General features: G+C 69.9%; 47 protein-coding genes, 1 other RNA gene and 2 pseudogenes (2 of these 50 running past the window's edge). 27 read left to right on the top strand and 23 right to left on the bottom strand.

Annotated elements, in window-relative coordinates:
* From ACFYMC_RS01340 to ACFYMC_RS01325, 4 genes are all read right to left on the bottom strand, one after another.
* On the bottom strand, window positions 1–1,554 hold the 5' portion of the coding sequence (locus tag ACFYMC_RS01340; RefSeq protein WP_388516968.1) for a glycoside hydrolase family 13 protein. 105 nt of this gene lie to the left of the window's left edge; only the first 1,554 of its 1,659 coding nucleotides appear in the window; the start codon lies at window positions 1,552–1,554; its stop codon lies beyond the left edge, outside the window.
* 93 nt (window positions 1,555–1,647) lie between these two features.
* Complete coding sequence (locus ACFYMC_RS01335; protein ID WP_388516965.1) at window positions 1,648–2,535, bottom strand: sugar ABC transporter permease; 888 nt, start codon at window positions 2,533–2,535, stop codon at window positions 1,648–1,650.
* Window positions 2,532–3,551 (bottom strand): carbohydrate ABC transporter permease, encoded by a 1,020-nt coding sequence (locus tag ACFYMC_RS01330; protein WP_388516962.1) that lies wholly within the window; start codon window positions 3,549–3,551, stop codon window positions 2,532–2,534. The genes ACFYMC_RS01335 and ACFYMC_RS01330 overlap by 4 nt, the downstream gene beginning before the upstream one ends.
* Window positions 3,552–3,570: 19 nt before the next feature.
* Window positions 3,571–4,851 (bottom strand): extracellular solute-binding protein, encoded by a 1,281-nt coding sequence (locus ACFYMC_RS01325; protein WP_388516959.1) that lies wholly within the window; start codon window positions 4,849–4,851, stop codon window positions 3,571–3,573.
* Window positions 4,852–5,154: 303 nt separating this feature from the next.
* Between ACFYMC_RS01325 and ACFYMC_RS01320 the strand changes: the two genes are divergently transcribed.
* The 3 genes from ACFYMC_RS01320 (at window position 5,155) to ACFYMC_RS01310 (ending at window position 8,863) form a co-directional block, all read left to right on the top strand.
* Window positions 5,155–6,786: an alpha-amylase family glycosyl hydrolase gene (locus ACFYMC_RS01320; protein ID WP_388516956.1), complete on the top strand. Its 1,632-nt coding sequence runs from the start codon at window positions 5,155–5,157 to the stop codon at window positions 6,784–6,786.
* A gap of 25 nt (window positions 6,787–6,811) precedes the next feature.
* Window positions 6,812–7,855, top strand: coding sequence for a LacI family DNA-binding transcriptional regulator (locus tag ACFYMC_RS01315; RefSeq protein WP_388516954.1), 1,044 nt, complete (start codon window positions 6,812–6,814; stop codon window positions 7,853–7,855).
* A 114-nt stretch (window positions 7,856–7,969) separates the two neighbouring features.
* Entirely contained in the window at window positions 7,970–8,863 is an 894-nt protein-coding gene (locus ACFYMC_RS01310; RefSeq protein ID WP_388516952.1) for a phosphatase PAP2 family protein, read from the top strand.
* A 35-nt stretch (window positions 8,864–8,898) separates the two neighbouring features.
* On the opposite strand, the gene ACFYMC_RS01305 is transcribed toward ACFYMC_RS01310, so the two are convergent.
* Both ACFYMC_RS01305 and ACFYMC_RS01300 read right to left on the bottom strand, forming a co-directional pair.
* The gene (locus ACFYMC_RS01305; protein WP_388516949.1) at window positions 8,899–11,886 is read right to left on the bottom strand and encodes a bifunctional [glutamine synthetase] adenylyltransferase/[glutamine synthetase]-adenylyl-L-tyrosine phosphorylase; all 2,988 of its coding nucleotides are present in this window, start codon (window positions 11,884–11,886) and stop codon (window positions 8,899–8,901) included.
* A gap of 356 nt (window positions 11,887–12,242) precedes the next feature.
* Complete coding sequence (locus tag ACFYMC_RS01300; protein ID WP_388516948.1) at window positions 12,243–13,190, bottom strand: helix-turn-helix transcriptional regulator; 948 nt, start codon at window positions 13,188–13,190, stop codon at window positions 12,243–12,245.
* Between the two features lie 189 nt (window positions 13,191–13,379).
* Here ACFYMC_RS01300 and ACFYMC_RS01295 point away from each other — a divergent pair, with 189 nt between their 5' ends.
* On the top strand, window positions 13,380–14,324 hold the full coding sequence (locus tag ACFYMC_RS01295) for an alpha/beta fold hydrolase (RefSeq protein ID WP_388516945.1): 945 nt from the start codon (window positions 13,380–13,382) through the stop codon (window positions 14,322–14,324).
* 273 nt (window positions 14,325–14,597) lie between these two features.
* Here ACFYMC_RS01295 and ACFYMC_RS01290 read toward each other — a convergent pair whose 3' ends face one another.
* On the bottom strand, window positions 14,598–15,959 hold the full coding sequence (locus tag ACFYMC_RS01290; protein WP_388516942.1) for a glutamine synthetase family protein: 1,362 nt from the start codon (window positions 15,957–15,959) through the stop codon (window positions 14,598–14,600).
* Window positions 15,960–16,120: 161 nt separating this feature from the next.
* On the opposite strand from ACFYMC_RS01290, the gene ACFYMC_RS01285 reads away from it, so the two are divergent.
* The 3 genes from ACFYMC_RS01285 to ACFYMC_RS01275 all read left to right on the top strand — a co-directional run bounded on the left by ACFYMC_RS01285 (window position 16,121) and on the right by ACFYMC_RS01275 (window position 18,019).
* Window positions 16,121–16,519 (top strand): hypothetical protein, encoded by a 399-nt coding sequence (locus ACFYMC_RS01285; protein WP_388516939.1) that lies wholly within the window; start codon window positions 16,121–16,123, stop codon window positions 16,517–16,519.
* Between the two features lie 85 nt (window positions 16,520–16,604).
* Window positions 16,605–17,255: a DUF3105 domain-containing protein gene (locus tag ACFYMC_RS01280; protein ID WP_388516938.1), complete on the top strand. Its 651-nt coding sequence runs from the start codon at window positions 16,605–16,607 to the stop codon at window positions 17,253–17,255.
* Window positions 17,256–17,269: 14 nt separating this feature from the next.
* Window positions 17,270–18,019 carry a DUF305 domain-containing protein gene (locus tag ACFYMC_RS01275; RefSeq protein ID WP_388516935.1) on the top strand — a complete coding sequence of 250 codons (750 nt, stop codon included), beginning with the start codon at window positions 17,270–17,272 and terminating at the stop codon, window positions 18,017–18,019.
* Between the two features lie 18 nt (window positions 18,020–18,037).
* On the opposite strand, the gene ACFYMC_RS01270 is transcribed toward ACFYMC_RS01275, so the two are convergent.
* On the bottom strand, window positions 18,038–18,919 hold the full coding sequence (locus ACFYMC_RS01270; RefSeq protein WP_388516932.1) for an alpha/beta fold hydrolase: 882 nt from the start codon (window positions 18,917–18,919) through the stop codon (window positions 18,038–18,040).
* Complete coding sequence (locus ACFYMC_RS01265; protein ID WP_388516929.1) at window positions 18,916–19,614, bottom strand: DUF998 domain-containing protein; 699 nt, start codon at window positions 19,612–19,614, stop codon at window positions 18,916–18,918. Before ACFYMC_RS01265 ends, ACFYMC_RS01270 begins: the two co-directional genes overlap by 4 nt.
* A 154-nt stretch (window positions 19,615–19,768) precedes the next feature.
* Between ACFYMC_RS01265 and ACFYMC_RS01260 the strand changes: the two genes are divergently transcribed.
* The 3 genes from ACFYMC_RS01260 to ACFYMC_RS01250 all read left to right on the top strand — a co-directional run bounded on the left by ACFYMC_RS01260 (window position 19,769) and on the right by ACFYMC_RS01250 (window position 23,802).
* Window positions 19,769–20,287 (top strand): hypothetical protein, encoded by a 519-nt coding sequence (locus ACFYMC_RS01260; protein WP_388516926.1) that lies wholly within the window; start codon window positions 19,769–19,771, stop codon window positions 20,285–20,287.
* A 67-nt stretch (window positions 20,288–20,354) separates the two neighbouring features.
* Window positions 20,355–21,929 (top strand): multicopper oxidase family protein, encoded by a 1,575-nt coding sequence (locus ACFYMC_RS01255; protein WP_388516923.1) that lies wholly within the window; start codon window positions 20,355–20,357, stop codon window positions 21,927–21,929.
* A 112-nt stretch (window positions 21,930–22,041) separates the two neighbouring features.
* Complete coding sequence (locus tag ACFYMC_RS01250) at window positions 22,042–23,802, top strand: NAD+ synthase (protein ID WP_388516921.1); 1,761 nt, start codon at window positions 22,042–22,044, stop codon at window positions 23,800–23,802.
* A gap of 70 nt (window positions 23,803–23,872) precedes the next feature.
* Here ACFYMC_RS01250 and ACFYMC_RS01245 read toward each other — a convergent pair whose 3' ends face one another.
* Window positions 23,873–24,898: an endonuclease/exonuclease/phosphatase family protein gene (locus ACFYMC_RS01245; RefSeq protein ID WP_388516918.1), complete on the bottom strand. Its 1,026-nt coding sequence runs from the start codon at window positions 24,896–24,898 to the stop codon at window positions 23,873–23,875.
* A gap of 356 nt (window positions 24,899–25,254) precedes the next feature.
* Between ACFYMC_RS01245 and panB the strand changes: the two genes are divergently transcribed.
* The 3 genes from panB to ACFYMC_RS01230 all read left to right on the top strand — a co-directional run bounded on the left by panB (window position 25,255) and on the right by ACFYMC_RS01230 (window position 28,076).
* The gene (gene panB / locus ACFYMC_RS01240; RefSeq protein WP_388516915.1) at window positions 25,255–26,118 is read left to right on the top strand and encodes a 3-methyl-2-oxobutanoate hydroxymethyltransferase; all 864 of its coding nucleotides are present in this window, start codon (window positions 25,255–25,257) and stop codon (window positions 26,116–26,118) included.
* A 99-nt stretch (window positions 26,119–26,217) separates the two neighbouring features.
* Window positions 26,218–27,234, top strand: coding sequence for an ATP-binding cassette domain-containing protein (locus ACFYMC_RS01235; protein WP_388516913.1), 1,017 nt, complete (start codon window positions 26,218–26,220; stop codon window positions 27,232–27,234).
* Complete coding sequence (locus tag ACFYMC_RS01230) at window positions 27,231–28,076, top strand: ABC transporter permease (protein WP_388516910.1); 846 nt, start codon at window positions 27,231–27,233, stop codon at window positions 28,074–28,076. Before ACFYMC_RS01235 ends, ACFYMC_RS01230 begins: the two co-directional genes overlap by 4 nt.
* 72 nt (window positions 28,077–28,148) lie before the next feature.
* Here the strand turns inward: ACFYMC_RS01230 and ACFYMC_RS01225 are convergent, their stop codons facing one another.
* Window positions 28,149–31,484: a BTAD domain-containing putative transcriptional regulator gene (locus tag ACFYMC_RS01225; protein WP_388516908.1), complete on the bottom strand. Its 3,336-nt coding sequence runs from the start codon at window positions 31,482–31,484 to the stop codon at window positions 28,149–28,151.
* Window positions 31,485–31,719: 235 nt separating this feature from the next.
* On the opposite strand from ACFYMC_RS01225, the gene ACFYMC_RS01220 reads away from it, so the two are divergent.
* Both ACFYMC_RS01220 and ACFYMC_RS01215 read left to right on the top strand, forming a co-directional pair.
* Window positions 31,720–33,498: a C40 family peptidase gene (locus tag ACFYMC_RS01220; protein WP_388516905.1), complete on the top strand. Its 1,779-nt coding sequence runs from the start codon at window positions 31,720–31,722 to the stop codon at window positions 33,496–33,498.
* 144 nt (window positions 33,499–33,642) lie between these two features.
* Window positions 33,643–34,443, top strand: coding sequence for a site-2 protease family protein (locus tag ACFYMC_RS01215; RefSeq protein WP_388516903.1), 801 nt, complete (start codon window positions 33,643–33,645; stop codon window positions 34,441–34,443).
* Here the strand turns inward: ACFYMC_RS01215 and ACFYMC_RS01210 are convergent.
* The 3 genes from ACFYMC_RS01210 to ACFYMC_RS01200 form a co-directional block, all read right to left on the bottom strand.
* Window positions 34,436–34,627 (bottom strand): hypothetical protein, encoded by a 192-nt coding sequence (locus ACFYMC_RS01210; protein ID WP_388516900.1) that lies wholly within the window; start codon window positions 34,625–34,627, stop codon window positions 34,436–34,438. The two genes, ACFYMC_RS01215 and ACFYMC_RS01210, sit on opposite strands and share 8 nt — an antisense overlap.
* Before the next feature lie 98 nt (window positions 34,628–34,725).
* The gene (gene npdG, locus ACFYMC_RS01205) at window positions 34,726–35,463 is read right to left on the bottom strand and encodes an NADPH-dependent F420 reductase (RefSeq protein WP_388516897.1); all 738 of its coding nucleotides are present in this window, start codon (window positions 35,461–35,463) and stop codon (window positions 34,726–34,728) included.
* Between the two features lie 81 nt (window positions 35,464–35,544).
* Window positions 35,545–35,787 (bottom strand): hypothetical protein, encoded by a 243-nt coding sequence (locus ACFYMC_RS01200; protein WP_388516894.1) that lies wholly within the window; start codon window positions 35,785–35,787, stop codon window positions 35,545–35,547.
* A gap of 57 nt (window positions 35,788–35,844) precedes the next feature.
* Here ACFYMC_RS01200 and map point away from each other — a divergent pair, with 57 nt between their 5' ends.
* On the top strand, window positions 35,845–36,702 hold the full coding sequence (gene map / locus ACFYMC_RS01195) for a type I methionyl aminopeptidase (protein WP_388516891.1): 858 nt from the start codon (window positions 35,845–35,847) through the stop codon (window positions 36,700–36,702).
* A gap of 173 nt (window positions 36,703–36,875) precedes the next feature.
* Window positions 36,876–37,523 (top strand): heme oxygenase (biliverdin-producing), encoded by a 648-nt coding sequence (locus ACFYMC_RS01190; protein WP_388516888.1) that lies wholly within the window; start codon window positions 36,876–36,878, stop codon window positions 37,521–37,523.
* Window positions 37,524–37,578: 55 nt separating this feature from the next.
* Here ACFYMC_RS01190 and ACFYMC_RS01185 read toward each other — a convergent pair whose 3' ends face one another.
* A complete protein-coding gene (locus tag ACFYMC_RS01185; RefSeq protein WP_388516886.1) occupies window positions 37,579–38,271 on the bottom strand; it encodes a PhzF family phenazine biosynthesis protein in 693 nt (230 codons plus the stop codon).
* A 337-nt stretch (window positions 38,272–38,608) separates the two neighbouring features.
* On the opposite strand from ACFYMC_RS01185, the gene efeO reads away from it, so the two are divergent.
* From efeO to efeU, 3 genes are read left to right on the top strand one after another with little or no spacing between them, the layout of a single operon-like run.
* Window positions 38,609–39,748 (top strand): iron uptake system protein EfeO, encoded by a 1,140-nt coding sequence (gene efeO, locus ACFYMC_RS01180; protein WP_388516885.1) that lies wholly within the window; start codon window positions 38,609–38,611, stop codon window positions 39,746–39,748.
* A gap of 43 nt (window positions 39,749–39,791) precedes the next feature.
* A complete protein-coding gene (gene efeB, locus ACFYMC_RS01175) occupies window positions 39,792–41,090 on the top strand; it encodes an iron uptake transporter deferrochelatase/peroxidase subunit (protein ID WP_388516882.1) in 1,299 nt (432 codons plus the stop codon).
* 21 nt (window positions 41,091–41,111) lie between these two features.
* Entirely contained in the window at window positions 41,112–42,065 is a 954-nt protein-coding gene (gene efeU / locus ACFYMC_RS01170) for an iron uptake transporter permease EfeU (RefSeq protein ID WP_388516880.1), read from the top strand.
* A gap of 926 nt (window positions 42,066–42,991) precedes the next feature.
* Here the strand turns inward: efeU and ACFYMC_RS01165 are convergent.
* A complete protein-coding gene (locus ACFYMC_RS01165; protein WP_388516877.1) occupies window positions 42,992–43,756 on the bottom strand; it encodes a bifunctional DNA primase/polymerase in 765 nt (254 codons plus the stop codon).
* Between the two features lie 169 nt (window positions 43,757–43,925).
* On the opposite strand from ACFYMC_RS01165, the gene ACFYMC_RS01160 reads away from it, so the two are divergent.
* Window positions 43,926–44,732: a glycerophosphodiester phosphodiesterase gene (locus ACFYMC_RS01160; RefSeq protein ID WP_388516875.1), complete on the top strand. Its 807-nt coding sequence runs from the start codon at window positions 43,926–43,928 to the stop codon at window positions 44,730–44,732.
* On the opposite strand, the gene ACFYMC_RS01155 is transcribed toward ACFYMC_RS01160, so the two are convergent.
* Entirely contained in the window at window positions 44,719–45,336 is a 618-nt protein-coding gene (locus ACFYMC_RS01155; RefSeq protein ID WP_388516872.1) for a TetR/AcrR family transcriptional regulator, read from the bottom strand. The genes ACFYMC_RS01160 and ACFYMC_RS01155 overlap by 14 nt on opposite strands.
* A 165-nt stretch (window positions 45,337–45,501) precedes the next feature.
* Between ACFYMC_RS01155 and ddaH the strand changes: the two genes are divergently transcribed.
* Entirely contained in the window at window positions 45,502–46,326 is an 825-nt protein-coding gene (ddaH, locus tag ACFYMC_RS01150) for a dimethylargininase (protein WP_388516869.1), read from the top strand.
* Between the two features lie 176 nt (window positions 46,327–46,502).
* Here the strand turns inward: ddaH and ACFYMC_RS01145 are convergent, their stop codons facing one another.
* The 3 genes and pseudogenes from ACFYMC_RS01145 to ACFYMC_RS01135 all read right to left on the bottom strand — a co-directional run bounded on the left by ACFYMC_RS01145 (window position 46,503) and on the right by ACFYMC_RS01135 (window position 49,889).
* Entirely contained in the window at window positions 46,503–47,504 is a 1,002-nt protein-coding gene (locus ACFYMC_RS01145) for a small ribosomal subunit Rsm22 family protein (protein ID WP_388516866.1), read from the bottom strand.
* Window positions 47,505–47,556: 52 nt separating this feature from the next.
* Window positions 47,557–48,876 (bottom strand): multidrug effflux MFS transporter, encoded by a 1,320-nt coding sequence (locus ACFYMC_RS01140; RefSeq protein ID WP_388517073.1) that lies wholly within the window; start codon window positions 48,874–48,876, stop codon window positions 47,557–47,559.
* Between the two features lie 109 nt (window positions 48,877–48,985).
* A pseudogene (locus tag ACFYMC_RS01135) lies at window positions 48,986–49,889 on the bottom strand (RNA-guided endonuclease InsQ/TnpB family protein).
* Window positions 49,890–50,045: 156 nt separating this feature from the next.
* On the opposite strand from ACFYMC_RS01135, the gene ACFYMC_RS01130 reads away from it, so the two are divergent.
* The 3 genes from ACFYMC_RS01130 to ACFYMC_RS01120 all read left to right on the top strand — a co-directional run bounded on the left by ACFYMC_RS01130 (window position 50,046) and on the right by ACFYMC_RS01120 (window position 52,108).
* The gene (locus tag ACFYMC_RS01130; protein WP_388516863.1) at window positions 50,046–50,813 is read left to right on the top strand and encodes an SDR family oxidoreductase; all 768 of its coding nucleotides are present in this window, start codon (window positions 50,046–50,048) and stop codon (window positions 50,811–50,813) included.
* Window positions 50,814–51,061: 248 nt separating this feature from the next.
* Complete coding sequence (locus ACFYMC_RS01125; protein ID WP_388516860.1) at window positions 51,062–51,505, top strand: lamin tail domain-containing protein; 444 nt, start codon at window positions 51,062–51,064, stop codon at window positions 51,503–51,505.
* A 24-nt stretch (window positions 51,506–51,529) separates the two neighbouring features.
* Complete coding sequence (locus tag ACFYMC_RS01120; RefSeq protein ID WP_388516857.1) at window positions 51,530–52,108, top strand: GNAT family N-acetyltransferase; 579 nt, start codon at window positions 51,530–51,532, stop codon at window positions 52,106–52,108.
* Between the two features lie 98 nt (window positions 52,109–52,206).
* Here the strand turns inward: ACFYMC_RS01120 and yaaA are convergent, their stop codons facing one another.
* A complete protein-coding gene (gene yaaA / locus ACFYMC_RS01115) occupies window positions 52,207–53,007 on the bottom strand; it encodes a peroxide stress protein YaaA (protein ID WP_388516854.1) in 801 nt (266 codons plus the stop codon).
* A gap of 219 nt (window positions 53,008–53,226) precedes the next feature.
* Between yaaA and ACFYMC_RS01110 the strand changes: the two genes are divergently transcribed.
* Both ACFYMC_RS01110 and rnpB read left to right on the top strand, forming a co-directional pair.
* A complete protein-coding gene (locus ACFYMC_RS01110; protein ID WP_388516851.1) occupies window positions 53,227–54,675 on the top strand; it encodes an RNB domain-containing ribonuclease in 1,449 nt (482 codons plus the stop codon).
* A 103-nt stretch (window positions 54,676–54,778) separates the two neighbouring features.
* An RNA gene (gene rnpB, locus ACFYMC_RS01105) (RNase P RNA component class A) lies at window positions 54,779–55,184 on the top strand.
* A gap of 157 nt (window positions 55,185–55,341) precedes the next feature.
* Here rnpB and ACFYMC_RS01100 read toward each other — a convergent pair.
* Together ACFYMC_RS01100 and ACFYMC_RS01095 are read right to left on the bottom strand one after the other, a co-directional pair.
* Window positions 55,342–56,103, bottom strand: a pseudogene (locus tag ACFYMC_RS01100) (nitrilase-related carbon-nitrogen hydrolase); the annotation flags it as partial.
* 442 nt (window positions 56,104–56,545) lie between these two features.
* Window positions 56,546–57,054, bottom strand: the 3' end of a protein-coding gene (locus ACFYMC_RS01095) for a bifunctional RNase H/acid phosphatase (protein ID WP_388517071.1). 790 nt of this gene lie beyond the right edge of the window; 509 of the gene's 1,299 nt are visible here — the last part of the coding sequence; the start codon falls outside the window, past its right edge; its stop codon occupies window positions 56,546–56,548.

Below are 57,054 nucleotides of genomic sequence, written 5' to 3'. Positions count from 1 at the left end.
GACCGGAGCGCCGGTGGTGTTCACCGTGCAGACGAAGCCTTCGCCTGCCGCGGCGCGCCGGAAGGCCAGCACTCCCTCGGGGGCGGCCAGCCACTCGACGTCCTCGCCCGCACCGAGCGCCGGGTGGGCACGGCGCACACCGAGCGCGCCGCGGTACAACTCCAACATGGAAGCAGGGTCGCCGCTCTGGGCCTCGACGCTCAGGGCGCCCCAACCCTGCGGTTGTGGAAGCCAACTGGGGCCGCCCTCCTCGGGTCCGAACCCGTACGGGGCCTTCGTCCCGGACCAGGGCAGCGGGACCCGGCAGCCGTCACGCAGCCCGTCCTGGCCGTTCTCCTTGAAGAAGGACGGGTCCTGGCGGACCTCGTCGGGCAGGTCGGTGACCTCGGGCAGCCCGAGTTCCTCCCCCTGGTAGACGTACGCCGACCCGGGCAGGGCCAGCATCAGCAGGGCCGCGGCCCGGGCCCGCCGCTGCCCGCGCTGCGGGTCGCCCTCGGCGAAGCGGGTGGCATGCCGGACCACGTCGTGGTTGGAGAGCACCCAGGTGGTGGGTGCGCCGACCGGGCGCATCGCGTCGAGGGACTCGTCGATGGCGCCGCGCAGCGCAGCGGCGTCCCAGTCGGTGGTCAGGTAGTGGAAGTTGAATGCCTGGTGCAGCTCGTCGGGGCGCAGGTAGAGCGCGGTCCGCTCGGCACTGGGCGTCCACGCCTCGGCCACCCCGATGCGGTCCCCGGCGTACTCGTCGAGGACCTTGCGCCAGGAGCGGTAGATCTCGTGGACGCCGTCCTGGTCGAAAAAGGGCAGCACCTGGTTGCCGAGCAGCTTCAGCTGCTCATCGCGGCCGAGGTCGGGCAGGCCGGGCGCCTTGACCAGGCCGTGCGCGACGTCGATGCGGAAGCCGTCGGTGCCCAGATCCAGCCAGAACCGCAGGATGGAGCGGAACTCATCCTGTACGGCGGGGTGTTCCCAGTTGAAGTCGGGCTGCTCGGGGGCGAACAGGTGGAGGTACCACTCACCCGGGGTTCCGTCGGGGTTCTCGGTGCGGGTCCAGGCGGGACCGCCGAAGATGGACTCCCAGTCGTTCGGCGGCTCGGTGCCCGCCGGGCCCCGCCCCGGTCGGAAGTGGAAGCGCTCGCGCAGTGGGCTTCCGGGCCCTTCACGCAGCGCCTGCTTGAACCATTCGTGCTGGTCGGAGCAGTGGTTGGGCACCAGGTCGACGATGATGCGCAGACCCAGCTCATGGGCTTCGCGGATGACGGCGTCGGCATCGTGCAGGGTTCCGAACATCGGATCGATGGCACGGTAGTCGGCGACGTCGTAGCCGGCGTCGGCCTGCGGGGAGGCGTAGAAGGGGCTGACCCAGACGGCGTCGACTCCGAGGTCCCTCAGATAGGGCAGTCGACTGCGCACTCCTTCGAGGTCGCCCATGCCGTCGCCGTTGCTGTCGGCGAAGCTGCGCGGATAGACCTGGTAGATCACCGCTTCGCGCCACCAGCCTCTGGAGGTGCTCGTGCCGGTGGTCGCAGCGGCGGGGGCGGCAAGATGCTGGGTCATGACTTCCCTGAAGGTCTGGGGTGGGGCGGCGCCGGCCTCGGTCGAAGGCCGGCGCCGCGCTTCGAATGCCTGCGCGCGGGGCGCCGGGCGGGCTCAGCCCTTGGTGGCGCCGGCGGTCATGCCGGCGACCAGGTGCCGTTGGACGAGGACGAACACCAACGCGGCGGGCACGGCGATGAGGACGGAAGCCGCGCTCATCGGCCCCCACTGGGCGCCGTACTGGTTGACGAACTTCTGCAGTCCGCCGGCGAGGGTGAGGTTCTCGTCGCCGACCATGAAGGCAGAGGCATAGGCGACCTCGCCCCAGGCCGTGATGAAGGAGTAGAAGGCGGTGACGGCGATGCCCGGCTTGGCCAGCGGCAGGATCAACCGCCAGAAGGTGCCGAACGGGCTGAGACCGTCCACCCGTCCCGACTCGTCGATCTCCGCCGGGATGGCGTCGAAGAAGCCCTTCATCATCCAGGCGCAGAAGGGCACCGCGATGGTGAGGTATGTGACGACCAGGCCAGCGGGCTGGTTGAGCAGTCCCAGCCTCGACATCAGTGTGTAGATCGGCACGATCAGGACGGCGACCGGGAACATCTGGGTGATCAGCAGGGTCCACATCAACGGCTTCATGCCGGGGAAACGGAAGCGGCTGACGGCGTAACCGGTGGTGGCCGCGATCAGCACCCCGATGAGGGTGGTCAGGCCTGCGATGAGCAGCGAGTTCCAGAACCAGGTCAGGAACGGGGTGTCGGAGAGCAGCTTGGTGTAGTTCTCAAGCGTGGTCTCCTTGAAGAAGTCGGTGGTCGTGGCGTGCTTGGCCGGCTTCAGCGAGGTCAACAGGACCCACAGCACGGGGAAGACCGCGATCACGGACGCCACGACCAAGGTGGCGTGCAGACCGAAGGAGGCCAGCGGGGAGCGGCGACCGCGTACCGGTCCCGTCGGGGCGGCGGGTGCGGTCACGGACTTGGCGGTGGAGGTCGCTGTGGTCACCAGACTTCTCCCTGCTTGCGAAGGACGCGCCGGTAGACCGCGGCGAAGACCATCAGGAGGACCAGGATCAGCACGCCCCAGGTGGACGACTGGGCGAAGTCGCGGGGGCTGATCTCGAAGGAGAACTTGTAGGCCTGCGTGACCAGGATCTGGGTGGCCTCGCCGGGTCCGCCGCGGGTCAGCAGGAAGATCACCGGGAACATGTTGAACGTCCAGATGGTACTGAGCAGGATCACGGTGGAGCTGACCGAGCGCAGGCCGGGCAGGGTGATGTGCCTGAAGCGCTGCCAGGCGTTCGCACCGTCCATCTCGGCGGCCTCGTAGAGCTCCGCCGAAATGGACTGCAACCCGCCGAGCAGGGCGACCATCATGAAGGGCACGCCCAGCCAGACGTTGACGGCGATGACGGAGAACTTCGCCATCATCGGGTCGTTGAGCCACGGCACCGCGTCGATGCCACCGCCGGCCAGGACCTTGTTGAGCAGTCCGTTGTCCTCGTTGTAGAGGAAGCGCCAGGCGAAGACCGAGACGAAACCGGGCACCGCCCACGGCAGGATCAGCAGCATCCGGTAGACGGAACGGCCGATCATCTGCCGGTTGAGGATGTTCGCCAGGGTCAGGCCGAGGCCGAAGGTGACCGACACGCAGGCGGCGGTCCAGATGAGCGTCCAACCGAGGGTGGACACGAACTGTCCGCCGGTGAGCGCCTCGACGTAGTTGTCCAGGCCCACGAACTCGTAGCTCGCGGGCAGCTCGTTGACTCCGATGCTGCGGGCGACGTTGCGTTCGTTGGCGTTGGTGAGCGACAGGAAGACGCCGCGGACCAACGGGTATCCGATGATCACGCCGATGACGATCACCACGGGGGCGACCATGGCCCAGGCGTACCAGTGGGTCGCCAGGCCGCGCCGGAATCGGCCGGGAGGTGCGCCAGTACCGCGGCGCCGGCCGCGGGCGTCGGGAGTGGTCCCGTCGCCCGCGGCCTTCGCCACCGACTGGCTGGTGTGGACTGCCATCAGCCGGTCAGCCTTCCTCTTACTTCCAGTCCTTCAGGAGCTTGCGGTACGCCTCGCCCGTGGACTTGGCTCCCTGCTCGGGGCTGGCCTGGCCGGTCAGCACCTTGGTGTACTCGGTGACCAGCGGCGCGAACAGGCTTCCGGTCTCGGGGATCCAGGGCCGCTCGACGGCCTTGTCGACGACCGGCTTGAAGAAGGAGACGATCTCGTTCTGGGCCACGGCCGGCTGGGTGTAGACCGAGTTGCGGGTGGGCAGCAGGCTGAGCTGCTCGGTGACCTTCGCCTGGGTGGCGGCCGAGGACATGTACTCGACGAACGCGTAGGAGGCGTCGAGGTTCTTGGAGCCGGCGTAGACGGCCAGGTTGTGGCCGCCCTGCGGGGCGCCCTGGTAGGCGGAGCCGGCCGGGACGGGGGCGATGCCCAGGTTCGCCTTGTCGGCGAACTCCTTGCCGGCGTAGGTGTCGGCGATGGCCCACGGGCCGTTGATCATCATCGCGACCTTGCCGTCCTTGAAGGCCGACTGCATGTTGTTCCAGCCGTCGGTGGCGTCGGTCTTGGCGGCACCGGAGGTGACCAGGTCCTTGACCACGCCGAAGGCCTTGACGCCGGCGGCGTTGTCGATGGTGACCGTCTTGTTGCTGGCGTCGACCAGGTTGCCGCCCTCGCCGTAGAGGAAGGACAGGAACCAGTAGGCGTCGTCACCGCGCAGGTAGAGGGCGGTCTTGCCGGTCTTGCCCTTGATCGTCTTGGCGACGTTCTTCAGCTCGTCGACCGACTTGGGTACCTCGACACCGGCCTCCTTGAAGATCTTCTTGTTGTAGAAGATGCCCATGGAGTCAATGACCTGCGGAACGGCATAGGTCTTGCCGTTGTACTGGGTGGAGGCGGCGGCCTGGGCGAGGAAGTCCTTCTCGTCCTTGAGGGCGGCGGTGCCGTCCAACGGAGCGAGGTAGCCGAGGTCGGCGAACTCGGGGGTCCAGGCCACCTCGGAGCGGATCACGTCCGGGGCGCCGGCTCCGGCCTGGGCCGCGTTCTTGAACTTGTTCTGAGCCTCACCGAAGGGCACGTTCACGTACTTGACGGTGACCTTGGGGTGCAGCGTCTTGAAGTCCTCGGCCAGCTTCTTGAAGACGATGTCCTCGCTGCCGACGGTGGAGGTGTCCCACCAGGTGACCGTGCCGGAGAGCTCGCCGGAGGCCTTCTTGCCCTCCGAGCCGGTGTCCTCGGTGTCGCCGCCGCAAGCCGTCGCCGCGAGCGCCAGGGCCGCGACCAGCGCGGTGGCCGCTATGCCACGCCGCATGTGAACTCCTTCAATGATCCCGAGAGTGGCAGCGGCGGGGAGGAGCCTGCTGCCGACCGCGCCCTCGCGGTGCCGGGTTGCCAGGAACGTAACAGGGATGCAAATGAGCCGAAAGAGCTTGCGGCAATTTTCTGCAAGGACGGGTGATCGTTACATCCGCGTGTCCCTAAGGTTGCTACCGAGTCGCTTGACACCAGAGCGAAACGACTGCAAAAGCCTGCAAGACCTTTCACAAAGTGGCTGGGATCAGTACCTCCGCACCGTGCACCGCAACCAACGGCGGCAATCCCGCGTTGACCGGGTATGACGCACGAGCTGACCGCCGCCCGCCCCGCTGATCCCACCGGCCGAGCCGCGGGTTGGTGGCGCGACGCAGTCATCTACCAGGTGTACGTCCGCTCCTTCGCCGACGGCGACGGCGACGGCATCGGGGACCTGCGCGGTGTCCGCGAACGCCTGCCCCACCTCGCCCGCCTCGGGGTGGACGCGGTGTGGCTGACTCCCTTCTATCTGTCCCCCCAGGCCGACGGAGGCTACGACGTAGCCGACTACCGGGCCGTCGACCCCCTCTTTGGCGACCTCCAGGACGCCGACGACCTGGTGCGCACCGCACACACCCTGGGCCTGCGGGTGATCGTGGACCTGGTCCCCAACCACACCTCCGACCGGCACCGCTGGTTCCTGGCCGCCCTCACCGACCGGCCGGGCGGTCCCGAGCGGGCCCGCTACCACTTCCGTCCCGGCCGCGGCCGGGACCGATCCGAGCCCCCCAACGACTGGGAGTCCGTCTTCGGCGGCCCCGCCTGGAGCCGCGTACGCGAACCCGACGGCACCCCCGGCGAGTGGTACCTCCACCTGTTCGCTCCCGAACAGCCGGACCTCAACTGGGAACACCCAGAGGTCCAAGCCGAGTTCGACTCCGTGCTGCGCTTCTGGCTGGACCTCGGAGTGGACGGGTTCCGCATCGATGTGGCCCATGGCATGGTCAAGGCACCCGGCCTGCCCGATATCGGCCACCGCGAGCAGGTCCAACTCATCGGCAGCCAGGTGCTCCCCTTCTTCGACCAGGAGGGCGTCCACGAGATCCACCGCGGCTGGCGCCGGCTCCTGGACTCCTACGAAGGAGAGCGGATCGGCGTCGCCGAGGCCTGGACCCCGGACTCCGAGCGGCTGGCCCGTTACGTCCGCCCCGACGAACTCCACCAGGCCTTCAACTTCCGCTTCCTGAACTGCCCGTGGGACGCGCCCTCGATGCGTACCGTCATCGACGAATCACTGAACGCCACCTCCGCCGTGGGCGCACCCACCACCTGGGTGCTCTCCAACCACGACGTGGTCCGGCATGCCACCCGCTTCGCCGAGGGCGACCCGCAGCGCGGGCAGCGGCGGGCCCGGGCCGCGGCCCTGCTGATGCTGGCCCTGCCCGGGTCGGCGTACGTCTACCAGGGGGAGGAACTCGGGCTGCCCGAGGTCACCGACCTGCCCGACGAGGTCCGCCAGGACCCGTCCTTCTTCAAGGAGAACGGCCAGGACGGGCTGCGTGACGGCTGCCGGGTCCCGCTGCCCTGGTCCGGGCAGGAGCCCCCGTACGGCTTCGGTCCGGGTGGGAGCTGGCTACCGCAGCCCTCCCCCTGGCGGCAGCTGAGCGTCGAGGCCCAGACCGCAGACCCGCACTCCACCCTGGAGCTCTACCGGGCCGCTCTGGAACTGCGTCGGGAGTTGCCCGGCCTCGGCGACGGCCCGATGAGCTGGCTCCCGTCCCCCGAGGGAGTCCTCGCCTTCGCCCGCGAAGGCCTCGTCTGCACCCTCAACACCCTCCCCCACCCAGCCGAGGTGCCCGCCCCCGGCCGTCCCGTGCTCTCCTCGTCCCCCTGCCCGGAGGTCGGGCGGACTGCCCTGATTCCCGCTGATTCCTGTACCTGGTGGGCAACCTGACGTGCGCCAGGTACAGTCCCATCCCATGACCGCACGGCTCGCCGACATCGCAGCCCAAGCGGGGGTCAGCGAAGCCACCGTCAGCCGTGTACTCAACGGCAAGCCCGGCGTGGCCACGGCCACCCGCGAATCCGTGCTCGCCGCACTCGACGTGCTGGGCTACGAGCGGCCGGTCCGGCTGCGCCAGCGCAGCGCCGGTCTGGTGGGCTTGATAACCCCCGAACTGGACAACCCGATCTTCCCCGCCCTCGCCCAGGTCATCGGCCAGGCACTGACGCGCCAGGGATACACCCCTGTGCTGGCCACCCAGACCCCGGGCGGCTCCACGGAGGACGAACTGACCGAGATGCTGGTGGAGCGCGGCGTCTCGGGGATCATCTTCGTCTCCGGGCTGCACGCCGACACCACGGCCGACATGACCCGCTACGACCAGCTGCGCGGCCAGGGCGTCCCCTTCGTCCTCATCAACGGCTTCTCCCCCAAGGTGCAGGCGGCCTTCGTCTCCCCAGACGACCGCGCTGCCATGGTGCTGGCCGTGACCCACCTGGTGGCCCTCGGCCACACTCGGATCGGCCTGGCCGTCGGCCCCAAGCGCTTCGTGCCGGTGGTACGTAAGATCGAGGGCTTCCAGCAGGGCATGCGCGAACGCCTCGGCCTGAGCGCCGCGGAGTCGGCGGCGCTGATCCAGCACTCCCTCTACTCCCTGGAGGGGGGACAGGCAGCCGCCGGCGCCCTCATCGGACGCGGCTGCACCGCGGTGGTCTGCGCCAGCGACATGATGGCGCTGGGCGCGATCCGGGCCGCCCGGCAACAACAGCTCCGGGTCCCGCAGGACGTCTCGGTGGTCGGCTTCGACGACTCCCCGCTCATAGCGTTCACGGATCCGCCGTTGACCACGATCCGCCAGCCCGTGCAGGCCATGGGGCAGGCGGCGGTGCGCACTCTGCTGGAGGAGATCGGCGGTACGCCGGCTCCGCCCAGTGAGTTCGTCTTCCTGCCGGAACTCGTCGTGCGGGGCTCCACAGCCGCCGGCCCGGACCGGTCGCAGGGCCGCCCACAAGCCCCTTAACTACTGCCCTCACACATCATCCCCACGTAGTCCTCCACCGGGTTGATGTGATGCACATAAGACCGTACTGAGGGATGATCGGGTGGAGGCACGCATCTGGCAGACTCTCTCCCTATGGGTGAACCGAGCGTGAAGACACTGGAAAGCCAGACGGCTGCCTCGTCACCCATCAACGACGAGGCTGCGTCCGCAGCTGCCCCCCGCACCGTGCTGCACCGGATGCGCTCGCCCCGGCGCCCGCGCATCTGGTTCGAGATCGTTCTGATCGCGGTGAGCTACTGGACGTACTCGCTCATCCGCAACGCGGTGCCCGAGCAGAAGGCTCAGGCGCTGCGCAACGCCGACTGGATCTGGGGGGCCGAGCGCGCCCTCGGCATCGCCGTCGAGCAGAGCGTCAACCACGCCGTGAACTCGGTGACATGGCTGATCGTCGGGATGAACTACTACTACGCCACCCTGCACTTCATCATCACCATCGCCGTGCTGGTGTGGATGTACCGCTGGCATCCGGGCCGCTACGCGGCGACCCGGCTGGTCCTGTTCGCCACCACCGGTGTGGCGCTGGTCGGCTACTACCTGTATCCGCTCGCCCCGCCCCGGCTGATGAACGGCATGGACTTCGTCGACACCGTGCTGGTGCACCACACCTGGGGCTCCATGGCCTCCGGCAACTTCAAGAACATGTCCAACCAGTACGCCGCCATGCCCTCGATGCACATCGGCTGGTCCCTGTGGTGCGGACTGACGATCTTCGCCGTCGCACGCGCGCCCTGGGCCCGCATCCTCGGGCTGCTCTACCCGGCGGCCACCCTGGTGGTCATCGTGGCCACCGCCAACCACTTCTGGCTGGACGCCGTAGGCGGCATGCTCTGCCTCGCCTTCGGTTACGCCCTCTCCCGCGCCTGGTACGGCTCGCTGCCGCACCACCTGCCGCAGCACGTGGAGCCGATCACGCCACGACCCGCCATGGCGACAGCACTGCTGAACCGGATCAGAGCCCGGGCCTGAGCCCCCACCGGGCCGCCCCGACCCGGGGTGGGGGCTCAGGCGCCGTAGAAGCGCTCCTCCACCACCGAACGCGCCCGGCGAGTGATCCTGCGGTAGTCGTCGAGCATCTCGCCGATCCGTCCCTCTCCGTACCCCAGGTACCGCCCGACGGCCCCCAGCTCCCGGCCGTCCGAAGGAAAGGTGTCCCCGGCCCGCCCCCGCACCAGCATCACCGCGTTGCGCACCCGGGTCGCCAGCACCCAGGCGTCGTCCAGGATCTGCGCGTCCTCCGTGGGCAGCAGCCCCGCCGCATGCGCCGCGTGCAGCGCCCGACGCGTCCGTGTGGTGCGCAGCCCCGGCTCTGCCCAACCGTGTTGCATCTGGAGCAGCTGCACCGTCCACTCCACGTCGCTCAGCCCACCTCGACCCAACTTGGTGTGCAAGGTCGGGTCGGCGCCGCGCGGCAGCCGCTCCGACTCCATGCGGGCCTTCAACCGGCGGATCTCCCGCACCGCTTCCTCCCCCAAACCCTCCATGGGGTAACGCAGCGGATCGATGAGCTCGATGAACCGCTCCCCCAGATCCGCGTCCCCGGCCACCGGCGTGGCGCGCAACAGGGCCTGGCTCTCCCACACCAACGACCAACGCCGGTAGTAGGCGGCATAGCTCGCCAGAGTCCGGGCGAGCGGCCCGCTGCGACCCTCCGGCCGCAGATCGGCGTCGATCTCCAGCGGCGGGTCGGCGGTCGGCAGCTGGAGCAGCCTTCGCATCTCGGAAATGACCCGCTGCGCCGCCCGGGCCGCTTCCTGCTCCCCCACCCCCTCCCGGGGCTCATGCACGAACAGCACGTCCGCGTCCGAGCCGTAACCCAGCTCGTGCCCGCCGAACCGGCCCATCCCGATCACCGCGAACCGTGTCGGCAGTGTCTCCCCCCACTGCTCACGCACCGCGGCCCGCAGTGCACCGGCGAGGGTGGCCGCGGTCAGATCGGAGACCGCACCGCCCACCCGGTCCACCAGCATGCCCTGATCGCCCTCTACGGGATGCTCCTCCGTACCGTAGGAGCCGATGATGTCGGCCGCGGCCGTCCGGAACAGCTCCCGGCGCCGCACCCCGCGCACCGCGGCCACAGCCGACTCGGCGCCTTCGGCACGGTTGACGGCCGCCATCACCTCCTGCTCCAGGTGCTCGCGCCCCCGCTCGTTGAGCCCACCCGGGTCACCGAGCAGCGCCACCGCCTCAGGGGCCCGCATCAGTAGGTCAGGGGCGAGACGACCGGCCGACAGCACCCGCGCCAGGTTCTCCGCGGCGGCACCCTCGTCCCGCAGCAACCGCAGGTACCAGGGGGTCTTGCCCAGCGCATCGGAAACCTTGCGGAAGCCCAACAGACCGGCATCCGGATCGGCGGAGTCCGCGAACCAGCCCAGCAACACCGGCAGCAGCGTGCGCTGGATCGCCGCCTTGCGGGTCACCCCCGAGGCCAAGGCCTCCAGGTGGCGCAGCGCCGCGGCCGGATCGGCGTAGCCCAGCGCCTCCATGCGCTGGCCGGCCGCCTTCGGCGAGAGCCGGATCTCGCCGGGCGCCAGCTGCGCCACGGCGTCGAGCAGCGGCCGGTAGAACAACTTCTCGTGCAGCCGGCGCACCACCGACGCATGCCGCTTCCAGGCCCGGTTGAGCTCCGCCACCGGATCGGTACGCAGCCCCATCGAGCGGCCGAGCCGCCGCAGATCCTCCTCCACCTCCGGGACGAGGTGCGTCCGGCGCAGGCGGTGTAGCTGGATGCGGTGCTCCATCGACCGTAGGAAACGGTAGGCGTCGCCCAACTGCGCCGCGTCCGCCCGACCCACATACCCGCCGGCGGCCAGTGCCTGCAGCGCGTCCAACGTGGTGCCCGAATGCAAGGTGGCATCACTGCGGCCGTGCACCAGCTGGAGCAGCTGAACGGCGAACTCCACGTCCCGCAGACCGCCCGGCCCCAGCTTCAGCTCACGATCCACCTGGGCGGCCGGGATGTTGTCGACCACCCGACGCCGCATCTTCTGCACGTCGGCGACGAAGTTCTCCCGCTCTGCGGCCTGCCACACCAACGGCGCCACGGCGGCCGTGTACTCCGCGCCGAGGTCCACGTCACCGGCCACCGCCCGGGCCTTGAGCAGCGCCTGGAACTCCCAGGTCTTCGCCCAACGCTGGTAGTAGGCCAGGTGCGAGGAGAGGGTGCGCACCAGCGGGCCGTTGCGGCCCTCGGGGCGCAGGTTGGCGTCCACCGGCCAGATGGCGCCCTCGATGGTCGTCTCCGAACAGATCCGCATCAGATGCGAGGCCAACCGGGTGGCTGCTTGCAGGGCCTTACCCTCGTCGCCGCCCCGGACCGGCTCCCCCACGAAGATCACGTCGACGTCGGAGACGTAGTTCAACTCGTGACCGCCGCACTTGCCCATCGCGATCACGGCGAGCCGGCAGTCCGCGGCGTCCTCGGGCGCCGCGGCCGAAGCGATCCGCAGCGCGGCGCGCAACGTGGCCGTGGCCAGATCCGCCAACTCGGCCGCGGCCTGCGCCACATCGGTGGTTCCACACACGTCGCGAGCGGCGATCGACAGCAGACAGCGGCGGTAGGCCACCCGCAGCCCGACCGGTTCTCTGGCTGCGGCGAGCCCACGCTCGAACTCCGCCACACCTGGATGCAGATCAACGGCCTCGTAGGTGACCAGAGCGTGCCAGTCGCCCGGGTGGCGGGCCAGATGGTCTCCCAGCGCCTCGGAGGCGCCCAGCACTCCCAGCAGGCGGTCCCGCAACGGCTTCGACCCGAGGAGCGTGGACAGCAGCGTGGCCCGCTCGGCCTCGTCCTGGGCCTCGACCAGCCGCACCAGCCCCAACAGCGCCAGGTCCGGGTCCGCGGTGCCACCCAGCGCGTCCAGCAGCACCGGATCGTTGCGGACTTCCGCCAGTTCGGGGAGGTCCAGCAGCCGCGCGGCGGCGGAGGCGTCGGTGAACCCGTACCGCAGCAACCGGGTGAACGTACTGCTCCTGCGCCCGGGCCCCGTCATCTGGCCGCCTCCATCCCGACGCCCCGCTCGACGCCACGTCCGGCCCCCGAGCCTATCGACACCGCCGGGCAAGCGCCGCACGGGCCGAGAACGGGGGCGGGACCCGTTCGACTACCGCGTGCGCCGTGGTGCGCCACCACGGGCACCGAAGCCGCCACCGGTCCCTCGACCATCGGCTCCCTCACACTTCGGCTGAGGAGGAGCACCGACCTCTGGTTCGAGTCCGTGCCCGAGCGAGCCACCCGCATGAACCGCACCACCGGGGCTCTCGGCGCCCGCGACGGCCTCAAGCGCCTGAGCCTGCGCGAGTGGGCGCCATGCCACTGGACCACGGGGCCAGTGGGAAAGCCCTTGGCTCAGCCGTATCGCTCGACGAGCGCGTTGCCGATCGAGGCCAGGTGGTCTCGCACACCCGGAGGGCCGGTCACCTCCAGCCATTCGACCAGCCCGGCAAGCTCGCCGGCGAGTACGTACTCGTTGGTGCCGCGGATCATGACCTCGACGCGGCCGTCGGTCGTGGAACCTCCCACCTTGAGCCGACCGCCGAACGCCATCCGGAGCAGGTCTATCCCGTGGGGCGCGCATACCGCCTGGATCTCAAGAGGCGTTCGCTTGCGGTCGACTTCGTCGGCGATCTCGCGCCAGCTCTCGGCGAGGTCGAAACCCTCGGGCCGGTCCACGGGGTCGTCGGTCAGGTCGGCGGACGACACGCGGTCGATCCGGAGGGCCCGCCGGCCGGCCTCGGTGTCGGAGACGAGGTACCACGACGAACCTTTGGCGACGATGCCCAGTGGGTGGACGGTTCGCTCCGTTTCGGCGCCTCTTCGGTCGACGTAGCCGAGCCGCACCTGGACACCACGGATCACCGCGTCCTGGAGTTCGTCGAGGAAGCGAGGTGGTCTGTGCTCGACCGGACTCGACCCCCATCGTTGCGGATCCTTGATCAACGACGCCGCCGCTGCCTCGGCCTGCCCCCGGAAGGGCTCCGGCAGGGCACGGACGAGCTTGCGCAGAGCCGCCTTCACGGCCGGCGTCGCAGCCGAGTCGGGGCCGGCAACCAGGAACAGGGCGCGGGCCTCGCTCGCGGTCAACCCGGACAGGTCGGTGCGGGCGCCGCCCACGAGGCGCCAGCCGCCGCCTCGGCCCTGGGCGGAGTACACGGGCACCCCGGCCATGGCTAGGGCGTCGAGGTCACGGCGAGCGGTGCGCTCGGAGATCTCCAGCTCTCGGGCGACCTCTGCTGCTGTGACCTGCTCGCGCCGCTGAAGCAGGAGAAGGACGGCCAACAGGCGGTCAGATCGCATGCCGAGGACACTGCCATATAAAACCGGTCATGAGGTGACCGGTTTAGGTCGACAAGATGGCGGCATGTCCTCACCGACAGGCCCCACTGCCCGCGACCGCATCGACCCCCGACCCGTCGGCGGTGCGCCGACGCCGCCTTCAGGAACCTTCGCCGTCTGATCACCCCCGAAAACTGGAGAGGAAACACGATGTTCGGTCCAGCTGATTTCCCCAAGCCCACCCTCATTTCGCTCAACGGTGTGGAGCTTGAAGTCTTTGAAGCAGGCCGGCAGAATGCCGGAAATCCCATCGTGCTCTGTCACGGCTGGCCGGAGCACGCCTTTTCGTGGCGTCATCAGATGCCCGCCCTCGCCGCAGCGGGATACCATGTCATCGTCCCGAATCAGCGCGGTTACGGAAATTCATCCCGTCCGACCGAAGTGACGGAATACGACATTGAACACCTGTCGGGTGACCTTGTCGCACTTCTCGATCACTACGGGTACGAGGACGCCACCTTTGTCGGTCACGACTGGGGTGCGATGGTTGTCTGGGGGCTTACCCTGATGCATCCGGACCGTGTGAACAAGGTGATCAATCTTAGTCTGCCTTACCAGGAGCGCGGAGAAAGGCCCTGGATCGAGGTCATGGAAGACGCGCTTGGCGGCGACTTCTATTTCGTCCACTTCAATCGGCAGCCGGGCGTTGCGGACGCCGTGTTCGAAGAGAACACCTTCCAGTTCCTTCGCAACATGTACCGGAAGAACGTGCCCCCCAGGGAGCCTCAGCCGGGTATGGCGCTGATCAATCTAGCCAGAGCGGAAACACCACTCGGTGATCCCGTCATGAGCGACAGCGAACTGGCCGTTTTCGTCTCCGCCTTCGAGTCGACAGGGTTCACGGGCAGTGTTAACTGGTACAGGAACCTTGACCGAAACTGGCACTTGCTGGCGGACGTGGAACCGATCATCCAGCAGCCGACACTCATGATCTACGGCAACCGAGATGCGGTCCAGAGGTCTGAGAAACTGGCGGAGTTCGTACCCCATGTGGAAGTGGTCAATCTTGACTGCGGTCACTGGATCCAGCAAGAGAAGCCAGAAGAAACGAACCAGGCGATTACGACATGGCTGGAACAGCAGGATGCCATTTAGCCTCGTTCAGCCTCGATCTTGCACGCAGCGCGACTACGCCTCACCGAGCGCCGTCACGTGGTCCGCGAAGCTCACGGTGAGACTTTCCAGCGCCGCCTCGCCCCTTCGGTGGCATAGCTGGGGAAGCCGATGACGCCTGACCCCGCGTATGCCTTCATGTCAAGGCATGAGCAGTACAAGGCTGCGGTGAGCTTCGGCTGCGGGTCCGGGGTGGCGGTCGACGACCGCCACCCCGGAGCGTCATGCAACAGCAGAACCCGCCCTGACCTGCCCTTACAGCACCGGAAGGTTCTTGCGCAGCTCGAAGGCGGTGACCTCGGAGCGGTACTCCTCCCACTCCTGCTTCTTGTTGCGCAGGAAGAAGTCGAAGACGTGCTCCCCGAGGGTCTCGGCGACCAGCTCGCTGCGTTCCATCAGGGAGATGGCCTCTCCGAGGTTCTGCGGGAGGGGTTCGATGCCCATGGCGCGACGCTCGGCATCGGAGAGGGCCCAGACGTCGTCGTCGGCGCCGGGCGGGAGTTCGTAGCCCTCCTCGATGCCCTTGAGGCCGGCGGCCAGCAGGACGGCGTAGGTGAGGTACGGGTTCGCGCCGGCGTCGATGGAGCGGACCTCCACGCGGGAGGAGCCGGTCTTGCCGGGCTTGTACATGGGGACGCGGATCAGGGCCGAGCGGTTGTTGTGACCCCAGCAGATGTACGAGGGCGCTTCGCCGCCCGCGCCGGCGCTGCGGGCGGAGCCGCCCCAGATGCGCTTGTAGGAGTTCACCCACTGGTTGGTGACCGCGGAGGTCTCGGCGGCGTGCCGGAGCAACCCGGCGATGAAGGAGCGCCCCACCTTGGAGAGCTGGTACTCGGCGCCGGACTCGTAGAAGGCGTTGCGGTCGCCTTCGAAGAGGGAGAGGTGCGTGTGCATGCCGGAGCCCGGGTACTCGGAGAAGGGCTTGGGCATGAAGGTGGCCTGTACGCCCTGCTCCAACGCGACCTGCTTCATGACCAGGCGGAAGGTCATGATGTTGTCAGCCGTGGACAGCGCGTCGGCGTAGCGCAGGTCGATCTCCTGCTGGCCGGGGGCGCCCTCGTGGTGGCTGAACTCGACCGAGATGCCCATGGATTCGAGCATGGTGATCGCCTGGCGGCGGAAGTCCATGCCGACGTTCTGCGGGGTGTGGTCGAAGTAGCCGGAGTTGTCGGCGGGGGTCGGGCGGGTGCCGTCGAGGGGCTTGTCCTTCAGGAGGAAGAACTCGATCTCCGGGTGGGTGTAGAAGGTGAAGCCCAGGTCGGACGTCTTGGCAAGGGCCCGCTTCAGTACGTAGCGGGGGTCGGCGAAGGACGGGGAGCCGTCCGGCATGAGGATGTCGCAGAACATTCGGGCGGTGCCCGGGGCCTCGGCGCGCCACGGCAGTATCTGGAAGGTGCCGGGGTCCGGTTTGGCGATCATGTCGGACTCGTACACCCGGGCGAAGCCCTCGATGGCGGAGCCGTCGAAGCCGATGCCCTCGTCGAAAGCGCCTTCGAGCTCGGCCGGCGCGACCGCGACGGATTTGAGGAAGCCGAGCACGTCGGTGAACCACAGGCGCACAAAGCGGATGTCGCGCTCCTCTAGGGTTCGGAGCACGAATTCCTGCTGCTTGTCCATGACTACATCCTTGCAGTTCAGACGGCCTGTTCACCACCGCCCCGGCGGCAGGGGGAGTCCCAGTATCGCGAGCCGTGGTTTCGGCCACATTACGCACCCCCTACCGGCTCTGACACCCCGGAGGGACCGCTGGGGCGACATGAGCATTACCATCGGCGGCCATGAGGGCGCGAGGAGGTGCTGGCAGCGGGTGCGAGGGGCGTCGCGCCCGGCTTCCGTACGCCCTTGCGGGTGCTTGGCTGTGCGTCCTGGGGGCGCTGCTGGCCGCGGTGTGCCTGTGCGTGCGGGTGGTACCCGCCCCGGCCGCCGCACCGGCCCAGTCGCCCGTCCCGCATGCTTCCGCGGCGCACGTGGAGTACCTGTGCCCCCATGACGGGTCGGGCTGTGGTCCGCTCTCCCACGGCGCCGCTGCCGTGCTCACCGCTCCCCTGCTCACCCCGGCGCTGCCGGGCGGCGAGCCGGCACTGGCTCGGCCCGCGGTGCGCAGCGGACAGAACCTGCTCTCGGAGCCACTGGCCCGTGGGCCCGACCTGCATGTCCTTCAGGTGATGCGGACCTGACGGGCCCTGTGGTCCGCGGTCGTGGATGACCGCTGGCCCACTGGCACAGCCCGTCAAGACACCCCCACAGTTAAGGACTGCACCCATGAGCGGTAAGAACTCCGCCAATGACTCCCGCCAAGCCCGCATAGCCGAGATGCGTCGAGCGGAACAGGCCCGGGACCGCCGTAACAAGGTCTTCACGATCTCCCTCGCCGCACTGGTCGTGGCCGGTCTCGTCGGGGGCGGCGGATTCCTGTTGAACCGGGAGTCGGACAAGAAGGAGCAGCGCGAGGAGCTCGCCAAGGCCCCGGTCAAGGACGAGAAGAGCTGGGACGCCAGCAAGTTCGGCCGCAATCACGTCACCACCGCGGTCACCTATCCGATGAAGCCGCCGGTCGGCGGAGACCACAACCCGGTGTGGATGAACTGCGACGGCGAGGTGTACGCCAAGCCCGTTCCCGAGGTGAACGCCGTGCACTCCCTGGAGCACGGTGCGGTCTGGGTGACGTACAGCGACAAGGCCTCCAAGGACGAGGTCGAAAAGCTGAAGGGGAAGGTCGAGAAGACCCCCTTCACACTGATGAGCCCGGTCCCTGACCAGTCCGGAGCGATCATGTTGAGCGCCTGGGGCAAGCAGGTGACCGTGGATCGAGCCGGTGATCCCCGGGTGGATCAGTTCCTCACCAAGTACGTCCAGGGCCCGCAGACCCCCGAGCCGGGTGCGGCCTGCACCGGCGGGCTGGCCCAGAAGTGAGCAGGCAGATCAGGTTGAACCGTACGAACGGCACCGCTGCCGCGGCCGTGGTCGCGGCACTGGTGTTCGCGGCATGGGCGAGCGGGACCACGGTTGGGAACGCCGGCAGCCGTGCCGCAGTCGTGACGCCCTCCACCACCTCCGCGGAGGCCGGCTTTGCCCGCGACATGTCGGTGCACCACCAGCAGGCGGTGGAGATGTCCTTCCTGGTCCGTGAACGGACTCAGGACGAGGGGGTCCGCCGGCTGGCCTACGACATCGCCAACACCCAGGCCAACCAGCGCGGAATGATGCTCGGCTGGCTGGACCTGTGGGGGCTGCCGAAGGTGGAGTCGGCCCGGGCGCCGATGACGTGGATGGGGCACGGCGACGCCACCGGCCCGCGCGAGGACCACGCGGGTGGCCACGAGCACGGCGCGGGCCATGACGAGGCGGCCGGCCACGCGGACAGCGAGGCACCGGGAACCACCGGCGGGGCGGGCCACGCGATGACGGCCAAGCCGGGCGCCCTGATGCCGGGCATGGCCACCAAGGCCGAGATGGCCCAGCTCCGGGCGGCGACCGGCACCCAGGCGGAGATCCTCTATCTCCAGTTGATGACCGACCACCACAAGGGTGGGGTCGACATGGCCCGCGGCTGCGTCGACTTGTGCACGGTGCAGCAGGAGAAGGACCTGGCCCGGGGCATGGTCGAGGCGCAGCAGTCGGAGCTGGCCCTGATGGCCGACATGTTGAAGGAGCGGGGAGCGGCGCCACGCAGCTGAGCGGCCCTCCCGACCTGCTCAGGGCGGGGAAGGCTCGCCTCCGAGGGCACCGAGGACCGCCCGGGCCACCTGGTCCGGGCGGTCCACCATGAGCAGGTGACCGCAGGGCACGGCGGCTTCGAAGTGGGCGCCGAGACGGTCGGCCAGACGGCGCTGGCGGTCGAGCCAGCGCCCGGCGGCCCCGGTCCGGCGGGCGGCTGCGGCCAGGACCGTCACCGTCCTGCCGGCCGGCAGTGGTCGCCGGCTGCGCAGCTCCTGGAGCTCGGCGGCCAGGTGGGGGTACCGGGCGTTCTCCAGCAGAACGCCGCGGGTCACCCGGGAGCTGCGGTAGACCCTCCGTACCAGGCTCCGGGGCGCCGGGTCGGGTGCGGCGCCGGACCGTGCGGCCCGTACGCAGGCACGACGGGCTACCGGGCCCAGGGCTGCGGGAGCACCGACCCCGGATAGCAGGGCGCCGAGGGCTCGGGCGCCGGCCTCACGCAGAGCCGGCGAAGCCGGGGCCCGCGGGTGTTCCTCGACGCTGGAGTCGAGCAGGACCAAGCCGCCGGCGAGGGCGGGATGCATCCGGGCGAAGGCTTCCGCATGGAACCCCGCGAGTGAGTGACCGGCGACGGTGGCCGGTCGGTCGGCAAGGCCGAGGACGCCGAGGAGGCCCGCGATGCGCTGTGCTTCGACGGCCAGGGTCGAACGCTCGACGGGCGCGGCGCTCAGACCCTGACCGGGTCGGTCGAAGCGGACCACGGTGCGGTGTGGGCGCAGCAGCGGGACGACCGGGTCCCAGTCGAACCAGCTCAGGCCCAGGCCGCCGGTGAGCACACAGGGCGGGCCGCTCCCCTCGACCACCACGTGCAGGGCCACTCCGTCGACGGGTACGAACCGAGCGGCCCGCTGCCCGCTCATGTGCGGTGCTCCCGGGCGACGGAGCGGGCCAGCAGGGCCAGCCAGAGCGCCACGGTGAGCACTTGGAGACGCTGGCCCGCCCCGAGGGCCCAGCGGCCCCCGCCGGCGGTGAAGGCCGCGACAGCCGCCAGGGTCCAGGCCGTGGCCAGGACTTCTACGGCTGCCAGGTACGGCCCGGTCCGGGCCAGCGGGCGCCAGCGGTGGTGGCGCAGGGCCGCCAGGGTCAGGCAGACGATGCCGAGCAGGGCTCCGGTCATGGCCAGGCTGCTGGTGATGGCGTGGGCCTGGTGGGTGGCCGGGACGAGACCGGCGGTCTCGCGGGCCGCGCACTCGGGATCGGTGGTGGGGGCGCAACTGAGGGGTAGTCGAGCGTCCGCGGCGGTGGCGGCGCCGAAGAGTGCGAGGGCGGCCCAACCGACGAGGATCACCGGGCGGCGGGCCGCGGGGTCGGACTCGTCCTCGCGCAGGTTGCGGATGAGGGCCCCGAGGGCGCCGAGCAGGAGCAGCACCCCGGCGGTGAGGTCGGTGGCGCGGAAGAGGCCGCCCAGGGGCTGGTCTTCGGCGGCGAGTTCGCTGAGGTACGTCTGCACGGGGTCGAGGCCGGTGGCGAGGACCACTTCGAGGACCCAGGCCGTGTAGGCGAACGCGCCCAGGGCGAGAAGGGAGGCGATGGTCCGGGGGCCGATGCGGGACATGGTGGGGCAATGCTATGGGCTGCCCCCGGTCCCCGGCGGGTGCACGGCGTCGGTTGCCGTGCTCGCCGGTCGGGGTGTCGCCGGTGTTCCGAGTTTCCGGCCGTCGGCGACGGCCGGAAACTCGACACATACCCGCCCGGGGTAAGCTGCGCTCGTGATCGCATCCCGTCTCAGCAGCCGCCGGAGTGCCAGTGCGCCCCGGTGGTGCCGCGCGCTGTGGTGTGCGGTGTTGCTGCTCGGGATCGCGACGATGCACACCCTGGGGCACCCGGCCGAAGCACACGGAGGCCACGGGACCGTCTCACACACAGCGATCGGCGCCGCCGGCGAGTCGACCGACCGGGTTCAGGGGGTCAGCGCGGAGGCGAGGACGATCGGGAAGGAGTCCGGCGGCGGGCCGATCATCTCGAACCAGCACCACCTGACGGTGCCGACAGTGGCCCCCGACGCCTCCCAGCCGCCTGCCCAGCGGGAGCTTCCGCTGGGTGCCACGGACACCGCGGCGTTGTGTCTGGCCGTGCTCGGCGCACTGGCCCTGGGGCTGTACGCGCCGATGGCCGTGGGCGGCTCAGGTCGGCCGCTGCTCCGCGGGTGCCCCGAGCCCGGGCGGGGAGCGGGCGCCGGCGACCGGCTCGGTCCGCTGGCCGGGCGGATAGTGGTGTTGCGCGTATAGGCGGTGGACCGGCCCGCGCCGGGACTGACGTCCACCGATCACACCTTTCACACCACGAGGTGCTTCCATGCGCTCTCTTTTTGGCGACATCACCCACACCCGGCGCAACGTCCTCGGGCTCGCCGCTGCCGCGACCGGCTCCGCACTGCTCGGCGCCTGTTCCACGACCGATCCGAACCCCGGCCCCCAGGTTCCCGGACACGGCGGCGCGCCTTTCACTCCCCGCGGCTACCTCACCCCTGATGGCCCCAAGGTGCGGGCCGCCGAGGCGGCTCGGCGCGGCGGGCGGGAGCGTGCGGTGCGGCTGACCGCGACCGCCGCGACCATTGACCTCGGTGCCGGTCGCACGGTGCGCACCTGGGCGTACGGAGACCAGCTGCCGGGGCCCGAGATCCGGGTCACCGCCGGCGAGACCCTGGCCGTCACCCTCGCCAACCACCTGCCCGAGGACACATCGGCGCACTGGCACGGTCTGGCGCTGCGCAACGACATGGACGGGGTGCCCGGCATCACGCAGCGGGGAATCCGACCGGGCGGCTCCTTCGCGTACCGCTTCACGGCGCCGCATCCGGGGACCTACTGGTTCCACCCGCACTCGGGCACCCAACGCGACCGGGGCCTGTACGCCCCCCTGATCGTGGAAGACCCCCGCGAGCCGCTCAGCTACGACAAGGAGTGGGTACTGGTCCTCGACGACTGGTTGGACGGCGTGGCCGGTTCCACGCCGGACGCGGTGCTCGCCGAGTTGCGGCAGGGGATGCTGGAGCACGGCGGTGCACACTCCGGGCACGGCAGCGCCGGTTCCGGCAGCTCCCACATGCTGATGGGGGCCGAGAGCGAGCTCCTGGGCGGCGACGCGGGCGACGTGGCGTACCCGTACTACCTCGTCAACGGCCGCTCGGCGGATGCGCCCGAGGAGTTCCGGGCCCGTCCCGGAGACCGCATCCGGCTGCGGATCGTCAACGTGGGCGGCGACACCGCGTTCCGGGTGGCGCTCGGCGGCCATTCGCTGACGGTGACGCACACCGACGGCTTCCCGGTGGAGCACCGGGAGAGCGATGCCCTGTTGATCGGCATGGGCGAACGCTACGACGTCCTGGTCACCGCGCGGGACGGCGTGTTCCCGCTGACCGCAGTGGCGGAGGGCAAGGGGGCTGCCGGCCTGGCGGTGCTGCGGACCGGCGAGGGCCGCGCACCGGCGGCGGACGTCCGGCCGCGGGAGCTCGCCGGCCGGGTCGCGGGGGCGGACGCCCTGAAGGCGGCGCCGGGCGCGGCACTGGGCCGGCGGACGCCGGACCGGGTCATCCGGATCCGCCTCACCGGCTCGATGGCGAGGTACGACTGGGCCTTCGACGGCCGGCCGTACTCCCCCGGGCACCGCTACGGAGTGCGGGCGGGCGAACGCGTGCGGCTGGTCTTCTCCAACACGACGGCCATGTGGCACCCGCTGCACCTGCACGGTCACACCTTCGCGCTGGCGGGGACGTCCGGCGGGGCCCGTAAGGACACCGCGCTGGTTCTGCCGAAGGGAACGCTCGCGGTCGACTTCGATGCCGACAACCCCGGTCAGTGGATGATCCACTGCCACAACGTCTACCACGCGGAGGCCGGCATGATGGCCGTCCTCGGCTACCTCGAGTAGGTCCGCTCCGCCCGCCGCGCCCCCGCCCCGAGCGCTCTGCCACGGCGGGGGTGGGGTGGGCCACAGCTACCCACCCAGGACATCGCGTCAGAAAGACGATTAGACTGGGCGGGTGCCTCAACTACGCCTCGCCCTGAATCAGATCGACTCCACCGTCGGCTCGCTCTCGGCCAATGCCGAGGCAGTGCTGCACTGGACCCGGCACGCCGCCGAGCAGGGCGCCCACCTGGTGGCCTTCCCCGAGATGGCGCTCACCGGCTACCCCGTGGAGGACCTCGCCCTGCGCGCCTCCTTCGTCGAGGCCTCCCGCACGGCGTTGCGATCGCTGGCCAGCCGGCTGTCCGAGGAGGGCCTCGGCGAGCTCCCCGTCATCGTGGGCTACCTCGACCGCGCGGAGCGGGCACAGCCCCGGCTCGGGCGCCCCGCGGGCGCCCCGGAGAACGCCGCCGCGGTCCTCTTCCGCGGCGAGGTGGTGCTGCGCTGCGCCAAGCACCACCTGCCCAACTACGGCGTCTTCGACGAGTTCCGCTACTTCGTCGCGGGCGACACCCTGCCCGTGGTCCGCATCCACGGCGTGGACGTGGCGCTCGCGATCTGTGAGGACCTCTGGCAGGAGGGCGGCCGGGTTCCGGCGACCCGTTCCGCCGGTGCCGGACTGCTGGTGTCGATCAACGCCTCACCGTACGAACGCAACAAGGACGACCTGCGGCTGGAGCTGGTCCGCAAACGGGCCCAGGAGGCCGGCTGCACCCTCGCCTACGTGGCGGCCACCGGCGGTCAGGACGAGTTGGTCTTCGACGGCGATTCGATCGTGGTCGATGCGGACGGGGAAGTCCTGGCCCGCGCACCGCAGTTCAGCGAGGGGTGCATGCTGGTCGACCTGGACCTGCCGGCGGCTGCCCCCGAGGCGCCCCCGGCAGTGGTCGAGGACGGGCTGCGGATCGAGCGGGTGACCCTCACCGAGGATCCGCTGCCGAGCTACGAACCGGAAGTCCGGGGCGGTTTCGCGGACCGGCTGGAGGACGACGAGGAGATCTACTCGGCGCTCGTGGTCGGTCTGCGCGCCTACGTCCACAAGAACGGCTTCTCCTCGGTGCTCATCGGTCTCTCCGGAGGCATCGACTCGGCACTGGTGGCGGCCCTCGCCTGCGACGCCCTCGGCGCGCAGCACGTGCACGGGGTCTCCATGCCATCGAAGTACTCCTCGCCGCACTCCAGGAGCGACGCGGCGGACTTGGCCCGACGCACCGGACTGAAGTTCCGCACCGTGCCCATCGAGCCGATGTTCGATGCGTACATGGGGTCGCTCGGACTGACCGGGCTGGCCGAGGAGAACCTCCAGTCACGGCTGCGCGGCACGCTGCTGATGGCCCTGTCGAACCAGGAGGGCCACATCGTGCTGGCCCCGGGCAACAAGTCGGAACTGGCCGTGGGCTATTCGACCTTGTACGGCGACTCGGTCGGCGCCTACGGGCCGATCAAGGACGTCTACAAGTCGGACGTCTTCCGCTTGGCCCGTTGGCGCAACCGTGCCGCGCAGGAGCGCGGCCAGGTACCTCCCATCCCGGAGAACTCGATCACCAAACCGCCCAGTGCCGAACTGCGGCCCGGACAGGTCGACACCGACTCGCTGCCCGACTACGAGGTGCTCGACGCCGTCCTGGCCCTCTACGTGGACCGTGACCAGGGGCTGGAGGCCATCGTCGAGGCCGGCTATGAAGCGGAGTTGGTCGCCAGGACGCTGCGCATGGTGGACACCGCCGAGTACAAGAGGCGCCAGTACCCACCGGGCACCAAGATCTCCGCCAAGGGCTTCGGGAAGGACCGCAGGCTGCCGATCACCAACGGCTGGCGGGAACGACCGGCCCACTGATTCGGGTCGGTGCCCCGGCACTGGTCGGGGCACCGGCCGACGGCACCACGCCACACCGCACCGGCGATCTTCAGGAGACGGTCACCCGGGCCGCGATGGGCAGGTGGTCGCTGCCGGTGCGCGGCAGGGTCCAGGAGCGCTCCGGCTTGACCCCCTTGACCATGATCTGATCGATCCGTGCCATCGGGAACGAGGCGGGCCAGCTGAAGCCGAACCCATCGCCGGCCGCACCCTGGGTGGAACGCATCTGTGAGGTGACCGGGGACAGCGCCCGGTCGTTCATGGTGCCGTTGAGGTCACCGAGCAGGACCACATTGGAAAGCGGCTCCTCGACGATGGCATGGCCGAGGGCGTCGGCACTGTTGTCCCGCTGGTTGGCGGTGAAGCCGGCCTTCAACTTGACTCGGACGGAGGGGAGATGGGCCACGTACACGGCCACCTGACCGTGTTCGGTCTCCACCACTGAACGCATCGCCCGCGTCCAGCCCATCTTGATGTCCACGGGGCGGGTACCGCTCAGCGGGAACTTGCTCCAGATGCCCACCGTGCCCTCGACCGCGTGGTACTTGTACGTGCCCGCCAGCACCGAGGCGTAGGCCGAGACCCGGCTCGCCTTGAGCTCGGTCAGGGCGAGGACGTCGGCGCCGGACTCTGCGACCTGACGCGCGGTGCCGGCCGGATCGGGGTTCTCGGCATTGACGTTGTGGGTGGCCAGGACGAGGTTGCCGCCGTCCCTCGATTTGTCGCTGACCAGACCTCCGAACAGGTTGAGCCAGACGAACGCCGGCAGTAGCACGGCGATCAGAGCGGTCGCCGAGCGGCGCCACAGCGCCGCCCCGAGCAGCACCGGCACCGACAGGCCCAGCCAGGGCAGGAACGTCTCGGTGAGACTGCCCAGGTTGCCCACCCGGTTGGGGAGTTCGGCGTGGAAGACCATCACCAAGGTGATGACGAGGGCAAGCGCCGCCAGGACGATCCCGCGGCGCCAGATCCCCGGGTCGTTGCGGAGTTCGGCCACCAGGCGCCGGAGTCGGGACCCGGAGTGCTCGGGCTCCGAGCCGCCGTGCCCCGTCTCCGCCATGTACGCCTGCGTCATGCCGCTACCCTCGCTACCTGCTCGTTGCCCACCCGCTGCCGCCCCTTGACCCTAGGCGATGACGGGGACAGATCCATGCCGTACCGGACGGCCCTACTGCCACGATGACGATGGAGCGGAGCGCCGGGTTCCTCCTGCGGCCCGCACCTGGGCACCTGTAACCAAATGCGCATATTCCACAGGAGCCGGCCGCTGACCGAGGAGGCGTGTCGGGCCCGCCTGAGGACGGGCGACGCATCCGGGTTCCCCCTCGCTCGGCGCCTCCCACTTTCGCGCTCCCGGGGCGGGGTGCCACCATGGAGGTAAGTCCGGGGACGCCGTGAGGGTGCCTCGAGATGACACAAGGAGCCGTTGCAATGACGCATGCCGTTTCGCCTGCGCGCGAGACCACCGGCCAGCCCTCCCTCTACGGGGGCAAGACCCACCGCCGGATCACCATCCGTGATCTGGCCGCCGCCAAGGAGCGCGGCGAGAGGTGGCCCATGCTCACCGCCTACGACGCGATGACCGCCTCCGTCTTCGACGAATCCGGGATTCCGGTCATCCTGGTCGGCGACTCGATGGGCAACTGCCACCTGGGGTACGACACCACCGTTCCGGTCACACTCGACGAGATGACCCTGTTGTCGGCAGCCGTGGTGCGGGGGACCAGCCGGGCACTGGTCGTGGGCGACCTGCCCTTCGGTTCCTACCAGGAAGGTCCGGTACAGGCTCTGCGCAGTGCCACCCGTCTGGTCAAGGAGGCCGGTGTGGGCGCCGTCAAGCTGGAGGGCGGCGAGCGCTCGCTACCGCAGACCGAGCTGATCGTGCAGTCGGGCATCCCCGTCATGTCACACCTGGGGCTGACCCCGCAGTCCGTGAACGCCATGGGCTACCGGGTCCAGGGCCGCGGCGACGAGGCCGCGCACCAACTGCTGAAGGACGCGAAGGCCGCACAGGACGCAGGCGCCTTCGCGGTGGTCCTGGAGTTGGTCCCGGCGGAACTGGCCGCCGAGGTCACCCGCTCCCTGCACATCCCGACCGTGGGCATCGGCGCGGGTGCGGGCTGTGATGCCCAGGTCCTGGTCTGGACCGACATGATGGGCCTCACCCCGGGCAAGCTGCCGCGGTTCGTCAAGCAGTACGCGAACCTGCGCCAGACCATGGGGGACGCCGCCAAGGCCTTCCTCCAGGACGTGGTCGGCGCCTCCTTCCCGCAGGACGAGCACAGCTTCCACTGACCCCCGGCCGACGGCCCGCCGGCACGCTGCCGTCGGGCCGTCGGTTCGCTGTCGGCTCACTGTCGGCCCGATGTCAGTGGCTTCTGCTCTCCTAGGGGCATGACGCGATTCGACAAGAGCCCCGGGCAGGGCGGCCACGCCGTGGAGGTGCGGGGGCTGGTCAAGCACTACGGGGAGACCAAGGCCCTCGACGGCGTAGACCTCGACGTCCGGGAGGGCACGGTGCTCGGGGTCCTCGGGCCCAACGGCGCCGGCAAGACCACTCTCGTGCGTTGCCTTTCCACCTTGATCGTGCCGGACTCGGGCACCGCCACCGTGGCTGGCTTCGACGTGGTCCGCCAGCCCCGCCAGCTGCGCCGCACCATAGGCCTGACCGGCCAGTACGCCTCGGTCGACGAGAAGCTCTCCGGCTGGGAGAACCTGTACATGATCGGGCGGCTGCTGGACCTGTCCCGCAGCGACGCCCGCAAACGCGCCGACGAGATGCTGGAGCGGTTCTCCCTCACCGAGGCCGGTAGGCGGCCCGCCATGCAGTACTCCGGCGGCATGCGCCGGCGGCTGGACCTGGCCGCCTCGATGATCGGCCACCCCTCAGTGCTGTACCTGGACGAACCGACCACCGGCCTGGACCCGCGCACCCGCAACGAGGTGTGGGACGAGGTGCACCGGATGGTGGCCGAGGGGGTGACCGTGCTGCTCACCACCCAGTACATGGAGGAAGCCGAGCAGTTGGCGAGCGAGTTGACGGTCATCGACCGCGGCAAGGTGATCGCCAAGGGCAAGGTGGACGAGCTGAAGGCGAAGGTCGGCGGGCGCACGCTCAAGATCCGGCCGACCGATCCGAACACCCTTCCCGATATGGCCCGCGCCCTGGCGGAGGCCGGTCTGGACGGTGTCGCCGGCTCGCAGGCGGTGCCCGACGAGGGCCTGCTGTACGTGCCGATCCTGTCCGACGAGCAGTTGACCGCAGTGGTCGGCCTCCTCGGCGCCCGCGGGTACGCCATCGCGGACCTCGGGACCCACCTGCCCAGTCTGGACGAGGTGTTCCTGGCCATCACCGGCCAGAAGTCCTCCTCCACCGCGGCCGAAGACGAAGTGACGGAGGTTGCGGCATGAGCACGGCAACGATGACCAAGACCCCTGCTACGACGCCCCCGCCCGGCCCGACACCCTCCAGTGAGGGACGGATCGGGGTGCGCGCCAACCTGCGCCACATCGGTGCGCTGGTACGCCGCAACGCCCTCCAGATCAAGCAGGACCCGGAGTCGATGTTCGACGCCGTGTTGATGCCGGTCATCTTCACCTTGCTGTTCGTCTTCGTTTTCGGCGGTGCCATCTCCGGGAACGGCAACCAAGAGGTCTACGTCAACTACGTCATCCCGGGCCTGATGGCGATGATGGGCATGAACATCGCCATGGCGGTGGGCACGGGGGTCAACGACGACTTCAAGAAGGGCGTGATGGACCGCTTCCGGTCCATGCCGATCGCCCGCTCCTCGGTGCTCATCGCGAAGATCATTGTCGAGATCGGCCGGATGATGGTCGCCATCGCCATCCTGCTCGGCATGGGATTCCTCCTAGGACTCTCCATCGAGACCTCGGTGGTGCACCTGTTCGCCGCCGTCGGCCTGTCCATGGTCTTTGGTGCCTCACTGACCTGGATATTCATCCTGCTCGGTCTGACCATGAAGACGCCACAGGCCGTGCAGGGCATGGCGATGCTGGTGCTGATGCCCCTGCAGTTCGGCAGCTCGATCTTCGCCCCGCCGTCGACCATGCCGGGCTGGTTGCAGTCCTTCACGGACTACAACCCGCTCTCCAACCTCGCTGACGCGGCCCGCAACCTGATCAACGGTGGAGCCGTGGCCCACTCCGTGTGGATGACGCTGGGATGGTCGCTGGCGATCACGGTGGTCACAGCGCCGCTGGCGGTCTCGAAGTTCCGCAAGAAGACCTGATCCCGCCGGCCCCGCCGGAGGGGTACGGGGCCGAGAGGCCCGTGCCTCGCGGATCGCGTCGCGCAGACCGCGTCAGACCAGGGCGGTGGCTTCCTCCAGGGTGAGGCCGCCGCCCTCGGCGCGGGCGGCTTCGAAAGCGGCCTCCCCGAGGACGGCACGGGACAGTTCCTCCGCCCACTGGCGACTGTCGCGCTCCATGGCGACTTCGAAGTGGCCCACCGGCAGGAGGTGCCGCTGGGCGCCCAACAGGCGGGCGGCCCGCAGCGCCCGTTCCGTACCGCCGAGGGCGGCGTACGATCCGGCCGCCGTCATCAGGTAGTGCGCCGACATCTGCGGGGCCATCAGCTGGGCCAGCGGGTCCTTGGACTTCTCCAGGGCCTCCCGGACCAACGTCAGGGCCTCGGAGTACCGGCCCTGCAGATTGTCGAGCCAGGCCAGAGTGCCCAGCACAAAGCAGTCGAAGATGGCATAGGCGCCGAAGGCGAACTCCTCACGCAGGACGATGAGTTGCTCACGCGCTTCGGCGATGCGGCCGGCCCGGCCCAGCCACATGGCCAGGAACATTCGAGCAGGCGGCATCGCTTCGCTGTTCGGGCCCATGTCGCTGTCCACCACCTCCTGGAGGATCTCCAGGGCGTCCTCCGCCTGACCCGACTCCCCGAGCACACCCGCAAGGCGCACCCGTAGCAGCGTCACCTGGGATTCGGCGCCCAGTCGATGGGCGTACTCGATGGCCTCCCGGAAGTCCGCCACCGCCTCGGTGAACTCGCCGCGCCTCTCGTGGGCCTCACCACGAGCCGACAGCGCCTCCGCCGCGCCCCAGTCGTCGGCGAGACGGCGGTAGATCTCCAGACTCTCCTCGGCGTCCCGGGTGGCGTCACCACCCCATTCCGTACGGTTGGCCAGCACGTTGGCACGGATCTGGAGCGCATTGGCGAGATCCCAGTCGTAGCCGAGCTCCCGGGCCGTGTCGATGGTGGCGTCGATGACGCGCTGGAGGAAGTCCTGGTCTCCGGCGATCATCACCACGAAGATCCACAGGCCGCCCGGCGCACGACACAGCTGGGGAAGCCCCGGACGGTAGGTGGCGAGGATGCCCTCGATGAGCGTGCGCGCCTCGGGTGACCTCCAGCTGTCGTAGGTCTGGTCCCGAGAAGCCACCTGGACCAACCGCACGCCTCGACGGGCCTCTACCAACAATTCACCCGTGTACGGCGGCGGTTGGTCAACCACCTGCTCGTACACCGGCAACGCGGGCTCAATCGGCGCTGCGAAGGGGTCGGGTCCGAGGGCCGCCGCGGCCTCGGACCAATGGCGGGACTCCGTGCGCAGTTCGCGCAGGTTCCAGTACCAGGCGAGGCAGTGCACGAAGCACAGCATCTCCTGTTCGTCGCCCGCGGCAGCTGCCCGGCGCATGGCCGTCCGCAGGTTCTCGTACTCGGTCTCCATGCGGACGTTGGCCGTGCGCTGGGTCGGGCCGCGCAACAACGGCTCGTTGGCCCGGGCGAGTTCCCGGTAGTAGACCAGGTGCCGCCGTTCGGCGGCCTCATGGTCCCCCGGGTTGGTGGCAAGACGTTCGGCGGCATACTCGGCGACCGTCTCCAACAGCCGGTAGCGCATCTGCCCCGAACCATCGGGGGCGGCAACGACCAGGGACCTGTCGACCAGGGAGCCAAGGACGTCGGGCACGTCGAGGGCCTCGGCGTCCAGGGGGCCAGCGCAGACCTCCTCCGCGGCGGCGAGGTCGCAACCACCCGCGAAGACCGAGAGCCTCCCGAGGACCGCCCGTTCGGACTTGTCCAGCAGGTCCCAGGACCAGTCCACCACGGCCCGCAGGGTCTGTTGGCGTGGCAGTGCCGTCCGACTGCCGCTGGTCAACAAGCGGAAGCGGTCGTCAAGCCGATCGGCGATCTGTCGGGCCGTCAAAAGGCGCAACCGGGCGGCGGCAAGTTCGATGGCCAGGGGTAGACCGTCCAGGCGACGACAGATCTCAGCCGCGGCATCAGGGTCCCCCGCCACCGTGAAACCGGGGCGGGCAGCCGCACCGCGGTCGGCGAGCAGTTGCAGGGCCATCGGGGCGGGAAGGGGCTCGACCGGGCGAAGCGACTCACCGGCCACGCCCAGGGGCTCCCTGCTGGTGGCCAGGACCTGCACGCCCGGGCACCGGGCCAGCAGCTCCTCGGCGAGGTGCGCGGCGGCCGTGACCACGTGCTCGCAGTTGTCCAGCAGCAGAAGCATCCGCCGTCGCGCACAGTGCTCCATGAGGCGGGCCACCGGGTTGTCGCCGGCACGGTCGGTCATCACCCGCAACTCTTCGGCGGCGGCACCGCGCAGCTTCGTCTCCCGGGCGCCCAGGGCGCTGAGCACGGCCTCGGGCACGTCATCGGGGTCGTCCACGGGGGCGAGTTCGACCAACCACACCCCGTCGGGCCAGCGCTCGCTCACGCCGGCTGCGGCGACGGTTTCGGCGGCCTCCTGGCAGAGCCGGGTCTTGCCCGCGCCGCCGGGTCCCAGCAGGGTCACCAGCCGGGCCCGCCGGAGGTCCTCACCGATGGCGGTGATGTCCGTCTCCCGACCGACGAAGGTGGTCAGTCGAGCCCGCAGGTTCCCGGAGGGTCTGCGAGCCCCCTCGGGGCGGGCAGCACCCTCCGGCGTGGCCCGGGCGCGCTCAGGGGTCGGCGTGAGCCTCGTCGGGTTCAGTAGTTCGGCGTGCAGGCAGACCAGTTCCGGGCCGGGGTCGGTGCCGAGCTGGTGGGCGAGGTCATGACGTACGGCCTCGTAGGCCTGGAGTGCCTCGGCAGGTCTACCGGCAGCCCGCAGGGCGCGCATCCGCAAGGCCTGGAGTGGTTCGTCCAAGGGGTGCTCACGGCAGAGGGCGGCCAGTTCGGGCAGGAGTTCCTCCGCCTCGCCGAGGGCGAATCGGGCGCCCAGACGACCTCGACGGGCAACTCGGCGCTCGGCCTCCCAGCGGGCCGTGTCGCCGGCTCGGCCGGGCAGGTCGGAGCATGCCGGCCCTCGCCACTGGGCGAGGGCCTCGGTGTACAGGTCGACGGCGAGCGCCGGGTCACCGCCGGCCAACGCGGCGGCGGCTTCGTCGACAAGCCGTTCGAAGCGGTAGACGTCCACGTCCCCGCGGTCGGCGACCAGTCGGTAGCTGCCCTCCCCTGAGGCGATGGCGGTCCGCCCCAGGCTCCGTCGCAACCTGCCCACCAGGGCTTGGAGTGCTCCGGACGCATCGGCGGGCGGGTCTGCGCCCCAGACCTCGTCCACCAGGACGCCTGTGCTCACCGGCCTGCCCGGACGCAGCGCGAGCGCGGTGAGCAGGGCGCGCAGCCGCGCCCCGCCGAGGGCGACGGCCGTGCCGTCCTCTTGAAGTGCCTGAGCGGTGCCAAGAATCCCGTAACGCACCGGCCCATTGTCGCCGCTCCCACGCGTAGATCGGCTCCGGTGCTCTCGATCCGTGGCCACGCGCCGGAGCGGGCACCCGCCCCTGCGGCCCGTGCGGCTGCGCGAGTGGCCGGGAGGCAATCACTCCACTTACTTGTCCGGACCGCTTGGTGAAGCCCGCCGACCGGAACGGACTCGCTTTCGGACAGCGGACTTGCATGATGGTGTGACACGATAAAGATCACTGGGGGGATCAGTGGCACCTGTAAGTCGTCGTACCGCGCTCGCCGCCGCTTTCGCGGGAGTCGCGTCGACACCGCTTCTCGCTTCGGCGGTCACCCGGACAGCACCTGGCGCGGACGCCGCGCAGTCCGTCGCCCTGACAGCGGCCGAGGCGCCGTCACCGACCTCGATGCTGGTGACGCGCCAGAGCCTCAACCGTGCCATGTACTTCCGCACCGGCCTGGGCGGGCCGCTCTCCCTGAAGCGGCTCGGATCGGGGACGCCGGCCACCTACGAGGTCTCGGACGCTATGGGACCGTTGGCCATGCTCACCGAGGGAGCCAGGACCGTCACGGTCACGGGCATGGAGCGGACGTTCAGCGAGCAGAAGAAGCAGTTCAAGGACACCTTCGACCGTGCGACGAACGGCTGGGGCAGTTCCCCCGGCGGCGGCCGGTGGAAAGTACCCACGGACGGCGCGGTGGAGTTCGACATCGAAGGTGGGCTCGGAGCAGCCGTGCTCCACAGGAGCGCCAGGAGCCGGTTCGCCACGCTCATGGACGACGACGTGGCCGACGTCGACGTCAGCGCCGCGTTCACGATCGACAGGATGCCGGAGGGGGACGCGATCTCGGTCGGCCTCACCTGCGCCTACGACGATGCGGACAACAACTACCGCGCCCGGATCAGCTTCCTCACCACGGGTGAGGTCAAGCTCACACTGGAGAAGGAGGTTCAGGGAACCACCACGCCGTTGGACTCCGGGCAGCTGGGTGTGGGCAGCGACTTCACCCCACTCGACCTCTGGCACCTGCGTCTCCAGCGGGAGGGCGGCACCCTTCGTTGCCGAGCCTGGAGGGACGGGACTTCACAACCCACCACTTGGCAACGCACCGCCGTGGACCACAGCCTCACCACAGGCCAGATCGGCATCCGCGTCCTCGCCAACGGCGGGAGCACGGCGCTGCCGACGAGGGTTCTGGTCCACTACTTCCAAGCCGACGGCCGGTGGGGGAATGCTCCGGAAGTCACCCATGACCAGTGGGTGCGACTGCTGGAAGCACCCTTCGACGGCACCTTGACGGCTGACCTGGAACAGCGGTTGCGAGGTTGGGGGGCGGACACCTCACCCGACGCGCTGGCTTTCGCGGCGATGTTCCTGCCCGGGGCAGAAACGATCACAGACCCCGCGCGTGGCCTCCCGGTCCTGGGCGAGTCGGGCTACGGTCCGTTCGACCTGGTCTCGGGGAACGGCACGCGTCTGGAAGGCAGTGACTTCTGGGGGTACATGGGCCTGACCGCCTGGTCGTTCCCCAACGGCGAGACCGCCACCAACCCCGACAACGCCGCACCGGACCCCGCGGTCCACCGGACCAGGCACCTGGACTGCTCGGGCTACGTCCGGATGGTCTACGGCCACCACATGGGCCTACCCATGGTCAACTTCAGGGACTACGACGGCCTCAACCTGCCGCGGACCTCGGCTGCTCAGGCCGGGAGGGGCCCGGGGGTGGTGGTGGCCGGGCCCTCGCACGTGCCCGTGGAAGGCGGGCAGGTGCAGGCACCCCCGGCCCTGGACGGGCTTCGTCCGGGAGACCTCGTCTTCTTCGATGCCGACAAGGACGCGAGGAAGCCGGACAGCGTCGACCACGTCGGCATCTACCTGGGCCGGGACCAGTACGGAAACCGACGCTTCGCGTCCAGCCGCAAGACACCCAACGGACCCACGATGGCCGACCTGGGGGCGAGGTCGGTGCTGGATGCGAAGGGTCAGCTGTACTCGGACGGCCTGCGGGTGATCCGCCGCTTCTGAGCTCCCGCCCACGAGGCACGGGTGGTGGTCCTGCCCGGACCGCCACCCGTGCGCCTTCGGCCCGCCCAGCTGGATGGACTAATCTCGGAGCGACTGATCGTCGGGCCGGTTCACCCCGCCCTCACGGAGGGAAGGTGCAGCGACTTGACTGCTGCGACCACGGCACGGGGCGAGCAGCGCGGGATCAGCCCGGTCTTCCTCGGGATCGTCGCCGTGATGGCCGTCACCGGGTGGGCGGTGTGGACCGAGTTCGCGGCGGCCACGGGCTTCGCCGTGTTCCTGTTCGTGACTTCGGCATGGATCGTCTCGCTCTGCCTGCACGAGTACGCGCACGCCCGTACCGCCCTGCACAGCGGGGACATCTCGGTGGGTGCGAAGGGCTATCTGACGCTGAACCCGCTGAAGTACACGCACGCGCTGTTGAGCATCGTGCTGCCGGTGGTGTTCGTGATCATGGGAGGCATCGGGCTGCCCGGCGGTGCCGTCTTCATCGAGCGGGGTCGGATCCAAGGGCGCTGGAAGCACAGCCTGATCTCCGCAGCGGGCCCGCTGACCAACGTGCTGTTCGCCGTGGTGTGCACGGCGCCGTTCTGGTTGCACGCCCTCTCGGGAGTACCGCTGCCGTTCCGCTTCGCTCTGGCGTTCCTCGCGCTGCTCCAGATCACTGCGGCGATCTTGAACTTCCTGCCGGTGCCGGGGTTGGACGGCTACGGGGTGATCGAGCCGTGGCTGTCCCACGGGGTGCGCCGCCAGGTGGAACCGTTCGCCCCGTTCGGCTTGCTCGCCGTGTTCGCGGTGCTGTTCATCCCGGAGGTGAACGCCGTGTTCTTCGACGCGGTGTACGGGCTTCTGCGCGCCCTCGGCATCTCGGACCTGGAGTCCTACTGCGGGCGGGACCTGTACCGCTTCTGGCAGGACGTGAACCCCTACTGTTCGGTCAGCTGACCGGGCCGGTGGCACGCTGCTTCTCGGCCTTCGCCTTACGCAGGTAGTACCAGGCGATGTTCGAGGACACACCTGCCATCAGCACCCAGATGATCCCGAGGAAACTGCCCTCGACGAAGGCGACCACGGCTGCGGCCACAGCGAGGACGCATACGACGACGGCGTAGAGGGCGAGGCGGGGCATGGGGGACGGCTCCCATCGGAGGGTGTGGCGGGGTCGAACCCTCCCAGTGTCCCCCATGCCCTTCCGCGCCTCGGACCGGGCCGCCTTCGCGGGGCGTCTCAGATGTCCGTGACGCGCAGCCCGGCGTGCGCCTTGTGACGACGATTGACCGAGATCAGGTTGGCGACGAGCGCCTCGACCTGGTGGGCGCCCCGCAGCCGGCCCGCGAAGACTCCACGCATGCCGGGGATGCGTCCGGCCAGCGCCTGGACGAGGTCGGTATCGGCCCGGGACTCCCCGAGCACCAGCACATCGGTGTCGATCGCGTCGAGGGACTCGTCCTGGAGCAGGACGGCCGACAGATGGTGGAAGGCTGCCGTGACCCGGGAGTCGGGCAGGAGTGCGGCTGCCTGCTGAGCGGCGCTGCCCTCCTCCGGCTTGAGGGCGTAGGCGCCCTGCTTGTCGAAGCCGAGCGGGTTGACACAGTCGACGACGAGCTTGCCGACGAGCTCGTTGCGCAGGGCCTGGAGGGTCCTGGCGTGTCCCTCCCAGGGCACGGCGACGATCACGATGTCGCTACGGCGGGCGCACTCGGCGTTGTCGGCGCCCTCGATGCCCAGCCCGAGCTCCAAGGCTGCGCTCTGCGCCCGCTCGACGGCCCTCGAACCGATGATCACCTTCTGCCCGGCCCGGGCCAGCCGGTAGGCCAGGCCGCGTCCTTGGTCGCCGGTGCCGCCCAACACGCCGACGACGAGTCCGGACACGTCCGGGAGGTCCCACGGGTCCCGGGCGGGCGCCTTGGCGGTGCCCGCCGTCGGGGTCTGCTGTGCTGCCGGTGCGCTCTCGGTGGAAGTCATGGGGCCGACCTTACTGGCCGGTCACCTGGCCTCCACCAGCCGTCCGCACACGGCGGCGGACGGGCCGGCGTGCGGTCCGGGTCAGTCCGTGCGGTCGGAGCCGTCGGTGGAGCCCGCCGCGCCGTCGTTCCACCGCGGGTCGCTCTGCCATTCGAGATTGCGCTCCTGGGCGGTCTGCATGGCGTGCTGCGCCTCCTCGGGGGTGGCGTACGGGCCGAAGCGGTCCTTGGCGGGGCACTCCGGCCCCTCTTCGACCTTCTGGTGGACCAGGCAGTAGTACCACTCGCCCGGCTTTCCCACTTGGCGCTTCTTGAACAGGGCCATCGTCGGCTCCTTCCTTCCAGGCCAGCTTGCCCGATGAGCGCTGGTTAGACTCGCCCCATGTCTGGCCAGTCGCTGCTCGTCCCAGGGGAACTCTCCCCCACCCGTTCCGTCCCCGGAAACATCCGGCGCCCCGAGTACGTGGGGAAACCGGCGCCCGCCCCGTACCAGGGGCCGGAGGTGCAGAGCCCCGAAACGATCGAGCTCATGCGGATCGCCGGCCGGATCGCCGCCCAGGCGATGGAGGAAGCGGCCAAGCTCGTCAAGCCCGGTGTGACCACCGACGAGCTGGACCGGGTCGCGCACGCATACATGTGTGACCACGGCGCCTACCCCTCGACCCTGGGCTACCGGGGCTTCCCGAAGTCCCTGTGCGCCTCGATCAACGAGGTGATCTGCCACGGGATCCCGGACTCGACGGTGCTCCAGGACGGCGACATCGTCAACCTGGACGTCACCGCGTACATCGGTGGGGTGCACGGCGACAACAACGCCACCTACCTGTGCGGCGAGGTGGACGAGGAGTCCCGGCTGCTGGTGGAGCGTACGCGGGAGGCTCTCAACCGGGCGATCAAGGCCGTCCGGCCCGGTCGCCAGATCAATGTGATCGGCCGGGTCATCGAGTCCTACGCCAAGCGTTTCGGCTACGGCGTGGTCCGTGACTTCACCGGTCACGGCATCAACACCTCCTTCCACTCCGGTCTGGTCATCCCCCACTACGACAGCCCGCACGCGACCACCGTCATCAAGCCCGGGATGACCTTCACCATCGAGCCGATGCTGACCTTGGGCACCCATGAGTACGACATGTGGGAGGACGGTTGGACGGTGGTCACCAAGGACCGCAAGCGAACGGCGCAGTTCGAGCACACCTTGGTGGTCACGGAGACGGGGACCGAAATCCTCACGCTGCCCTGAGCAGGGCCGACGCGGTCGCGTTCGGCGCTGCGCGTGCCGCGTGGCCGCGCCGGCCGTAGAGTCTTACCGACGAGCAGTCGGGAAGCCTCGGCCGGGTCGCACCCCGGCAGTCGGGACGGCGGGTCGCCGCAGCATGCCCGAGGGTTCCCTCCCCCGGTCATCGGAGGTCCGCCGTGGACGCCTTCTCCCGCGCCATCCGCGAGGCATCGCAGGAGCAACACAGCAGGGCGGCGAACACCGGTTTCATGCCTGACCTGCTCGGTGGACGACTCGGCGTCGAGGCCTACGCTCGATACACCGAGCAACTCTGGTTCGTGTACCGGGCGCTGGAAGGGGCCTCAGCGGTCCTGCAGGACGATCCGGTCGCGGGTCCCTTCATCCAGCCCGAACTGATGCGCGTGGCCGCCCTGGAAGACGACCTCGCGCACCTGCTCGGGCCTCACTGGCGCAAGGACGCACGGCCGTTGCCGTCCACCGACGCCTACGCGCAGCGGGTCACCAGGTGCGCCCACAGCTGGCCGGGCGGATACGTCGCCCACCACTACACCCGCTACCTCGGCGACCTGTCCGGGGGCCAGGTCATCCGCGACCGGGTCGAACGCTTCTGGGGTTTCGCGCCCAAGGGAGACGGTGTCCGCTTCTACGTCTTCGCGGAGGTCACCAGCCCGACCGCCTTCAAACGCCGCTACCGGGAGCTGCTGGACGCGATCCCGGCGGACGACCTGGAGCGCAAACGCATCATCGACGAATGCCGGCGGGCCTTCGCCATGAACGGAGCAGTGTTCCGGGAGTTGGGCGAGCAGTTCCCCCGCAGTGCCTGAAGGAACTCCTCTCCGACCGGCGCGGCACGGCTCGGGGTCAGCTTCGGCGGATCGTTCAGGCGTCGAACCGCACCCGGCCGCCAAGTTCGACCGAGCCGTCGGGCGCGGGCGCGGTGAGGATCTGGGAGCCCGCGCCCTGGCGGATGTTGAGGGCTCGGTTCAGTTGGGCCGTGAGCACCAGCGCCGCGGATCCGGTGGCCTCGTCCTCCACGGGCCCCCGGGGGCAGTTTCCCGCCGCGCCCGCGCAGGTGCCGTCGCAGGAGCCGTGTCGGCGGGGGAAGGCCCGGGCCCGCACCCGCCCCGCAGACTCGTCCTCCCAGGCCCACGCGTACAACCAGCCCTCACCGGGCGGCGGTACGGGCAGGGCGTCGACTTCGGCGGCGCTCGCGTACTGCTCGGTGCGCCGGCCTCCGGCCCATTCCGGTCGGGCGGAGATCCAGGTGAACTCGCCGTCACAGCGCGCCCAGACCTCGCCCACTGCCGGGTTGAGCTCCTCCAGGTCCAGCAGCCAGGCGGCTCCCACCACCGGGTGCCCGGCGAAGGGCAGCCGCAGGCCGGGGGCGAAGATGTCGATGACCCCGCGCTCGGGGTCATCGACGAAGACGGTCTCGCTGTAGCCGAGTTCGGCCGCGAGGGCCTGCCGTGAAGCCTCGTCCGGGTATCCACGGGCGTCGCGCACGACGCCGAGCCTGTTGCCGTGCCGGCCGTCGGCCGCGCAGAACACCCTGAGGACGTCGAGTTGGTTCACGCGGGCATTGAAACACGAGCCCGTCGCACGGGGCAGCTGCGGGCGATCGCGTGGAGGTGGGCAGCCCAGGCCAGGCCAGGCTCCTGCGCACGGTCAGGTCCTCGAAGGGCGCCGCCGCATACGACGGAAAATCGACTTGACCATTACTTGACCCTTCCATGCCCTTCCCATGGGTGGGCCGTGATGAGGCCGTGGCCATGGGGAGCCAATGGCTCAAAGCTGTTGCCCTCATCACGGTAGGAGTGGGTTGCAGTGAGGTAAGCCTCGGTTAAGTTAGGTGCGCCTCATCGCCCCGCCACAGCCCGAGAGGGCCTGCTGAACCCTGCCAGGAGCCCCCATGCGCCCCGCCCGTCTTTCCCTCGTCACGGCCACCGCCGCGGCAGCCGCACTGACCGCCGTCACCGGCTGCGCCGAGAAGAGCGACGGAGCGGGCGAAGGATCGATCAAGGTCACCGCCACCGACACCTCCTGTGAGGTGTCCACCAAGGAGTTCCCGGCCGGCAAGGTGCAGCTCGCGGTTGAGAACAAGGGTTCCAAGGTGACCGAGATCTACGTGCTCTTCCCGGATGACCGCATCGTCACCGAGCGCGAGAACATCGGCCCCGGCACCTCGGCCACCATCACCGCCGAGATCAAGCCCGGCGACTACGAGATCGCCTGCAAGCCCGGCATGAAGGGTGAGGGCATCCGCCAGTCCGTCAAGGCCACCGGGGACGGCAAGCCCACCAAGCGCAGCCCCGAACTGGACGCCGCGGTGGCCGCCTACCGCCAGTACGTCCAGCAGCAGGCGGACCAGACCCTGCCGAAGGTGAAGGTCTTCACCGACGCCGTGAAGGCGGGCAACGTCGAGGCCGCCCAGAAGGCGTACGCGGATTCCCGTATCGGTTGGGAGCGCACCGAGCCGGTCGCCGAGTCCTTCGGTGACCTCGACCCGAAGGTCGACCTCCGCGAGGACGGTCTGGAGGCCGGACAGGAGTGGACCGGCTGGCACCGCCTGGAGAAGGCGCTGTGGCAGGACAAGAAGATCGGCGACGCGGAGAAGAAGCTCGCTGACACCCTCGTGATGGACCTCGCCGACTGGCAAAAGCGCGTCGGTCAGGCCGAGATCACCCCCTCCTCGATGGCCAACGGCGCCAAGGAGCTCCTCGACGAGGTCGCCACCGGCAAGGTCACCGGCGAGGAGGAGCGCTACAGCCACACCGACCTGGTCGACTTCAAGGCCAATGTCGAAGGCGCCCAGAAGTCCTACGAACTGCTCAAGCCGGTGGCCGCGAAGAACGACCCGGCGCTCACCAAGACCCTGGACCAGCAGTTCGCGGCGTTGAACGCCCTGCTGGAGAAGTACCGCACGACCCCCGGCACCTACGTGTTCACCTCTTACGACAAGGTCACCGGGCCTCAGCGCAAGGAGCTGTCGGACGGGGTCAACGCCCTTGCGGAGCCGCTGTCCAAGCTGGCCGCCGCAGTCGTCAAGTAATCGTCGTTCGTCGAGCAGCCGAGCAGGGGAGTTGGGGACCGAGATGCCAACGAAGAACGACCAGGACGGGCGGAACGTGCAGGGCACGCCCGAGGAGAAGGCCTCCATACCGAGCCGCCGTACGGTCCTCGGCTGGGGCGGGGCGGGCCTCGCCCTGGGCGCCGCAGCCGCCGGGGGCACCGCCGTCGCGCTCCAGAGCACGGACCAGCCGGTGCCCGCCGCCTCGGCCGGCTCCGCTGTGCCCTTCCACGGGACGCACCAGGCCGGCATCGCCACACCGGTCCAGGACCGGCTGCACTTCGCCGCGTTTGACGTGAAGACCAAGGACCGGGCCGAGCTGATCCAGTTGCTGAAGGACTGGACCGAGGCGGCCCGCCTGATGACCGAAGGCCACCCGGTCGGGGAAGGCGCCTACGGCGGGCTCCCCGAAGCCCCGCCGGACGACACCGGCGAGGCACTCGGCCTCAAGCCCTCGCGGCTGACCCTGACCATCGGCTTCGGACCCTCCCTGTTCGCTAAGGGCCGGTTCGGTCTGGAGGGCAGGCGGCCCGAGGCACTGGCCGACCTCGAACTCTTCCCCGGCGACAACCTGGACCCCGCTCGCTCCGGCGGCGACCTCTGCGTCCAGGCCTGTGCGGACGACCCCCAGGTAGCGGTGCACGCGATCCGCAACCTGGCCAGGATCGGTTTCGGCAAGACCGCGGTGCGTTGGTCTCAGTTGGGCTTCGGCAAGACCTCCTCCACCACTCCCGAGGAGCAGACGCCGCGCAACATGATGGGCTTCAAGGACGGCACCCGGAACGTCTCGGGCACCGACGCCAAGGCGCTGGACAAGCACGTCTGGGTGGCCGCGAAGGACGCCGCGGACCCCGGCTCGCAGTGGATGACCGACGGGTCCTACCTCGTCGCCCGCCGCATCCGGATGCACATCGAGACCTGGGACCGGACCTCGCTGGTGGAACAGGAGGACATCATCGGCCGGGACAAGGGCGAGGGCGCCGCCGTCGGCAAGTCCCACGAACGCGAAGAGCCCTTCCTGCCGGCGATGAAGCCCGACGCGCACGTGCGCCTCGCGCACCCGGACAGCAACGACGGAGCGACGCTCCTGCGTCGCGGCTACTCCTTCACCGACGGCACCGACGGACTCGGCCGGCTGGACGCGGGGCTGTTCTTCCTGGCCTACCAGCGCGACATCCGCAAGGGCTTCATCCCGGTGCAGCGGCGCCTGGCACGTAACGACTCCCTCAACGAATACATCCAACACGTGGGGTCGGCCGTCTTCGCCATCCCGCCGGGCGTCCGTGACACGGACGACTGGTGGGGGCGGGCGCTGTTCTCCTGACGGGAACGGAAGGAAACAGGCGTGTTCAGCAACTACCTCATCGGCCTGCGCGAGGGCCTGGAGGCCAGCCTCGTCGTCGCCATCTTGGTGGCGTACCTGGTGAAGAGCGGGCGCCGGGACGCGCTGCGTCCTGTGTGGGCCGGTGTGGGCGTGGCCGCGGCGGTCAGCCTGGCCTTCGGGGCAGGGCTGGAGTTCGGCTCCCGGGAACTCACCTTCCAGGCTCAGGAAGCGATCGGCGGGACCCTGTCGATCGTCGCCGTGGGCCTGGTGACCTGGATGGTCTTCTGGATGAAGCGCACCGCGCGCCACCTGAAGGCCGAACTGCACGGCAAACTCGACGCGGCACTGGCGATGGGCACCGGCGCTCTGGTGACCACCGCCTTCCTGGCCGTCGGACGGGAGGGCATCGAGACCTCGCTGTTCGTCTGGCGGGCGGTGAAGGTGGCCGACGACGGCTGGCACCCGTTGGGCGGGGCGCTGCTGGGCATCGCCACTGCGATCGTGATGGGCTGGCTGTTCTACCGCGGTGCCCTGAAGATCAACCTGGCCAAGTTCTTCACGTGGACCGGTGGACTCCTGATCGTCGTAGCCGCGGGCGTCCTCGCCTACGGGGTGCACGACCTCCAGGAGGCGGAGTTCCTCGGTGGGCTGCTGAACAAGGCCTTCGACATCAGCTCCGCGATCCCGCCGGACAGTTGGTACGGGACGCTACTGAAGGGCACCTTCAACTTCCAGCCCGACCCGACGGTCCTCCAGGTCACGGCCTGGCTGGTGTATCTGGTCCCCACGCTCGTCCTGTTCCTGGCCCCGGTAGGGTTCGGTCCGTTGTCCGGGGCGAAGGAGCGTAAGAGCAGTGAGCAGGCTGAAGCGGCCGGCCGCGGTGACGGTGGCGATGGCCACACTCATGGTGACCGCGAGCGGCTGCGTGACGGTGCACGGGGAGGCGGTGGCCGTTCCGACGGCCACCCGGGCTGAGGCGGTCGAGGCGCTGACCCGGTTCACCACCGCCTACAACAAGGCCGGCAGGGCCCACGAGGCGGCCTTCGACAAGGACGTGGTGACCGGCGCCTACGGGGAGATGACGAAGGTCAGGCACCAGTTGGCGAGGCAGCGTCAGCCGCAGGGCAACCCGCGCTTCAAAGACCTCCAACTGACCGACCCGGAGTTCTTCATACCCCGGGCCAAGGGCTGGCCCCGCTGGTTCGTCGCCGACACCGACAGCAATCGGGACAAGGACACCGTCAAGAGCGACAGCCGGTGGGTCTTCCTCTTCTTGAAGGAGTCGGCGAAACAACCGTGGCGGGCCGCGCACCTCGCGGTCCTCGGCCTGCGGCAGGTTCCGGTCTTCCAGCTCGACGCGGACGGCTACGCCGAGCCGGTGCGCTCCGGCACGACCGGCCTCACGGTTCCGCCCGGTGAGCTGAGCCAGCACTACACCGCGTACCTACAGCGGGGGGAACCGGCCGAGTTCGCCAGCGGAAGTCACACCAGCAAGCTGCGTGCCGCCCGGAAGCGGTCGGCGAGCAAGCGCAAGGGGACCTCGGTGGCGTTCACCGACGAACCCCTGAACACCGCGGCCTTCACCCCGCTGGGCTTGCGCACCGCCAAGGGCGGAGCCTTCGTGTTCTTCGCCGCCCGGAGCACCGAAACAACCAAGGGGCCCGCCGGCGCCAAGGTACCGACGAGCGGGGAGACCCGACAGTTCCTGGGGAGCCCCGCGGGCTCCGTCCTGGCCCGGACGTGGATATCCACACAGGCGGCGGTGGTACCCGCCCAGGGGAGCTCCGCCAAGGTACGGGTCATATCCCGCCACCTACAGCTGACCGGCGCCACGTCCCGCTGAGCGCGCTGGCGCGGTGCCGCCGGCGCGGGTGATGCCCCTTCCGGTGATCCGCCCGTGCTCAGCGGCCGAGGGGCCAGGCGACGGCGTGCGGATCGTGGTCCGTGGAGCCCGCGTACTGCGCGCAGGCGTCGGTCAGGGTCTCCAGCAGGGTCAGGGGGTCGGGCAGCGGGTGCTCCATGCCGCGCATCCAGGTCACGCCCTGTTCGCCGTCCGCCTCGCCGGGCAGCCTCGCGGGGGGTACCAGGACGTAGCTGCCGCGGCAGTGCCAGCGCAGACCAGGATGCTCCTCCATGGTCTCCGGGTGGCAGTCCAGCTCACAGGGCCACCACTCGTCCTCGTCCTCGGGGGTGCCCCGGGTGTTGGTGAAGAAGAGCATCCGGTCCAGGTCAGCGGGGCCCCGGTTCTCCACGGCGACCGGACCGACCTCGATGCCCGCGGCCAGCAGTCGCTCCAGGGCGCTGCGCCCCGCCTCCAGCGGCACGTCGAGCACGTCGTGGACCATGCCGGTCGCGGTGACGAAGTTGGCCTGCGGCTGGCCGTGCGCCCATCGCTCGACCTGCGCACGATCGGTGGTGGACTGGGTCTGCCAGGCGAAGGAGAGGGGATGCCGGGCCGGAGTGGGGCAGCCGATGCGCTCGCAGGAGCAGCGGAAGCCGACGGGGTGGGCGGCAGGCGCAAGGGGAAGCCCCGCGGCGGCGAATTCGAGCAGCAGCGCCACACGGGCGGTGTCCTCAGTGGGCGCGGTCGGCTTCTGCCACCGGCGCAACCACTGGGAAATCCTGCTCTGCTCGCCGCGTTCGTAGCGGCTGGACCCGTCGCCCACGTATCCCCTCACCTCACCGAAACCCCGCAAGACCCTCCCATGGTCCCACCATCTGGAGCTCGATATGACCGCTGCCTGGAAGTCGGGGTGTACAACACCCCACGTATTCACTCTATGAGCTGGTGTCATTACTACTCATATCAGGATGAGTACCCCTAGCGTGAAGCCCATGGTCATGAGGAGTCTGCTGGCCGCCCTGATCGCTCTCTCCCTGGCGAGCCAGGCGGGCGGCGCCGCCCCGCATGAGTGGCGCCGCCCGCCGGTGACGTTCGCCACCCTGCCGCCCGTCACCTATGTCGCTCATCGCGGTGGCGCCCTGGAGTCCCCCGAGAACAGCATGTCCGCGCTCAGCCGAGCCTTCGACGGCGGGACCGTCCAGGTGCTGGACGCCGACACACGGGTCCTCGCCGACGGCACGCTCGTGGTGATGCACGACGCGAAGTTGGACCGGACCACCGCTTCGAGCGGGCGGGTGCGGGACCTGGTCGCCGCGCAGTGGCGCAGCGTGCGGCTACAGCCTGGGGGTGAACGGCCGCCGACCGTGGCTGAGGTCCTGGACCGGTTCGGTGGACGGTCCGTGCTGCTCCTCGAAGCCAAGGACCCCGCGGGACTGCCCGCGCTGGCCCGTGAGATCCACCGGCGCGGGCTCGCCTCCTCGGTCCTGATCAACAGCAACCGGCCGGAGGTGGCCCGGCGGGTCCACCGGCTGGGGCTGACCGCGCAACTGTGGCGTTCAGCCCGTCAACTGCGCGAGGACGATCCGGCGAAGTGGGCCTCCTACGTGAGCGTGCTCGACGTGGACCACCGGGCGCGCCCCCAGGACCTTCGAAGAGCACTGCGCTCGGGCATCGGGAGGGTGTGGGCGCACACCGTCAACACCCCCGAGGCCCGGGACCGGATGCTACGACTGGGCTGCGACGGAATCATCACGGACGCACCCGCCCTGTTGGCCCGCACCGCGGTCAAGGGGCGCTGACACCCCGTAGCACGTGATCGACCAACGCATCGGCGTCGGCGTGGCCGAGCACGGACCTCCCCATCAGCCACCGGTAGGCCAACGACCCGAGCAGCAACTCGGTGACCAGCGGCAGATCCGCGTCGGCCGCGAGTTCGCCGGCAGCCCTGGCCGTGCGCAGCCGGCGTTCGAATCGGGCGTGCCGGGGGGCGAGAAGCCGGTCGGTGAGCCCGGCGGCCAGGACCGGATCGCAGGCGGCAGCAGCGGCCAGGGCCCGCAGCGGCGGCCCGTACCGTTCTCCGGTCAGCTCGTCGACGGTGGCGCGCAGCATCCGTTTGAGGTCGGCCGCCAGGTCCGCGGTGTCGGGGGCAGGGGACGGCTCGGGACCGTCGGGGTGTGCCTCGTCGAGTCCCTGGCAGGCGTCGAGCAGGACGGCCGCCTTGGAGGGCCACCACCGGTAGATGGTCTGCTTCCCCACCCCAGCGCGTCCGGCGAGGGCTTCGATACTCAATCCGGGGTAGCCGGTCTCGTCCACCAGGCTGAGGGCAGCCGCCAAAATGGCGCGGCGCGCGCGTTCGTTACGACGGGTGGCGTCAGGGAAGCCGCGCGAGGTCGGATCGGCCATGGCCGGGAATCTAGCAGCGGGCGAACCGGTTCGTCTCGTCACGTCTCCGTCTTGTAAACCACCCGAACAGTTCACTGCGCCATGCCCGTTCAGGAGGGACGATTCGGTGACGTGCCACGACCCCTGGTGCGCACAGTGCGACCGTCGTCCCGTGAGGAGCCCTCTTTGCGCAATGACGCCACACCCCGCGTGTCCACGCCGCGCCGCTACCTGATGTGCCCACCCACGCACTTCCAGGTCACCTACTCCATCAATCCCTGGATGGATCCCGCCAAGCCGGTGGACCTGCGCCTGGCCATGACCCAGTGGGAAGACCTGTACGAGCGCTACCGCGCCCTCGGTCATACGGTCGACCTACTGGACCCCCGCCCCGACCTGCCCGACATGGTGTACGCGGCGAACGGCGCGACGGTCGTGGACGGACGGGTCCTCGGCGCCCGCTTCGCCTACCCGGAACGGTCCGCGGAAGCCGAGGCACACCTGGAATGGTTCCGCGGCCACGGCTACACCGAGATCCACGAGCCCTCCCACGTGAACGAGGGAGAGGGCGACTTCGCGGTCACTGGTTCCTGGATCCTGGCGGGCCGCGGCTTCCGCTCCAGCCCGCTCTCGCACGACGAGGCCCAGGAGTTCTTCGGGCGGCCGGTGATCGGGCTGGACCTGATCGATCCGCGCTACTACCACCTGGACACCGCACTGTGCGTCCTGGACGGGGACGAGGTCATGTACTACCCGGGAGCCTTCTCCCCCGGCAGCCGGGCAGTGCTGAAACGACTCTTCCCGGACGCGGTCATCGCCGCCGCGGCGGACGCGGCGGCGCTCGGGATGAACGCGGTCTCCGACGGACTCCACGTCCTCCTGCCCCAGGCAGCGCTCGGCCTCTTCGAACCGCTGCGCGAGCGCGGGTTCGAACCGGTCGGGATCGACCTGGGAGAACTACTGAAGGGCGGCGGCAGCGTGAAGTGCTGCACGCTGGAGCTGCGCGGCTGAAGACCCCTACCCACCGTCGGCGGGCGGTTCCTCGGCCATGCGTCCGTGCGGGTCACCGCCCCGTGGCTGACCGGGTCGCGTCCGATGGCGGCCCGGTCGGCTCCGGGAGTCCGCCCTCGCGGGATCCTGCCCCGCACGAGGGCTGCCCGTCGCCCCTGGGGGGCGACGGGCAGCCCTCAGCCCTCGTCGGCCGGCGGCCAGGCGTCGCCCCACTGCGCGTCGCGGGCAGCGCGGTAGCGGGCACCGTGGCGTTTGGTCACGGTCTCCCTGTGCAGTCCCCGCTCCGTCGGTCCGCACAGGTCCAACAGGACTAGCCCCTTGCGGATCTGGGGCTTGCGGGTGATCCGCTCGACAACCGGCCGGGCCGGGAAACGGACGGCGGCGACGAAGCTGAACTTCTCGTCCTCGTAGGCCAGCGAGCCGCCCTTGACCTGGCGGTGCAAGGAACTGCGGCTGACCCGGGCGGAGAAGTGGCACCAGTCCTCACCGGGCACGATGGGGCAGGCTCCGTCGTGCGGACAGGGGGCAGCGATGCGCAGGCCCGCTGCGATGAAGTGGTCCCGGGCCTCGCGAACGCGCAGATAGCCCTCGGGGGTGCCCGGCTCGATGATCACCACGGCTTGCGCGGCGCGTGCGGCCTCGGCGAGGACCGCCTCGCGGGCGGGCGCGGTGAGCTCACCAAGAACGTAGGAGACCGTGACGAGGTCGCTCTGCGGCACCTTGAGGCCGGATCCGATCACCGCCCGGTGCCACTGGGACTCGCGAAGGGCCTGCGAGGGGGCCCGGGAGGTCAGCTCACGTCCCAGCGCGAGGGCCGGTTCGGCCCAGTCGAGGACCGTGGTCCTGCGGGGGGCGTCCCATGTGGCGTCCACCGCCCAAGTCGCCGCTCCCGTGCCGCCGCCAACGTCCACGTGGTCGGCGGGTGACCACCCCGGGGAGACCGCCGCGAGGGCTGCGAGGGCAGAGCGGGCAGCCTCGAACGTGGCCGGCATCCGATAAGCGGCGTAGGCGACCACGTCGGAGCGGTCGCGCAGGACGGGCGCGTCGGTCGGAGTGCTCCCGCGGTAGTTGACGATCAGCCGCTCGACGGCCTGCTGGGCTTGCTTGGGCGGCAGCCCGGCGAGCAGTTCGGCGAGTGCGCCGCGCAGGGCTTCGGCGGTGGGGACGGTGGCGTTCACCGAGCAAGCTTATGTCCGACGCGCCCGGGTGACGGACCGGGCGAGGGCGTACTCAGGCCGAGGCGCCGGCCTCCTCGTCCACGACAGGCTCGCGCCTCGCCCAGGGTCGGCACAGGGCGAGGAAACAGATCACGGCGCTCCCTGCGCAGACCACCTGGACCAGCGCCATCGGTACGGCCGTGCCCTCGCCAGCGATGCCGACCAGCGGCGAGGCGAGAGCACCGATCAGGAAGGAGGAGGTGCCGAGCAGCGCGGAGGCGGAACCTGCCGCGTGCGGAGTGCGCATCAACGCCTGGGCGTTGGTGGTGGGCAACACCAGCCCCTGGGCGGACATCAAGGCGAACAGCCCCGCCGCGACCGGCACCAGACCGACCTCGCCGAAGACCCCGGCGGTCATCAGGAGCAGGGCGAGCGCGGCGAGGGCGATCACCGCCAACCCCGTGGCGAGGACCTTGTCCATGCTGACCCGGCCGATGAGGAGCTTGCCGTTGATCTGACCGGCGGCGATGAGGCCCACGGAGTTCAGCCCGAACAGGAGGCTGAAGGTCTGCGGTGAGGCCCCGTAGATCGCCTGGACAACGAAGGGGGATGCGGAGATGTAGGCGAAGAGGGCGGCGAAGGCGAGGCCACCGGTGAGCAGGTACCCGGTGAAGACCCGGTCGGCCAGCAGCCCGCCCATGGTGCGCAGCGTCTGGCCGAGGCCACCGGTGTGGCGACGTGCCGGCGGCAGCGACTCCGCCAGTGAGCGCCAGACCAGGAAAGTCAGGACCAGCCCGATGCCGGCGAGCACGTAGAAGACGCCTCGCCAGTCGGTGACGCGCAGTACCTGACCACCGACGAGGGGAGCGATGATGGGCGCGGCTCCGGAGACCAGCATCAGGGTGGAGAAGAAGCGGGCCATCTCCACGCCGTCGTACAGGTCACGGACGACCGCCCGGGCAATGACGATGCCTGCCGCCCCGGACAGCCCCTGGAGCAGGCGGAAGCCGACGAGGAGTTCGACGGTGGGGGCGAAGGCGCAGATCGCGGTGGCCAGGACGTACATGACCATGCCTGCGAGGAGGGGACGACGGCGTCCCCACCGGTCACTCATCGGGCCGACGACCAGCTGACCGAGCGCCATGCCCGCGAGACAGGCGGTGAGGGTCAGTTGGACGGTGGCCGCGGGGCTGGCCAGGGATCCTGTGACCTCGGGCAGGGCCGGCAGGTACATGTCCATGGAGAGCGGCGCCAGGGCGGTGAGTCCGCCCAGGATGAGGATGACGAGCAGTCCGGCCCGATTCGGGCCGGACCGCGGTGGCTTCCCCCCGGGTATCCGGCTGATCCCGTCCGTCGCCTCCGCGCCTGCGTGCGCCATCTGTGACTCCCCCATCTCCGGCGCCGGGTCCACGAGACCTCACCCAAGGCGAGGGGGGCGCCGCCACCCATCCTCTCAGCCCTCGGAACGTCCTCGGCTCGACCACGGGTCACGTCGTTTCACGTCACACATTGCGGCCCCTTGACTTCCTCCCCCGCCTCAAGACGGGGATTCCAGCGGTCGCCCGCTGGGTTTCCCGCTTCACCGACGACCGCCCCGTCGGGGAGGACTCCCGTTGAGGGGTACGGCGCCGCAGTCGCACGTCCACTCGCGGACGTTTCAGCGGCAGCTTCGCCCGGATCGTGCCGCAGGCCCCGCACAGCTTGGAGCTGGGGAACCAGCGGTCGACCACGATCAGGTCGCGCCCGTACCAGGCGCACTCGTACTCCAGCATCGACGGCATGTCGGTCCAGGTGGACCCTGGCGACCCGCTTGCGGGCCTTGTCCCGGTTCGCCGAGCCCTTCTCCTTGCGAGACAGCTCCCGCTGAGCGCGGGCCAGTCGGGCCCGTCACGGCGCTCGTACCGGGGGTTGGCGATCTTTTCCCCGGTGGACAGGGACACCGTCACTGTCGACGGCTGAGCGCCCTCGGGGAGCGGCCGGGACCACACGATGTCCAGGGGCTCGCGCATCTTGGCGGGTGTCAGGGCGCCGTCGCGGTAGCGGAACGCCGAGCTGGTGCACTCCGCCGACCGGCGGGACTTCTTCCGCGAATTGAACCGCGGGTACTTCGCCCGGCCCTCGAAGAAGCTGGTGAAGGCGCCTTGCAGGTGCCGCAGCGTCTGCTGCAACGGGACCGAGGACACCTCGGCGAGGAAGGCCAGCCTCGGTCTTCTTCCAGGCGGTGAGCATCGCCGAGGTGGCGTTGCAGTTGCCCCTCTCCTGCGGCTGGTACCACGCGTTGGTACGGGCTTCGAGGGCCAGGTTGTAGACCTTCCGCACGCAGCCGAAGGGGCGTGACAGCTCTGCCGCCTGCGCATCGGTCGGATAGAAGCGGTACTTGAACGCCCGCTTCACGCGAGTGATCATGGCTCATGAGCTAGCACACCGGTTTGCGACCGCCTCGGCTCGTGTGGGTGGACGCCGGTCCGCCCTGACGGCGAACCGGCCTCCGCTGCCCTGCTCCGCAGGAGCTTCGTTTCCTCCCCCGGCTGGAGCCAGGGGTATCCACGAAGGAGAACCCCGATGAACGCTGCTCAGACGAAGATCGCTGTAGTGACGGGGGCGGGCTCCGGCATCGGCCGCTCGGTCGCACTCGCCCTGGCGGAGGCGGGCTGGTCGGTGACGCTGGCCGGTCGCCGGGCGGAGGCCCTGGAGCAGACCGCGGCAGCGGCTGGAGAGGCCGCCGGGGAACGTCTACTGTGCCTGCCGACTGATGTGACCGTGGTCGGGGAGGTGGACACGCTGTTCACCGGAGTGCGCGAACGCTTCGGCAGAGTGGACCTCCTGTTCAACAACGCCGGAACCTTCGGTCCGGCCGGCGTGCCGTTGGAGGACCTCTCCCCCGAGGCGTGGCGCGAGGTGGTGGAGGTGAACCTGACGGGCTCCTTCCTCTGTGCACAGGCGGCGTTCCGACAGATGAAGGAGCAGGATCCGCGAGGCGGGCGGATCATCAACAACGGTTCGATCTCAGCCCACGCACCCCGGCCGAACTCCGTCGCGTACACCGCGACCAAGCACGCGATGACGGGTCTGACCAAGTCCCTGTCCCTGGACGGGCGCCCTCATCGGATCGCGTGCGGGCAGATCGACATCGGAAACGCGGCGACCGAAATGACGGCACGGATGCAGAAGGGAATCCTTCAGGCAGACGGCCGCCTCGCGGTGGAACCGGTGATGGACCCCTCGGACGTGGCGCGCACGGTGCTGCATATGGCAGAGCTGCCTTTGGAGGCGAATGTGCAGTTCGCCACGGTGATGGCCACGACAATGCCCTACATCGGGCGTGGATAGCCACGCGAGCGGCCGGTCGGCTCAGGGCTCTCACGCGGTTCTTCGCGATCAGGGTGTGGGATCAGGTTGCGGCGCACCGGACTTGAACACGGCCGGCGCCGGCGCGGCGGGCATTTACCCGGTGACCGTTGGATCCGTCCATTCGCCGGAGATCCCTCAGAGAAGGTCCTACACTCCGAATCGATCTCCTCAGGTCGTCTGACAATCTTCTTGATATCTCCACCTGAAACCGTCAACTGGAGTGCATCTTGCGGATATCCGCTGCCACGGGCCTCATCGCCTCCCTCCTCACCGCAGGAACCGCCCAGGGCGCCACCCACCAGGGCGGCCTGCATCTCGGCAAGATCCAGTACAACAGCCCTGGCACCGACACCCGTTCCAACACCTCGCTGAACGGTGAATGGGTCGAGTTGCACAACAACGGTCGCACCGCCGTACAACTGCGGGGCTTCAAGCTGAAAGACGACGCCGGGCACACCTATACCTTCGGCTCCTTCAAGCTGGCCGCGCGCAAGACCGTCCGCGTCCACACCGGCCGCGGGAAGGACGGCTCCGGCCACCGGTACTGGAACCGCCGCTCGTACGTCTGGAACAACACCAGCGACAGGGCGCGGCTGCTGAAGCCGAGCGGCACCCGGCTGGACTCCTGCGCGTGGACCACACGGGACCACGGCAGCAAGATGTGCCACTGAACCACCCGACGCCATGATGGTGGCATGCACATCCTCAGTCACCCCGAGGCCGAGGTGCCGACCTCACTGCGCGCCCAGGTTCTGGCCCTCCAGGACGAGGCCTGGCCGCCGGTCGGCGCACCCTCCGCCGGCCCGAGCCACGATCCGGCGCTGCGACCACGTTCCCTGCTGCTGGTCGAGGGCCCAGGAACCGTGGTCGCCGCCTTGGACGTGTTGCACAAACCACTACTGCACGCCGGTTCGACCTACCGAGCGGCCGGCTTGAGCACCGTGGTCACCCGGCGGGACCGGCGCGGCCAGGGCCACGGGCATCACCTCGTGAACGCCGCACGTGAACGGTTGGCCGCCGAAGCAGACGTGGACCTGGTGCTCTTCACCTGCGACCGCCCCCTCGTCGCCTTCTACCGCGGCGCCGGGTTCGGGGCCCTGCCCGGCGCGGTACTCGTCGGCGGCACCCCGGACGCCCCCTTCCCCAGCGACCGGCCGGGCCTGTCCAAGGCCGTGATGGTCGCCTTCCACTCGCCTCGGGCCCGTGCCCGCCGGGCTGATTTCGAAGGTGCCCGGATCCTGCTCCACCCCGGCACGATCGACCGGCTCTGGTAAGCCGCGCGCCGAACCCGTACGCTCGGCCCTCCTGCGCGAGGGACGCGGGGAAGCCACGGAACACGGCATCGGGTCGCCCGGGGCCCGACCGGTCGGCTTCAGTGGATCTCTTCGACGACCACGTCCAGGGCCCACGCCTTGCCCCGCTTGGTCGGAGCCTCGCCTTCCACCCGGTAGCCCAGGTCACGCAGCGCCGTCACGAGCTCAGCTGGATCCGCCGGGCGGGCGCCCGCACGGAGCAGATCGCGCACCAACCGACCCTTGGTGGCCTTGTTGAAGTGACTGACCACCGACCGCTTCTCCACCCCGTCCACCAGCTGGGAGTGCAGCACCCGCACGGTCGCAGTGCGCTCGGCGACCTCCCCCTTGGGCCGCCACGCCGAAGCGTAGGCCGAGGAGCGCAGGTCCAACACCAGCTCCGCGCCGGCCACCTGCGGCATGACCTCCGACAGCGGAGCCCGCCAGTAGGCACCCAACGCGCCCAGACCGGGCAGCTTCACCCCCATAGAACAGCGGTAGGAGGGAATGCGGTCGGTGATCCGGACCGCGCCCCACAGGCCCGAGAAGACGAGCAGGCACCGCTCCGCCTCGATGCGCGCCGCGGTGTCCAGCCCGGCCAGGTCCAGGGCATCGTAGAGAACTCCGGTGTACACCTCCCCAGCGGGGCGAGTGCCGGCGGTCAGCAGAGACCTGTTCTTGGCGACCTCCGCCCGCAGACCCTCACTGAGCCCGAGCACCTCACGGGCCTTGATCTCGTCGGCCGCGCACAGCTCGACGAGCTCCGCCCGCACCGCGGTGCGGGCCGCGGCCAGACCCGGCAACGACAGCCCCTCGGGATCCAGCGGTACGCCGGAGCCGCCAGCGGCCTTTCCTTCGGATGGCGGCAGCAGCACGAGCACGACGTCTCTCCTTCGATACGAGCACGGACCGGGGGTGCGGCCCCCGGCCAGCGTAAGGGCTCCCCCGGCACCGGCTGGCGCCCGGACGGCGCGGACGACCACGGGACACGCATCGGGCCGCCCCCTCGTCCCGGGCCGGGGCCACACAGCGACGAAGCACGTGCCCGACGCCGTGCGCTGCTCCACCGGGGCCGACGGGGCAGCCCTTAGGCTCGGCGCATGCCACGCCGCCACATGCGCATCACCGGAGCGGACGGGGCGCAGTTGCGCGCCGCGCTCGATTCCCTGCGGGCCAAGCTCGGCGTCCCGCGGGCCTTCCCCCCCGAGGTGCTCGCCGAGGCAGAGGAATCCGCCCGGGCACCACGGCTGCCCGGGGAGTCCAGCGATCTGCCCTTCTTCACCATCGATCCGGCTGCTTCCCGGGACCTCGACCAGGCGGTGCATCTGGCCCGCCGCAGAGACGGGGGCTACCGGGTGCACTACGCGATCGCCGATGTCGCCGCCTTCGTACGTCCCGGTGGCCGACTCGACGCCGAGGCCAGGCGGCGGGTGAGCACCCTCTACTTCCCGGACGAGAGGGTCCCGCTACACCCGCCGGAGCTGAGCGAGGACGCCGCTAGCCTGCTGCCCGGGCAGCACCGGCCGGCTCTGCTCTGGCGGATCGACCTCGATGCGGAGGGCCGGCGGACCGCGGCCGACGTGCATCGCGCGATGGTTCGCAGCCGGGCCAGGCTGGACTACGAAGGTGTGCAGCGCACGCTGGACACCGGCACGGCGGAGGAGCCCGTGGCGCTCCTGGCGGAGATCGGCCGACTGCGTGAGGCACGGGAAGCGGAGCGCGGTGGCATCTCGCTGGGCGTCCCTGAACAGCAGATCAGGGAGGAGGACGGCTCGTACGCGTTGTCGTACCGGGCGCCGCTGCCTACCGAGGGCTGGAACGCACAACTCTCCCTGCTGACCGGCATGGCAGCGGCAGAGCTGATGGTCGCGACGGGGACCGGCGTGCTGCGGACCCTGCCGAGCGCCCCGGATGGCGCCGTGGGACGCCTGCGTCGTTCGGCGGCTGCGCTCCACATCGACTGGCCGCACCACGTGGCGTACGCCGAGATCGTCCGCCGCCTCGATCCGCGGGTCCCGGCTCACGCCGCCTTCCTCCAGGAGTGCACGACGCTGCTGCGCGGCGCGGGGTACACGGTGTTCCAGGGCGGCGCGGTACCGGAACATCCCGAGCACGCCGCCGTGGCGGCGCCGTACACCCACTGCACCGCGCCACTGCGGCGTCTGACCGATCGCTACGCGGGCGAACTGTGCCTGGCCGCGATCCGGGGTGCGCAGCCACCGCAGTGGGTCCGTTCCGCCCTTGTGGACCTCCCCGCGCGTATGGCGGAAGGCACCCGGCTGGCGAACACCGTGGAGAGGTCCTGCGTCGACCTGTTGGAGGCAGCCCTCCTCGAAGACCGGGTGGGCGAGACCTTCGAGGCGACCGTCGTCGACGTCCTGGAAGGTGATCAGCTGCCGGCCCGCGGGACCGTCCAGCTGGAGGATCCCGCCGTGGTCGCCACGGTCGAGTCTCGCTCGCTCGGGCTCCTCCCACTCGGCCGACGCATCCGGGTCGAGCTGGTCGAGGCCGATCCGGCTCGGGCCAAGGTGCTCTTCGCCCCGGTCTGACCCCAGGTGCCGGCCTCGGCCACGCATCCCCTGCAGGGTCCACGGCGCCACGAGGCGGTCAAGCGGCGCTGTCCGGCCCGGGTAGCATGGTCGACACGGCAGACGAGCCGGCCGGACGGCCGCGTCGGAACCCTTCGGGGAACCGCCGAGGAACGTCCGGGCTCCACAGGGCAGGGTGGTGGGTAACGCCCACCCGGGGTGACCCGCGGGACAGTGCCACAGAAAACAGACCGCCGGGGACTTCGGTCCGCGGTAAGGGTGAAACGGTGGTGTAAGAGACCACCAGCGTCTGGGGTGACTCAGGCGGCTAGGTAAACCCCACCCGGAGCAAGGTCAAGAGGAGTCGTCCCCGGACGGCTCTGCGCGGACGATCGAGGGCGGCCCGCCCGATGTTCGCGGGTAGACCGCACGAGGCCGGCGGCAACGCCGGTCCTAGATGGATGGCCGTCTCCCCGGCGACCGCGAGGTCTCCGGGCGACAGAACCCGGCGTACAGGCCGTGCTCGTCTGCCTCCCCCTTCCCCTGCTGCTCGGTGAGCAGTCCATAGAGCTCTGGTCGGCGGCGGTCCAGTCGGCGGCGGCCGATGGCCAGCGGCTGCACGCAGAAGTCGAGATCGGCCAGGACGAGGGTGTCTCCGGCCGCCCAGGTTTCGGCGAGAACTCGACCATAGGGGTCGAGGATCATGGCGTTGCCCGTGCTGCCCTCCCGATCCACGCCGTTCGCGAACAGGACGAACAGCCCGTTGTCGTAGGCGCGAGCGGGCAGCCAGCGCATGAGTCGTCCTCGGCCGCTGGGGCCGTTGAGTGCGACCTCGATGGCCTCGACCTGCGTGCCGGGCCGCGCGGGGTCGCCAGGCCCTGCGACCGTTGCACCACGTTCGTGAGCTGCCGTCTGGTGGGGAGCGAGGAGCATGTCGGCGCCGAGCAGGGCGGCAATCCGTACGTTCTCCACGAACTCGGCGTCCTCCCCGCTGAGGACAGCCATGCGGACTCCCCAGGGGGTCTCGAAGACCGTGAAGTTGGTGCCGGCGGTGATCGCCTCCTGCTCCACGTGCAGCTTGCGGTGGACGTGGACGGTGCCCTCCGGCAAGCAGACGGCGTAGGCTTCGAACAGCTCCCCCCTGGAGCCGAGTTCGAGGAATCCGACGCCGATGGCCATCCCGTGCCGGACGGCGAGGCGCTGGACGGCCCGCACCGATGGACCGTCGGCGGTCTCGGCCAGCTCCTTCAGCCGCGCCGGAGCGTGCCGGGTTCGCCACAGCGGGCCGAACAGACACATTTCCGGGAATGCCAGGATCTCCACCCCTTCGGCTTCGGCTTCGCGCACAAAATGCTCGATCCGCCCGAGGTTGAAGACACGGTCGTCCACTCGCGATTCGAACTGGACTGTGGCACAACGTAGTTCGGGCGCAGGCTGATGGGGTTTCATATGCGCTCCAAGAGGCCGCGTGAGGGGTGGTTGAGGGGTGACAGTCAACCGCTCCCCCACCTAGATGTAAATTGAATCGAACGAATGTGCCGAAAGCCCCAGAAAAGAAATTCGGCTCCTTCGAGCGTCTTTTACTCTCGCCGAGCGCGGCAACTTCAGCCGCACGGCTCGGGAACTGTTACTCACCTGGTCGGCATTGTCACGCGCCCTCGCGCACCGATGGCCGAAGTCAGCAAGGCCCTCTTGCGCCACAGGCCGGTCCCGGCCCACCCGGACCGAGCACCGCCCGGGCACCGCGATGCCGTCGACAGGGCCCCGCAGCGCAAGGACGAGCGAAGCGCAGGCAGCACCCGCGGGCACCCGGCAGCTCAGCGCCGCGGACAGGAGGACCGCCCCGGCCTCCCAGGCGCTCCGCCCGGGGAAGTCCTGGGGGCGAAACCGTTCACGGGGCGGGGCGTAGGTGCGAGGTGTCGTTCAACAGCCTTACCGAGGCGTTGCCATCCGCGTAGTAGGCGACCGCGGAGAGGGAGGCCGCGGAGAGCTCCATGCGGAACAAGGACTCCGGCGGAGCGCCCAGCGCAAGCCGGACCAGGGTCTTCACCGGGGTCACATGGGTGACGAGCAACACCGTACGGCCCGCGTACCGCACCAACAGGCGGTCCCGGGCGGCCGACACCCGGCGGGTGACCGCCGCGAAGCTCTCGCCGCCGGTGGGTGCGGCCTTGGGCGAGGCGAGCCAGGCTTCGAGGTCCTCGGAGTAGCGCTCGCGCACCTCGGCGAAGGTGAGCCCCTCCCAAGCACCGAAGTCCGTCTCCCGCAGCCCCTCCTCGACGGAGACGTCGAGGCCGAGCCGGTCGGCTACGACCCGCGCCGTCTGCCGGCAGCGGGTCAGGGGGGAAGCAACGACCGCCTGGATCGTGCCGCGGGCGGCGAGGGCGTCGGCGACGGCCG

Source organism: Streptomyces sp. NPDC006879 (genome assembly GCF_042869595.1).
Lineage (GTDB): Bacteria > Actinomycetota > Actinomycetes > Streptomycetales > Streptomycetaceae > Streptomyces.
This window is presented reverse-complemented; position numbering and strand designations above follow the sequence as displayed.

Bases quoted from the DNA above. Each gene is read 5' to 3' on its own strand.
- ACFYMC_RS01330 (WP_388516962.1), bottom strand. From the start codon at position 3,551: ATGGCAGTCCACACCAGCCAGTCGGTGGCGAAGGCCGCGGGCGACGGG.
- ACFYMC_RS01325 (WP_388516959.1), bottom strand. From the start codon at position 4,851: ATGCGGCGTGGCATAGCGGCCACCGCGCTGGTCGCGGCCCTGGCGCTC.
- ACFYMC_RS01320 (WP_388516956.1), top strand. From the start codon at position 5,155: ATGACGCACGAGCTGACCGCCGCCCGCCCCGCTGATCCCACCGGCCGA.
- ACFYMC_RS01315 (WP_388516954.1), top strand. From the start codon at position 6,812: ATGACCGCACGGCTCGCCGACATCGCAGCCCAAGCGGGGGTCAGCGAA.
- ACFYMC_RS01310 (WP_388516952.1), top strand. From the start codon at position 7,970: ATGGGTGAACCGAGCGTGAAGACACTGGAAAGCCAGACGGCTGCCTCG.
- ACFYMC_RS01305 (WP_388516949.1), bottom strand. From the start codon at position 11,886: ATGACGGGGCCCGGGCGCAGGAGCAGTACGTTCACCCGGTTGCTGCGG.
- ACFYMC_RS01300 (WP_388516948.1), bottom strand. From the start codon at position 13,190: ATGCGATCTGACCGCCTGTTGGCCGTCCTTCTCCTGCTTCAGCGGCGC.
- ACFYMC_RS01295 (WP_388516945.1), top strand. From the start codon at position 13,380: ATGTTCGGTCCAGCTGATTTCCCCAAGCCCACCCTCATTTCGCTCAAC.
- ACFYMC_RS01290 (WP_388516942.1), bottom strand. From the start codon at position 15,959: ATGGACAAGCAGCAGGAATTCGTGCTCCGAACCCTAGAGGAGCGCGAC.
- ACFYMC_RS01285 (WP_388516939.1), top strand. From the start codon at position 16,121: ATGAGGGCGCGAGGAGGTGCTGGCAGCGGGTGCGAGGGGCGTCGCGCC.
- ACFYMC_RS01280 (WP_388516938.1), top strand. From the start codon at position 16,605: ATGAGCGGTAAGAACTCCGCCAATGACTCCCGCCAAGCCCGCATAGCC.
- ACFYMC_RS01270 (WP_388516932.1), bottom strand. From the start codon at position 18,919: ATGAGCGGGCAGCGGGCCGCTCGGTTCGTACCCGTCGACGGAGTGGCC.
- ACFYMC_RS01265 (WP_388516929.1), bottom strand. From the start codon at position 19,614: ATGTCCCGCATCGGCCCCCGGACCATCGCCTCCCTTCTCGCCCTGGGC.
- ACFYMC_RS01255 (WP_388516923.1), top strand. From the start codon at position 20,355: ATGCGCTCTCTTTTTGGCGACATCACCCACACCCGGCGCAACGTCCTC.
- ACFYMC_RS01245 (WP_388516918.1), bottom strand. From the start codon at position 24,898: ATGACGCAGGCGTACATGGCGGAGACGGGGCACGGCGGCTCGGAGCCC.
- panB (WP_388516915.1), top strand. From the start codon at position 25,255: ATGACGCATGCCGTTTCGCCTGCGCGCGAGACCACCGGCCAGCCCTCC.
- ACFYMC_RS01235 (WP_388516913.1), top strand. From the start codon at position 26,218: ATGACGCGATTCGACAAGAGCCCCGGGCAGGGCGGCCACGCCGTGGAG.
- ACFYMC_RS01230 (WP_388516910.1), top strand. From the start codon at position 27,231: ATGAGCACGGCAACGATGACCAAGACCCCTGCTACGACGCCCCCGCCC.
- ACFYMC_RS01210 (WP_388516900.1), bottom strand. From the start codon at position 34,627: ATGCCCCGCCTCGCCCTCTACGCCGTCGTCGTATGCGTCCTCGCTGTG.
- npdG (WP_388516897.1), bottom strand. From the start codon at position 35,463: ATGACTTCCACCGAGAGCGCACCGGCAGCACAGCAGACCCCGACGGCG.
- ACFYMC_RS01200 (WP_388516894.1), bottom strand. From the start codon at position 35,787: ATGGCCCTGTTCAAGAAGCGCCAAGTGGGAAAGCCGGGCGAGTGGTAC.
- map (WP_388516891.1), top strand. From the start codon at position 35,845: ATGTCTGGCCAGTCGCTGCTCGTCCCAGGGGAACTCTCCCCCACCCGT.
- efeO (WP_388516885.1), top strand. From the start codon at position 38,609: ATGCGCCCCGCCCGTCTTTCCCTCGTCACGGCCACCGCCGCGGCAGCC.
- efeB (WP_388516882.1), top strand. From the start codon at position 39,792: ATGCCAACGAAGAACGACCAGGACGGGCGGAACGTGCAGGGCACGCCC.
- ACFYMC_RS01160 (WP_388516875.1), top strand. From the start codon at position 43,926: ATGGTCATGAGGAGTCTGCTGGCCGCCCTGATCGCTCTCTCCCTGGCG.
- ACFYMC_RS01155 (WP_388516872.1), bottom strand. From the start codon at position 45,336: ATGGCCGATCCGACCTCGCGCGGCTTCCCTGACGCCACCCGTCGTAAC.
- ACFYMC_RS01140 (WP_388517073.1), bottom strand. From the start codon at position 48,876: ATGGGGGAGTCACAGATGGCGCACGCAGGCGCGGAGGCGACGGACGGG.
- ACFYMC_RS01130 (WP_388516863.1), top strand. From the start codon at position 50,046: ATGAACGCTGCTCAGACGAAGATCGCTGTAGTGACGGGGGCGGGCTCC.
- ACFYMC_RS01120 (WP_388516857.1), top strand. From the start codon at position 51,530: ATGCACATCCTCAGTCACCCCGAGGCCGAGGTGCCGACCTCACTGCGC.
- ACFYMC_RS01110 (WP_388516851.1), top strand. From the start codon at position 53,227: ATGCCACGCCGCCACATGCGCATCACCGGAGCGGACGGGGCGCAGTTG.